The 55,163-nt window shown below is 66.5% G+C and carries 57 protein-coding genes, 2 tRNA genes and 1 other RNA gene (2 of these 60 running past the window's edge); 40 read left to right on the top strand and 20 right to left on the bottom strand.

Annotated features, from left to right (window positions below; translation table 11 throughout):
- Window positions 1–230, bottom strand: partial view of an HD domain-containing protein gene (locus DV709_RS03320; RefSeq protein ID WP_117591741.1) — the 5' end (the start) only. Its footprint begins 598 nt before the window's first position; 230 of the gene's 828 nt are visible here — the first part of the coding sequence; it begins with the start codon at window positions 228–230; its stop codon lies beyond the left edge, outside the window.
- Between the two features lie 76 nt (window positions 231–306).
- Window positions 307–786, bottom strand: a complete 480-nt coding sequence (locus DV709_RS03315) for a redoxin domain-containing protein (protein ID WP_117591739.1) — start codon at window positions 784–786, stop codon at window positions 307–309.
- A gap of 225 nt (window positions 787–1,011) precedes the next feature.
- Here DV709_RS03315 and DV709_RS03310 point away from each other — a divergent pair, with 225 nt between their 5' ends.
- The 10 genes from DV709_RS03310 (at window position 1,012) to DV709_RS03265 (ending at window position 11,400) form a co-directional block, all read left to right on the top strand.
- The gene (locus tag DV709_RS03310) at window positions 1,012–1,305 is read left to right on the top strand and encodes a Sec-independent protein translocase subunit TatA/TatB (protein ID WP_117591736.1); all 294 of its coding nucleotides are present in this window, start codon (window positions 1,012–1,014) and stop codon (window positions 1,303–1,305) included.
- 78 nt (window positions 1,306–1,383) lie between these two features.
- Window positions 1,384–1,456 (top strand) — tRNA-Arg (locus DV709_RS03305).
- Between the two features lie 266 nt (window positions 1,457–1,722).
- Window positions 1,723–2,541 carry an FkbM family methyltransferase gene (locus tag DV709_RS03300; RefSeq protein WP_157972634.1) on the top strand — a complete coding sequence of 273 codons (819 nt, stop codon included), beginning with the start codon at window positions 1,723–1,725 and terminating at the stop codon, window positions 2,539–2,541.
- Window positions 2,542–2,804: 263 nt separating this feature from the next.
- Window positions 2,805–5,960: a type II/IV secretion system ATPase subunit gene (locus tag DV709_RS03295; RefSeq protein ID WP_117591732.1), complete on the top strand. Its 3,156-nt coding sequence runs from the start codon at window positions 2,805–2,807 to the stop codon at window positions 5,958–5,960.
- The gene (locus DV709_RS03290) at window positions 5,957–7,993 is read left to right on the top strand and encodes a type II secretion system F family protein (protein WP_117591730.1); all 2,037 of its coding nucleotides are present in this window, start codon (window positions 5,957–5,959) and stop codon (window positions 7,991–7,993) included. The genes DV709_RS03295 and DV709_RS03290 overlap by 4 nt, the downstream gene beginning before the upstream one ends.
- A complete protein-coding gene (locus DV709_RS03285) occupies window positions 7,990–8,547 on the top strand; it encodes a DUF7287 family protein (RefSeq protein WP_117591728.1) in 558 nt (185 codons plus the stop codon). Before DV709_RS03290 ends, DV709_RS03285 begins: the two co-directional genes overlap by 4 nt.
- Complete coding sequence (locus DV709_RS03280; protein ID WP_449272240.1) at window positions 8,544–9,185, top strand: DUF7288 family protein; 642 nt, start codon at window positions 8,544–8,546, stop codon at window positions 9,183–9,185. Before DV709_RS03285 ends, DV709_RS03280 begins: the two co-directional genes overlap by 4 nt.
- Window positions 9,182–10,141 (top strand): DUF7261 family protein, encoded by a 960-nt coding sequence (locus tag DV709_RS03275; RefSeq protein ID WP_117591726.1) that lies wholly within the window; start codon window positions 9,182–9,184, stop codon window positions 10,139–10,141. The genes DV709_RS03280 and DV709_RS03275 overlap by 4 nt, the downstream gene beginning before the upstream one ends.
- Window positions 10,134–10,622 carry a DUF7266 family protein gene (locus DV709_RS03270; RefSeq protein ID WP_117591724.1) on the top strand — a complete coding sequence of 163 codons (489 nt, stop codon included), beginning with the start codon at window positions 10,134–10,136 and terminating at the stop codon, window positions 10,620–10,622. The genes DV709_RS03275 and DV709_RS03270 overlap by 8 nt, the downstream gene beginning before the upstream one ends.
- Window positions 10,615–11,400: a DUF7289 family protein gene (locus DV709_RS03265; RefSeq protein WP_117591722.1), complete on the top strand. Its 786-nt coding sequence runs from the start codon at window positions 10,615–10,617 to the stop codon at window positions 11,398–11,400. The genes DV709_RS03270 and DV709_RS03265 overlap by 8 nt, the downstream gene beginning before the upstream one ends.
- Window positions 11,401–11,422: 22 nt before the next feature.
- Here the strand turns inward: DV709_RS03265 and DV709_RS03260 are convergent, their stop codons facing one another.
- The gene (locus DV709_RS03260; RefSeq protein WP_117591720.1) at window positions 11,423–12,913 is read right to left on the bottom strand and encodes a DUF7289 family protein; all 1,491 of its coding nucleotides are present in this window, start codon (window positions 12,911–12,913) and stop codon (window positions 11,423–11,425) included.
- A 157-nt stretch (window positions 12,914–13,070) separates the two neighbouring features.
- Window positions 13,071–13,733 (bottom strand): SOUL family heme-binding protein, encoded by a 663-nt coding sequence (locus DV709_RS03255; RefSeq protein ID WP_117591718.1) that lies wholly within the window; start codon window positions 13,731–13,733, stop codon window positions 13,071–13,073.
- Window positions 13,734–14,009: 276 nt separating this feature from the next.
- On the opposite strand from DV709_RS03255, the gene DV709_RS03250 reads away from it, so the two are divergent.
- The 3 genes from DV709_RS03250 to DV709_RS03240 are packed head-to-tail and all read left to right on the top strand — an operon-like array spanning window position 14,010 to window position 19,199.
- A complete protein-coding gene (locus DV709_RS03250) occupies window positions 14,010–17,087 on the top strand; it encodes a PAS domain-containing protein (RefSeq protein ID WP_117591716.1) in 3,078 nt (1,025 codons plus the stop codon).
- A complete protein-coding gene (locus DV709_RS03245) occupies window positions 17,080–17,538 on the top strand; it encodes a response regulator (protein ID WP_117594049.1) in 459 nt (152 codons plus the stop codon). Before DV709_RS03250 ends, DV709_RS03245 begins: the two co-directional genes overlap by 8 nt.
- Window positions 17,538–19,199, top strand: a complete 1,662-nt coding sequence (locus tag DV709_RS03240) for a bacterio-opsin activator domain-containing protein (RefSeq protein WP_157972633.1) — start codon at window positions 17,538–17,540, stop codon at window positions 19,197–19,199. Before DV709_RS03245 ends, DV709_RS03240 begins: the two co-directional genes overlap by 1 nt.
- A 47-nt stretch (window positions 19,200–19,246) precedes the next feature.
- Here the strand turns inward: DV709_RS03240 and DV709_RS03235 are convergent.
- Window positions 19,247–19,318 (bottom strand) — tRNA-Ala (locus DV709_RS03235).
- Between the two features lie 279 nt (window positions 19,319–19,597).
- Between DV709_RS03235 and DV709_RS03230 the strand changes: the two genes are divergently transcribed.
- Genes DV709_RS03230 through DV709_RS03215 form a run of 4 tightly spaced genes read left to right on the top strand, consistent with a single transcriptional unit; the run spans window position 19,598 to window position 22,181 of the window.
- The gene (locus DV709_RS03230; protein ID WP_117591712.1) at window positions 19,598–20,062 is read left to right on the top strand and encodes a 30S ribosomal protein S15; all 465 of its coding nucleotides are present in this window, start codon (window positions 19,598–19,600) and stop codon (window positions 20,060–20,062) included.
- 3 nt (window positions 20,063–20,065) lie between these two features.
- Window positions 20,066–21,283 carry an exonuclease RecJ gene (locus DV709_RS03225; RefSeq protein ID WP_198665637.1) on the top strand — a complete coding sequence of 406 codons (1,218 nt, stop codon included), beginning with the start codon at window positions 20,066–20,068 and terminating at the stop codon, window positions 21,281–21,283.
- Window positions 21,280–21,528, top strand: a complete 249-nt coding sequence (locus tag DV709_RS03220; protein ID WP_117591710.1) for a KEOPS complex subunit Pcc1 — start codon at window positions 21,280–21,282, stop codon at window positions 21,526–21,528. The genes DV709_RS03225 and DV709_RS03220 overlap by 4 nt, the downstream gene beginning before the upstream one ends.
- A complete protein-coding gene (locus tag DV709_RS03215; protein ID WP_117591708.1) occupies window positions 21,525–22,181 on the top strand; it encodes a 30S ribosomal protein S3ae in 657 nt (218 codons plus the stop codon). Before DV709_RS03220 ends, DV709_RS03215 begins: the two co-directional genes overlap by 4 nt.
- A gap of 60 nt (window positions 22,182–22,241) precedes the next feature.
- On the opposite strand, the gene DV709_RS03210 is transcribed toward DV709_RS03215, so the two are convergent.
- Window positions 22,242–22,697 carry a cupredoxin domain-containing protein gene (locus DV709_RS03210; RefSeq protein ID WP_117591707.1) on the bottom strand — a complete coding sequence of 152 codons (456 nt, stop codon included), beginning with the start codon at window positions 22,695–22,697 and terminating at the stop codon, window positions 22,242–22,244.
- A 193-nt stretch (window positions 22,698–22,890) separates the two neighbouring features.
- Here DV709_RS03210 and DV709_RS03205 point away from each other — a divergent pair, with 193 nt between their 5' ends.
- A complete protein-coding gene (locus tag DV709_RS03205) occupies window positions 22,891–23,568 on the top strand; it encodes a protein sorting system archaetidylserine synthase (RefSeq protein ID WP_117591705.1) in 678 nt (225 codons plus the stop codon).
- Between the two features lie 34 nt (window positions 23,569–23,602).
- Here the strand turns inward: DV709_RS03205 and DV709_RS03200 are convergent, their stop codons facing one another.
- The 3 genes from DV709_RS03200 to DV709_RS03190 all read right to left on the bottom strand — a co-directional run bounded on the left by DV709_RS03200 (window position 23,603) and on the right by DV709_RS03190 (window position 24,795).
- Window positions 23,603–23,872, bottom strand: a complete 270-nt coding sequence (locus DV709_RS03200; RefSeq protein WP_117591703.1) for a DUF7111 family protein — start codon at window positions 23,870–23,872, stop codon at window positions 23,603–23,605.
- Between the two features lie 113 nt (window positions 23,873–23,985).
- Window positions 23,986–24,299: signal recognition particle sRNA (gene ffs / locus DV709_RS03195), an RNA gene on the bottom strand.
- A gap of 82 nt (window positions 24,300–24,381) precedes the next feature.
- Window positions 24,382–24,795, bottom strand: coding sequence for a DUF7548 family protein (locus DV709_RS03190; protein ID WP_117591701.1), 414 nt, complete (start codon window positions 24,793–24,795; stop codon window positions 24,382–24,384).
- 96 nt (window positions 24,796–24,891) lie between these two features.
- Between DV709_RS03190 and DV709_RS03185 the strand changes: the two genes are divergently transcribed.
- Together DV709_RS03185 and DV709_RS03180 are read left to right on the top strand one after the other, a co-directional pair.
- A complete protein-coding gene (locus DV709_RS03185; protein ID WP_117591699.1) occupies window positions 24,892–26,046 on the top strand; it encodes a thiolase family protein in 1,155 nt (384 codons plus the stop codon).
- Window positions 26,043–26,444, top strand: a complete 402-nt coding sequence (locus DV709_RS03180; protein WP_117591696.1) for an OB-fold domain-containing protein — start codon at window positions 26,043–26,045, stop codon at window positions 26,442–26,444. Before DV709_RS03185 ends, DV709_RS03180 begins: the two co-directional genes overlap by 4 nt.
- A 312-nt stretch (window positions 26,445–26,756) precedes the next feature.
- On the opposite strand, the gene DV709_RS03175 is transcribed toward DV709_RS03180, so the two are convergent.
- Window positions 26,757–27,560, bottom strand: a complete 804-nt coding sequence (locus DV709_RS03175) for a DUF7547 family protein (RefSeq protein ID WP_117591694.1) — start codon at window positions 27,558–27,560, stop codon at window positions 26,757–26,759.
- 74 nt (window positions 27,561–27,634) lie between these two features.
- Window positions 27,635–28,711, bottom strand: coding sequence for an NADH:flavin oxidoreductase/NADH oxidase (locus DV709_RS03170; protein WP_117591692.1), 1,077 nt, complete (start codon window positions 28,709–28,711; stop codon window positions 27,635–27,637).
- Between the two features lie 98 nt (window positions 28,712–28,809).
- On the opposite strand from DV709_RS03170, the gene DV709_RS03165 reads away from it, so the two are divergent.
- A complete protein-coding gene (locus DV709_RS03165) occupies window positions 28,810–29,490 on the top strand; it encodes a DUF7504 family protein (protein WP_117591691.1) in 681 nt (226 codons plus the stop codon).
- Between the two features lie 166 nt (window positions 29,491–29,656).
- The gene (locus DV709_RS17955; RefSeq protein WP_168191254.1) at window positions 29,657–29,818 is read left to right on the top strand and encodes a hypothetical protein; all 162 of its coding nucleotides are present in this window, start codon (window positions 29,657–29,659) and stop codon (window positions 29,816–29,818) included.
- Between the two features lie 172 nt (window positions 29,819–29,990).
- Here the strand turns inward: DV709_RS17955 and dpsA are convergent, their stop codons facing one another.
- Window positions 29,991–30,536: a DNA starvation/stationary phase protection protein DpsA gene (gene dpsA / locus DV709_RS03160; protein WP_117591689.1), complete on the bottom strand. Its 546-nt coding sequence runs from the start codon at window positions 30,534–30,536 to the stop codon at window positions 29,991–29,993.
- Window positions 30,537–31,072: 536 nt separating this feature from the next.
- Here dpsA and DV709_RS03155 point away from each other — a divergent pair.
- Entirely contained in the window at window positions 31,073–32,395 is a 1,323-nt protein-coding gene (locus DV709_RS03155; RefSeq protein WP_117591686.1) for a HEAT repeat domain-containing protein, read from the top strand.
- A 26-nt stretch (window positions 32,396–32,421) separates the two neighbouring features.
- Here DV709_RS03155 and DV709_RS03150 read toward each other — a convergent pair whose 3' ends face one another.
- Window positions 32,422–32,670 carry a hypothetical protein gene (locus DV709_RS03150; RefSeq protein WP_117591684.1) on the bottom strand — a complete coding sequence of 83 codons (249 nt, stop codon included), beginning with the start codon at window positions 32,668–32,670 and terminating at the stop codon, window positions 32,422–32,424.
- A 77-nt stretch (window positions 32,671–32,747) separates the two neighbouring features.
- Here DV709_RS03150 and DV709_RS03145 point away from each other — a divergent pair, with 77 nt between their 5' ends.
- Entirely contained in the window at window positions 32,748–34,442 is a 1,695-nt protein-coding gene (locus tag DV709_RS03145; protein WP_117591682.1) for a phospholipase D-like domain-containing protein, read from the top strand.
- An 8-nt stretch (window positions 34,443–34,450) separates the two neighbouring features.
- On the opposite strand, the gene DV709_RS03140 is transcribed toward DV709_RS03145, so the two are convergent.
- Window positions 34,451–36,349, bottom strand: coding sequence for a DHH family phosphoesterase (locus tag DV709_RS03140; protein ID WP_117591680.1), 1,899 nt, complete (start codon window positions 36,347–36,349; stop codon window positions 34,451–34,453).
- Window positions 36,350–36,467: 118 nt separating this feature from the next.
- Here DV709_RS03140 and DV709_RS03135 point away from each other — a divergent pair, with 118 nt between their 5' ends.
- Both DV709_RS03135 and DV709_RS03130 read left to right on the top strand, forming a co-directional pair.
- On the top strand, window positions 36,468–36,959 hold the full coding sequence (locus DV709_RS03135) for a Mov34/MPN/PAD-1 family protein (protein ID WP_117591678.1): 492 nt from the start codon (window positions 36,468–36,470) through the stop codon (window positions 36,957–36,959).
- Window positions 36,960–36,978: 19 nt separating this feature from the next.
- Entirely contained in the window at window positions 36,979–37,410 is a 432-nt protein-coding gene (locus DV709_RS03130; protein WP_117591676.1) for an adenylyltransferase/cytidyltransferase family protein, read from the top strand.
- Between the two features lie 21 nt (window positions 37,411–37,431).
- Here DV709_RS03130 and DV709_RS03125 read toward each other — a convergent pair whose 3' ends face one another.
- On the bottom strand, window positions 37,432–37,725 hold the full coding sequence (locus DV709_RS03125) for a winged helix-turn-helix domain-containing protein (protein ID WP_117591673.1): 294 nt from the start codon (window positions 37,723–37,725) through the stop codon (window positions 37,432–37,434).
- Window positions 37,726–37,910: 185 nt separating this feature from the next.
- Window positions 37,911–38,195 carry a DUF357 domain-containing protein gene (locus DV709_RS03120; RefSeq protein ID WP_117591671.1) on the bottom strand — a complete coding sequence of 95 codons (285 nt, stop codon included), beginning with the start codon at window positions 38,193–38,195 and terminating at the stop codon, window positions 37,911–37,913.
- Window positions 38,196–38,323: 128 nt separating this feature from the next.
- Here DV709_RS03120 and DV709_RS03115 point away from each other — a divergent pair, with 128 nt between their 5' ends.
- Window positions 38,324–39,391 (top strand): NAD(P)/FAD-dependent oxidoreductase, encoded by a 1,068-nt coding sequence (locus DV709_RS03115; protein ID WP_117591669.1) that lies wholly within the window; start codon window positions 38,324–38,326, stop codon window positions 39,389–39,391.
- Window positions 39,392–39,527: 136 nt separating this feature from the next.
- Here DV709_RS03115 and DV709_RS03110 read toward each other — a convergent pair whose 3' ends face one another.
- Window positions 39,528–40,235, bottom strand: coding sequence for a hypothetical protein (locus DV709_RS03110; protein WP_137048926.1), 708 nt, complete (start codon window positions 40,233–40,235; stop codon window positions 39,528–39,530).
- A gap of 399 nt (window positions 40,236–40,634) precedes the next feature.
- On the opposite strand from DV709_RS03110, the gene DV709_RS03105 reads away from it, so the two are divergent.
- The 10 genes from DV709_RS03105 to DV709_RS03060 all read left to right on the top strand — a co-directional run bounded on the left by DV709_RS03105 (window position 40,635) and on the right by DV709_RS03060 (window position 51,648).
- Window positions 40,635–40,919, top strand: a complete 285-nt coding sequence (locus DV709_RS03105) for a DUF7545 family protein (protein WP_117591665.1) — start codon at window positions 40,635–40,637, stop codon at window positions 40,917–40,919.
- A gap of 302 nt (window positions 40,920–41,221) precedes the next feature.
- Complete coding sequence (locus tag DV709_RS03100) at window positions 41,222–41,422, top strand: DUF1328 domain-containing protein (protein ID WP_117591663.1); 201 nt, start codon at window positions 41,222–41,224, stop codon at window positions 41,420–41,422.
- Between the two features lie 140 nt (window positions 41,423–41,562).
- Window positions 41,563–42,057: a YbaK/EbsC family protein gene (locus tag DV709_RS03095; protein WP_117591661.1), complete on the top strand. Its 495-nt coding sequence runs from the start codon at window positions 41,563–41,565 to the stop codon at window positions 42,055–42,057.
- A gap of 73 nt (window positions 42,058–42,130) precedes the next feature.
- The gene (locus DV709_RS03090; RefSeq protein ID WP_117591658.1) at window positions 42,131–43,363 is read left to right on the top strand and encodes a putative manganese transporter; all 1,233 of its coding nucleotides are present in this window, start codon (window positions 42,131–42,133) and stop codon (window positions 43,361–43,363) included.
- A gap of 50 nt (window positions 43,364–43,413) precedes the next feature.
- Window positions 43,414–43,719, top strand: a complete 306-nt coding sequence (locus DV709_RS03085) for a hypothetical protein (RefSeq protein ID WP_117591656.1) — start codon at window positions 43,414–43,416, stop codon at window positions 43,717–43,719.
- Window positions 43,720–43,930: 211 nt separating this feature from the next.
- A complete protein-coding gene (locus DV709_RS03080; RefSeq protein ID WP_117591654.1) occupies window positions 43,931–44,722 on the top strand; it encodes an SDR family NAD(P)-dependent oxidoreductase in 792 nt (263 codons plus the stop codon).
- A 129-nt stretch (window positions 44,723–44,851) separates the two neighbouring features.
- The gene (locus tag DV709_RS03075; protein WP_117591652.1) at window positions 44,852–46,960 is read left to right on the top strand and encodes an acetate--CoA ligase family protein; all 2,109 of its coding nucleotides are present in this window, start codon (window positions 44,852–44,854) and stop codon (window positions 46,958–46,960) included.
- A 25-nt stretch (window positions 46,961–46,985) separates the two neighbouring features.
- Window positions 46,986–48,086, top strand: a complete 1,101-nt coding sequence (locus DV709_RS03070; protein WP_117591650.1) for a phosphotransacetylase family protein — start codon at window positions 46,986–46,988, stop codon at window positions 48,084–48,086.
- Between the two features lie 305 nt (window positions 48,087–48,391).
- The gene (locus tag DV709_RS03065; protein ID WP_117591648.1) at window positions 48,392–49,816 is read left to right on the top strand and encodes a S8 family peptidase; all 1,425 of its coding nucleotides are present in this window, start codon (window positions 48,392–48,394) and stop codon (window positions 49,814–49,816) included.
- A gap of 233 nt (window positions 49,817–50,049) precedes the next feature.
- Complete coding sequence (locus tag DV709_RS03060) at window positions 50,050–51,648, top strand: bacterio-opsin activator domain-containing protein (RefSeq protein WP_117591646.1); 1,599 nt, start codon at window positions 50,050–50,052, stop codon at window positions 51,646–51,648.
- Between the two features lie 232 nt (window positions 51,649–51,880).
- Here the strand turns inward: DV709_RS03060 and DV709_RS03055 are convergent, their stop codons facing one another.
- Window positions 51,881–52,912, bottom strand: coding sequence for an NAD(P)-dependent alcohol dehydrogenase (locus tag DV709_RS03055; protein WP_117591644.1), 1,032 nt, complete (start codon window positions 52,910–52,912; stop codon window positions 51,881–51,883).
- A gap of 441 nt (window positions 52,913–53,353) precedes the next feature.
- Here DV709_RS03055 and DV709_RS03050 point away from each other — a divergent pair, with 441 nt between their 5' ends.
- From DV709_RS03050 to DV709_RS03040, 3 genes are all read left to right on the top strand, one after another.
- On the top strand, window positions 53,354–53,542 hold the full coding sequence (locus DV709_RS03050) for a hypothetical protein (protein WP_117591642.1): 189 nt from the start codon (window positions 53,354–53,356) through the stop codon (window positions 53,540–53,542).
- 27 nt (window positions 53,543–53,569) lie between these two features.
- Window positions 53,570–53,803, top strand: a complete 234-nt coding sequence (locus DV709_RS03045; RefSeq protein WP_117591640.1) for a DUF7543 family protein — start codon at window positions 53,570–53,572, stop codon at window positions 53,801–53,803.
- 117 nt (window positions 53,804–53,920) lie between these two features.
- Window positions 53,921–54,103, top strand: a complete 183-nt coding sequence (locus tag DV709_RS03040) for a hypothetical protein (RefSeq protein ID WP_157972632.1) — start codon at window positions 53,921–53,923, stop codon at window positions 54,101–54,103.
- 30 nt (window positions 54,104–54,133) lie between these two features.
- Here DV709_RS03040 and DV709_RS03035 read toward each other — a convergent pair whose 3' ends face one another.
- Window positions 54,134–54,403 carry a hypothetical protein gene (locus DV709_RS03035; protein WP_117591636.1) on the bottom strand — a complete coding sequence of 90 codons (270 nt, stop codon included), beginning with the start codon at window positions 54,401–54,403 and terminating at the stop codon, window positions 54,134–54,136.
- A gap of 86 nt (window positions 54,404–54,489) precedes the next feature.
- A protein-coding gene (locus DV709_RS03030) for a CBS domain-containing protein (protein ID WP_117591634.1) crosses the window boundary here: on the bottom strand, window positions 54,490–55,163 show its 3' portion. 109 nt of this gene lie beyond the right edge of the window; only the last 674 of its 783 coding nucleotides appear in the window; its start codon lies off the right edge, out of view; it ends in the stop codon at window positions 54,490–54,492.

Here is a 55,163-nt window from a genome sequence, read left to right as displayed (position 1 = left end):
GCGCGGTTGCGGACGATCTCGATGTGTTTCGTCCCGTGGTCGTTGTACCCCTTCCGCGTGACGGCGTTGACGTTCTGCGCCTCCAGATACGTCGTCACCTCGGGGTCGTCGAGCAGTTCGGGCAGAACCTCGTTCAGCTTCTCGTCGGGGTAGGCGTGGTCGGCTTCCGGGTTGTACTCTCGCCCACCGTCGGTCGCGTCCGTCGGGTCGACGCTCGCGTCACTACTCATGTCCGACCCAACGCTCGGGAGCCGAAAAGAACTTACTTTCGGTGTGCCGACCCGTCGCACGGCAGAGAGTCACCGCTCAGTTTGCGGCGTCGGCCGCGGCGGTCTGAATCTCCTCGTAGTTCGGCTCGACGCCCGGGTCGTCGCTGACCCACTTGTACGTCACCGCCCCGCTCTCGTCGACGACGAACACGGCGCGCTTGGCGACGTTTTCCACGCCGAGGGAGGCGAAGTCCATCGAGACGCCGTAGCGCTCTACGAGCGTGCGGTTCGTATCGCTCAAAAGCGGGAATCTCAGGTCGTTCTGCCGGCGGAACTCGTTGAGCGCGAAGGGCGTGTCGACGCTGACGCCGTAGACGTTCGCGTCCGCGGAATCGAAGGTTTCGATGCGGTCGCTGAACGTGTTCATCTCGCTCGTACACGTCCCCGTGAACGCCGCCGGGAAGAACGCCAGCACCAGCGGCGTCTCGTCGAGTCGTTCCGACAGCGTGAACGAACCCACGTCGCCGTCGGCCAGCGGTACGGTGAAGTCGGGGGCGTCGTCTCCTACGTCGACCATACTCGCCGAAAGCAACTGACGCGGATGACGCTTGCGCTTGCGGCACCACGCCGGGGCTACCGAAGGCTCCGACACCGTCCGGCGTCACGTCGCGCCGCGTCGTCGGTATCGCAATCGACGCCGTTCGGGTCCCTGACGGACTCTGTGGACGGTTCCTGTCACCGAACGGGCTGAATTTCCTGAGCAAAAAGCCTATAACTGCCACAGAGCTAAGCAGGAGTAGAGATGTTCGACACCGCAATACCACTGTTCGGGGCGCTTCCGGGGGGGCCCGAAATGCTCATCATCCTCCTCATCATCGTCCTGCTGTTCGGCGCGAACAAGCTGCCGAAGCTCGCGCGCTCGACCGGTCAGGCGATGGGCGAGTTCAAGAAAGGACGCGAAGAGATCGAAGAGGAACTCCAGCAGATGGAGGGCTCCTCCGACGACTCGACCGAGGACACGACGACCACCTCGCCGTCTACGTCGACCGCGTCGACGCAGACGAACAACGAAGCGACCGAGCAGAGCAGCAACTGACCGTTCTGCCCGCCTTGTCGGGCATCATTTTCACCGCCGAAGCGTACGCTTTTTAGCGACGACACCGAACCTGCGTCGGGGCGTGTGGCCTAGCGGATAGGGCGAGAGGTTCCTAACCTCTAGATCGTGGGTTCGAATCCCATCACGCTCGTTCACTTCGTTCGCTCGCGCGACGTAGCTCGCAAACGCTTCGCGTTTGCTCACTCCCGCCACGCCCGCTCTTCGTGCCGAACGCAGTGAGGCCGAAGAGCGACATGTGTGGGATTCGAATCAGGGAGGTCGCGCGCAGCCGCCACTCTCCATTGCTAGTGTGTCACACGGTCCGGACTCTAGCAGTTCGCATCAATTCTCACGCTGACGGTAGCTTCCAAATGTCCTTAAATAAACATAAATATGCGACAGATGAGCTTAATCTGTATGACATTTGTCGGCGCTATTGGAGGTCTCCTCCGCGGGACGCGGGCACACAAGTACGCGACGCTCGTTCACGACTCGGCGGTTCGAGCGTACCTACGGTCGAATCCGCGGTGCTTCGTCGAATCCGGCGGGGCGAGGGCGGTGTTTACCCCGACGAACGTCGTCGAGTGGGGAAATCTCAACTACCGTATCTGGGAGGAAGACTGCCTTCTCAGACACCTCCTCTCGCAGGTTCGTCCCGACGACGTGTTCTTCGATATCGGCGCGAACATCGGCATCTATAGCTGCCTCGTCGGCAGTCGACTCACCGATGGTACCGTCGTTTCGTTCGAACCGTACCCGCCGAACGCCGACCGCTTGGAGGCGAATCTCGAAGCGAACGGCATCGAGGCCGAGGTGATTCGCTCTCCCCTGTCGGACTGTCGACGAGCGGCCGAGTTCAACGTGTACGACACCGCGGACTCGGGCGCACAACACGGGTCGCTCGACACGATCTATCCGAGGGGGACGCCGCTCAAACGCATCCCGACGGAGACGACGTCCGGCGACACACTCGTCGAAAACGGACTCGCGCCCCCGCCGACCGTGGCGAAAGTCGACGTCCAGGGGGCCGGCGTCGACGTCCTGACCGGTCTCAGGAAGTCGCTGACGGCCGACCGGTGTCGTCTCGTCTACGTCGAGACGCACAACAACTACGAACAGATAACCGACCTGCTGCAGCGACTGGGGTTCTCTACGCACTCGTTCAGGCTCTCCAGAGAGCAGGGACAACCCGCCATCGTCGGATACGACGACGACGTCGTCGACTTCTTCGAGTAGCCGGTCGGGTACGACTACTCCGCGGGACGTGACATCCACGAGAGCGACATCAGCGAGACGCGGCCTCCGCGAGACGCGACCACCCTGCATCGAGCCCTCTCCACGGCGTTCCCGGCGGAACCGACGCTTTCGACGGGGCCGAAAACGCGGCGGCATCTCGGTTCTCCGACTACCGGTAGCCCATCTGCACCCTCAATTAGTCCAAAGTAATTGAGAGTTAATTGGTGGAAGGACTTTTCAATAATGAACACAACTCACTCCCAATGGCTATCGACGACGCGGCCGACTCGGACTCCGGGCAGTTCGACGACGCCGGCGAGGGCACGTCGGACACCGAGGCGCGTCGCCCGGCCGCCGTGGGGGAGTACACGTGGGACGACTACCTGGAGGAGTACGGGCCGCCGGGAGCGGCCGACGACCTCTACCGCGGGCTTCGACCCGCGCCGGGCACCGACCGCTGGGAGGACGACGAGGACAGACAGACGAAACCCGTCGGCGCAGACTGGGACCGCATCCCGCTCGACCCGGTGTCGTTTCTGGGCTTTCACCCCGACGACATCGACTCGCGGGTGGGGCTCGCCGGCGGCAACGCCGAGACGCTCCACGAGCTGTTCGAGGCGTTCTGCGACCCCGAGACGACGCCGGTCGTCAAAGACGAGTACATCTGGGAGCACTACAAGCGCGAGTACTACTACGAGGACGACGGCAGTCGCCCGCGCGACGCCGACGGCGAGATAGAACGCTTCGACCCCGTCGACGCGCTGGGACACGACCCCGACGCCATCGAGAACACCATCTCGCATTTGAGCGACCGCGCCGAGGAACTGGAGGAACTCGTCGAGGAGCGCACGGTCGACACGAGGCAGGACTTCGACGAGGACGCGTTCTTCTCGACGGACGCAGGTACGACGACGGTCGCCAACCGCTACGACCTCGAGAAGGCGGTGCCGATGGCGAAGAAGACGCACTTCGAGGAGGTCGAACGCTACTGGGTGAACAAACCGTACTCGTTCGTCGTCATCTTCCACTCGACGAAGGAGAACGAGGACAAGTACTACCTCGTCCAGCCGCACATGAACCGGCTGGAGACGGAGCTGTCGGAGTATCTCACGGGGAAGCTCCGGACGGCCATCAAGTACGCCGACGACGACGTGGTCGGCGGCGACGGCCACCGCCGCCGAGTCATCGAAGAGCAGACGTACGAGTTGCTGGAGCGCTACGACCTCTACAGCCGCGAACAGACGGAGCCGTTCGCGAACACGCTTGCCGACCGCCTCGGCGTCTCGGGCGACGACGAAGGCGTCGCGGGCAAACTCGTCCGCCTGCTCGGCTACCGCCCCGTAACGCGCGAAACGGCCGAGCTCGACGGTATCGCCGCCCGCCCCGAACCCGCGGTGCTGGCCGACGACGACGCCGACCTCACCGAGTACCAGGTCGAGAAACTGCTCTACCTCCTCACGCGGGACTTCATCGGCTACGAGCGCATCGACGGTATCAAACACGACATCAACGTCGAGGACATCTCCTGCGACGGCTACAACTCGCCGGTGTTCGTCTACCACGGCGACTACGAGCAGATAATCACGAACGTCTACCACGACGAGACCGAACTGGACGACTTCGTCGTCAAACTCGCGCAGCGCTCCGGCAAAGGTATCTCGAAGCGACGTCCGCAGGTCGACGCCACCCTCCCGGACGGCTCGCGTGCGCAGTTGACGCTCGGTCGAGAGGTGTCGGACCACGGGACGAACTACACCATCCGCCAGTTCAAGGACGTCCCGTTCACGCCCATCGACCTCATCTGCTGGCACACGTTCTCGCTCGACGAGATGGCCTTCCTGTGGCTCTGCATCGAGAACCACAAGTCGCTCATCTTCGCCGGCGGCACGGCGTCCGGGAAGACGACGAGCCTCAACGCCGTCTCGCTTTTCATCCCCTCGAACACGAAGATCGTCTCCATCGAGGACACCCGAGAGGTCGAACTCCCGCAGCGCAACTGGATCGCGTCGGTCACCCGGCCCTCCTTCTCCGACGACGACGGGGGCGACGTCGACGAGTTCGACCTGCTGGAGGCCGCGCTCCGACAGCGACCCGACTACATCGTGATGGGCGAGATTCGCGGCGAGGAGGGTCGGACGCTGTTTCAGGTCATGTCGACGGGGCACACGACGTACACGACGTTCCACGCCGACTCCGTCGGTGAGGTGCTCAAGCGCTTCACGACCGAGCCCATCAACGTCTCGAAGACGATGTTCTCGGCGTTGGACCTCGTCTCTATCCAGACCTCCACCCGGGTACAGGGGAACAAGGTCCGCCGGAACAAGTCGCTCACCGAGATCAACCACTACGACGCCGAGAACGACGAGATAAACGTCCAGGACGTCTACCAGTGGCAGGCCGAGGACGACGAGTTCCTCCTGATGGGCGACTCGAACACCCTCGACGAGATCAAGTTCGACCGCGGGTGGTCCGAGGAGACGTTGCAGACCGAGATGTTCCAGCGGCAGGTCGTCCTCGCGTACCTCATCGACCGGGGGTTGAACACCTACACCCAGGTCGCGGCGACGTTCCAGGCGTTCATCAACGACCCGGAGACCATCCTGACGCTGATGGCCACCGACCGACTGGAGCGGAGCCTCGAAGACCTCCGCGAGATGGAGTCGGTGCTCATCGACATCGACCCCGAGAAGGAGGAGATGGTGCCCCGACCGGACCCGGACGCCGAGACGCTGGCGGAGGCCCGCGAGATTCTCGACCGCGCCGAGGAGGAGCTGTTCGACCAGTACCGCGGCGAACCCGTCGGCAGCGTCGCCGACGCGCTCTCGGACGTCCAACCCGCGGCGGACGTGGAGGCGACGTCGGCGACGCCGCCGGAAGAGACGCCGACGGTGGACGGCCCGGCGCTCGGGGAGGGGACGGACGACCCCGAGCTCGACGCCGCCGAATCGGACCCCGAACTGGCGGACGGCGACGACGACGACAGCGACGTCCCGGCGCTCACCGACGGCGAACCCGGGGAGCCCGCGGAGTCGGCAGAATCCGCGGAGTCGGCGACGGAGTCGGCCTCGCAGTCGACGGCAGCGGAGTCGACGACGGAACCGGATTCGGAGACGTCGACGGCGGATTCCGAGCACGTCACCGACCGAAACGCCGAGGACCCCTCGGCGTTCGACGACGCGACGACCGACGAGGACGGTGATGAGTCAGACGACGACGCAACGACCGACGAGGACGGTGATGAGTCCGACGACGACGCGACGACTGACGAGGAAGAGGTCCGAGACGGGGACGTAACCGACGGGAGTGAGTCTACCGACTCGGACGCCACCGACGAGGAGGCCGGCTCCGACGTGACCGACGAGTGGGACTTCGGCCGGTCGACCAGCAGCGTTGCGTCGGCAGACGAGGGCGGCGAATGAGCCTCGACACCGGGTCGAGCGGGGCGGGGAGCGCCAACGCCGGCGAGAAGCTCGGCGACGCGTTCTACCCGCTTTTCACGTGGCTGTTCGACCCCGAGGGCGACTTCGTCGCCGACGTCGAGGAGAAGCTCTCGCAGGCGCGCGTGACGACGACGGTCGAACTGTACATCTCGCAGGCGCTGGCCGTCGGCGTGCTCGTTGGCCTCGCGCTGTGGCTCACCGGGACGCTGCTCGGCTACGCGCTGTTCCAGTTCGGTATCGTGACCACGGAGATGCTGTCGCTCGGCGCGCGCATCCCGAGCCCGGCGGTCGTCGACCTCCTGGAGGCGATGAAGATGCCCGCCGCCGTCGGTATCACCGGACTCGTGTTCGGTTCGCTCGGCTTCGGTCTCGGTTTCGGCACGCTGCTGGCGATTCCGTACTCCACCGCCTCCGCTCGCAAGCGCGAGATAGACATGTTGCTCTCGGACTCCATCTCGTTCATGTACGCGCTGTCGGTGGGCGGGCTGAACCAACTGGAGATTCTGGAGTCGATGGCCAAGGCGGAGGACACCTACGGCGAAGTCTCACTGGAGTTCCGAAGCATCGTCCAGGAGACGGAGTACTTCGGCACCGACTACCGCACCGCCATCCAGAAGCAGGCGATGGAGACGCCGAGCGACGAGCTCTCGCAGTTTCTCACCGACATGCTCTCCATCGTCAACTCCGGCGGCAACATGCAGCAGTTCCTCGACGACAAGAAGGACAAGCACATGCGCACCGCCAAGCAGCAGCAGGAGCTGACGCTCGAAACGCTGGAGCTGTTCGGCGAGATGTACATGACGCTCTCGCTGTTTCCCCTGCTTCTCATCATCATCCTCGTCATCATGAGCATGCTCGGCAACGCCGACGACATGCTCCTGTACGCGACCGTCTACGGGCTCATCCCGCTGACGGGGGTCGGTTTCCTCGTCCTCGTCTCGACGGTGAAGCAGGACGAGGTCGGCGACGGCTACCTCGACCCCGCCGACAGCAGCGACCGCCTCGCCGAGACGAACAAAGAGAGCCTGGTCCACCTCGGTCTCGTCGAGAGCTTCGTCGGCGAGTTCAGCCTCTTCGACCGCGTGAAGAACCGCGAGGGGACGTTCAAGACCAAGGAGTTGCTGAAGCGGCCGCACATCTTCTTCCGCGACAACCCGCTCTTCACGCTCGTCTTCACGCTCCCCGTCGCCGCCGTCGTCATCGGCGTCTCGGCGGCCAACGGCGTCGCGCCGCTGTCGTGGGACGGGATGGTCGCCCAACCCGTCTGGGGGACGTTCGTCTGGTGGTACGTCCCGTCGTACATCGTCGCCGTCCCGCTCGCCGTGTTCCACACGTGGAACGTCTACTCGCGCAACGCGGTCATCGGCAAACTCTCCGACAACCTCCGGAAGCTGTCGAGCGCCAACGACACCGGTCAGACGCTGCTCGAATCGGTCAAGACGGTGTCGGACACGTCGTCCGGGAAACTCGCCGACGAGTTCGACGTGATGTACGCGAAGGTGCACTACGGGATGAGTCTCAGGGAGGCGCTCGTCGAGTTCAACAACAAGTACCACATCCCGCGACTGGCGCGGACGGTCAAACTCATCACGAAGGCGCAGGAGGCGTCCAGCCAGATCACGGACGTGCTGACGACGGCGGCGCAAGCGTCGGAGAACCAGGACGACATCGACCGCGAGCGGAAGTCGCGCGCGCGGATGCAGGTGGTCATCATCATCATGACCTATCTCACGCTCTTGGCCGTGATGGCCATCCTGAAGACGCAGTTCCTCGACGTGATGTCGGGGCTGACGCAGGGTGGCGGCGGCGGACAGAGCGCCGGCGGGATGAGCTTCGGCGGCGGCGTCGACACCAACGTGCTCTCGGTGCTGTTCTTCCACGCCGTCACCTTGCAGGCCGTGCTGTCGGCGTTCATCAGCGGCTACATCCGCGACGCCGACATCATCTCGGGCGTCAAGTTCGTCGTCGTCCTCCAGACCATCGCGCTGGCGGTGTGGGTGGTGGTGGGATGAGTGAGCGTTCGAGTTCGCGCGCGCAGACGACCATCGACTTCGCCATCGGCGCGGGCGTGTTCCTCCTCGCCGTCGCGTTCGTCGTCGCGTTCGTCCCGTCGATGCTCTCGCCGTTTGCCGGCGGCGGACAGGAAGACACCGTCGTCGCCGACAGAGTCGCTTCGCAGCTCGTCGGCGGGACGCTCAGCGCGCCCGAGACGCCGTACCGCGTCGACGGCGAGTGCGCAGCGGCGTTCTTCGATGCGTCGGTGGCCGGCGACCCCGACTGTGAGTTCGACACCGACGCGTCGACGGTGAACGAACGCGTCGGCGTCTCCGATCGCGTCCGCCTCAACGTCACCCTCGACGGCGACCGGACCGGCGACGGCGTCGAGCGCCTCTGCTGGGACGACGACGAGCGGCGCATCGTCGAAGCCGACGCGAGCGGCTGCGACGACGCGAACCGATTCGAGGCCGGTCCGACGCCGCCGACGGACAGCAGTTCCGTCGTCGTGGCGTGGCGAACCGTCTCGCTCGCCGGTGAGACCGCGCAGCTGGAGGTGCGCGTCTGGTGACCCGAAGGACCCCGAGAGGGAGCGACCGCGGGCAGGCGCACACCCTCGAAGCGGTGCTCTCGGCGATGATCCTGCTCACGAGCGTTATCTTCGCGCTGCAGGTGACGGCGGTGACGCCGCTATCCGCGAGTACCTCCAGCCAGCACATCGAGAACCAACAGCAGGCGACGGCCGAGGGGTTGCTCACCGCCGCCGTCGACTCGGGTGCGCTCGAACGGACGCTGCTCTTTTGGGGCGATTCCGACGGCGACGACGACGACGAGTTCCGCGGTGCGACCGGCGAAACGTACTACACCGGCGGCTACCCGCCGACCGAGTTCGGGCGGATGCTCCGCTCGACGTTCGGCGACCGCGGCGTCGTCGCGAACGTCTACGTCCGCTACCACACTGACGCGGGCGACGAGCGCCGCCAGCGGCTCTTCTACCAGGGCGAACCGAGCGACAACGCGGCGACGGCGACACACCTCGTCACGCTGTACGACGACGCGGTGCTGTACGACGACGAGGACGACGACGGCGTCGCCGAACCGACGGAAACGGAGATAGATGGCGAGAACTTCTACGCCGAGGACACCGACGGAGCGGACAGTGGAGTGTACAACGTACTCCGGGTGGAGGTGGTCGTGTGGCGGATGTGAGTCGGTCCGAACGCGCCCGCGAAGACGTCGACGCCGATTCGACGCTCCGCGACAGAGCGCAGTTGTTCCTCGTCGGCGCGCTCTCTCTGGCCGTCGTCTTCGTCGCGCTCTCGCTCATCCTCAACTCCGCCATCTACACGGAGAACCTCGCAACGCGCAGCACCGACGCGGCGGGCGGCGCGGCGGCGCTCGAAACCCGCGCCGACGTGGAGGACGGCGTCGCGGGCCTCATAGAGTACGAGAACCGGAATCGGGCGTCGGTCGACCCCACCGCCGTCGAGAGCGGCGTGAGAGAACTCGACAGTCAAGTCGGCAACTACAACATTCGCAACGGCCGCGTGGTGAACGTCTCGCTCGCCGGTGACCCCGACGCGGCAGTCGACGTCGGTACGGCCGTCGCGCAGTCAGATGGTCCGTTCGTCGCTGCCGATGAGGATCCCGGAACCGACTGGACCGTCGCCTCGGACGTCGACGGTCTCCGCGCGTTCGAACAGCGGGTCCGAATCGACTCGCTGGCATCCGACTCCGAGGACGCGTTCGCAACCGAGTTCGACGACGGAAGCGACGTCCACGAGGTTCGACTCCTACGCGTCGGCGACGACGACCTGCGCGTCGAAGTCGACGGCCCCAGCGGGACCGAGCAGTGCGCGCTCTACGACGGCGCGTCCGCCACCGACGAGTACGTCACCGTCGACCTCACGTCGGCCACCGTCGGCGGCGAACCCTGTCCGGCGCTGGAGTTCTTCGAGGAGTCGGCGACGTACGATATATCGTACGTGAACAGTGACCAGGTGAGCGGGACCTACCGATTCGTCATCAATGAGGGAAGCATCGACGAGTCGGGGCCTGACCCGAAAGACGTAATCTACGCTGTGACCGTCGAGCTGACGTACTACTCGGCGGACCTCGACTACGAGACCACGATACGGGTCGCCCCGGGTGAGCCCGATGCGTAGTCGACGCTCGTTCCGGCCGTCGCCCTCGCCGACCCGAGACGACCGCGCCGTGTCGACGACGCTGTCGTACGTCCTCGCGCTGGGTATCACGGGCATCCTCATCTCGGGCTTGCTCGTCGCCGGCGGCGGACTCGTCGAGGACCAGCGCGACCGGACGGTCGAAGACGAACTCCGCGTCGTCGGTCAGCAACTGGCCGCGGACCTCGAAACGGCGGACGCACTGGCGCGGTCCGCCCCCTCGGGAACCGTGCGACTCGACCGGCAACTCCCCCCGCGCGTCGTCGGGTCGAGTTACGTCGTCGACGTGGCCGACGACGACGGCGACGGCGACGGCGACGTGATTCGCTTGTCGACGTCGAATCCGGACGTGACCGTCTCCGTCCCGTTTGCGACGCGGACGGCCATCGTTCCCGAGTCCGTGAGCGGCGGCGCGGTGCGCATCGAGTACACTGGCTCCGAGTTGGTGATCGGGAGTGCGTGACCGTCGTACTCGGGCGAGCGGCGAACCGAGTCGCCGCTCCCGGGCGGTCAGCGAGACGGTCAGCTTCATCCTCGTGTTCGCGCTCGTCACGAGTACGGTCGGTGTCGTCTACGTCTCCGGCTTCTCCGGCTTGCAGGACGCCCGCGACGCGGAGCGCTTCACGAACGCCGAGCGCGCCTTCGACGTGATGGCCGACAACATCGCCGACATCCACCACGACGACGCGCCGAGTCGGGCGACCGAACTCAAACTCGCCGAGGCGCAACTGCTGTTAGGGGAGTCGAACTCGATGAACGTCACCGACGACGAGTCGATGTTCATCGAGAAGTCGTATCAACCGATTATCTTCCGTACGGGGTCGGGCGCCGAACTCGCGTACGAGAACGGCGCGCTCATCCGCACCGACCCGGGCGGCGGTTCGGTGATGCTCCGCGAACCCGACTTCGTCTCCCGGGGAACCGGCGAGGACAGAATCCTCGTCGTCCCGATGATTCTGACGAACTCCGGCGACGGCCGGTCGAACGTCGGCGGGTCGACGACGGTGCTCGTCCGCGCCGAACACGCTGGAACCGAGCGGTTCCCCGAGGCGACGACCTCGGTGACGTTCAGGCTCAACACGACGGCGGAGCGAGCGCCCGCGTGGGAGCGCTACTTCGAGTCGGAACTCGGCCGCGAGTGCGAACTTACGGGCGCGGCGGCGGCGTCGGTCACGTGCTCGGACGTTCCAATCGACCGCGTGCACGTGACGGCGACGTATCTCAACGTGGAGTTCGAGTAGGCCGAGGCGGTTCGAGTTCTTCTCAGTCGAGTTCGACGACGACTTCGCTCTCACTCACCTGGAGATACGTGACGTAGTTGTCGTCGCCGGTGTACGTGATACGGCCGCTGGAGGCGCCTTCGCTGATGGTGTTGGAGTTCTTGTCGTAGACGGTGAGTTCGAACGACGGCGCGAGCAGCGACAAGTAGTGTTGGAGCAGCGTCGAGAGCGGGAGTTCGTCGCCGGTGCCGTACGTCGCCTCGCCGTCCACGTCGTGCTCGTCGAACGTCGCCTCCTCCTCGAGATCTCTCGGTTTGAAATGCAGCAGTTGACTCTGTGAGAGGCTCTGATAGTTCAGCGACGACTCCTCGTCGAGAAGGTTAGTGTCCAGCACGACTTCGTCGTCGCCGTCGTCGTCGATGTCCTCGCAGTTGGTTTCGAAGGCATCTTCGTCGTACCAACCGTGATAGCTGTCGCCGCCGTCGTCGGAGTAGTAGACGGTCGCCGACACGTCGATAGTACACTTGTTCCCGCCGCTCTTTCTGAGGTGAAGTTCGAACTGTTGGTTACCCGTCTCGGTGCCGAGCGACCACTGGAGGTTGTTGAAGTTCGCGCTGTCGGTTCTGTCGGGGCGGAGCGTGATACTGAAGTCGTCGAGTTCGTGCTCGGCCATCCCGCGTACGTCTATCGACCCGCGTTCGGCTGGCATCTGGAAGTCGCCGTTCGTCCCGAGCGTGACGAGTGCGACTGTGGCCGTCTGTGTCTCCGGATGCACTTCGACCGTTCCCTCGGTTCGACTCCGGAAGAACGCCGCCCACGCGCGGTAGTAGTCGCTCTGCACTTCGACGACGACGCGTCCGTTCTCGACCGGGTTCAGGTAGTATCGTGGGTTCTCTTCCTCTTCCTCCTCGTACGTCGCCGACGGGTTCGGGTACACCGGCTCTCCGCGGGACTGCGAACGGATGCGGGCGCCCGACCCTCCGCTCGACGTAGACGAACCCGTCGTCCGAACGACCGGCAAGGTGAGCGTCCCGTCGCGGTAGTGGAACTCCGGCGGCGACACCATCGACGCACGGCCCTCGGAAGGCACTGACCACACGCCGCCGCCCTGGTAGGCGATGGTACCGCCGTCGGCGTCGCGGTAGACGACCGCTCCGAGCGTTTCGCTGTACAGCTCTTTGTCGTTTTCTCCACCGTCGTAGTTCTCGTGGACGATACTGAGCCGACCGCTCGACTCGTCGACGGTGTACTGGCCGTCCGAGCGTCCCAGCGAGACGGTCTTGACGTCGGCGTCGCCGAGTGCGACCGTCGCCACTCTGGAGTCGAACAGCGTCATCACCTGTTCGGCCCGGTCGAACTCCGACTGCCCCTGCGCGTCGTCGATGGCGACGCCGCCGAGCGCGACGACGGCCGCTGTCCCGGCGATGACCAGCCCGAACAGCAACACGACGCCGATGAGCTCCGACTGCGCGCGGCCTCTCCCCCACGTTTCGCGCGCGAGTCGCCCCTCTCGCGCGGGCCCGGATTTCTGCATTGGAAGTTGATTGTGCTCAACCTATAAAAATTCATGGCTGTACTCCGCGTACAGATTTTCGAGAGCGACGATTCCCGCGGCGTTCGGAGGTTCCGACCGAATCGAGTGCCGGCGGCTCACTCGCTCCGGAATCGGTGCGCGACCCGGTTTTCCGAGCTCACTCCGATTCCATCTCGACTTCCACCGCGACCTCGTTTCGCCGCATGAACGGCGGCGTGTACGGGTCGTTGTACTGCAGGAGGAACGGTTCACCCAGCGCCTCGACGCCCGCGGCGTCGAGTCCGTCGAGGAGCCGCCGTCGCTGGCGTCGCACTCGGCCGTCGCTGGCGTACCACGAGAACCGCCGTACTGCGACGGTTCGAGCGGGCTCGACGACGAGGCGAACTTGCGAGTTCGTCGGCGTCGGCGCGGTGGCGGGGGTGTACTCCGCGGGCAGGTAGAACGCCATTGTCACCCGACCCCGTTCGTCGTCGGTGCGGACCGGCGCGGTCATCGACACCTCCTCGCCCGCTTCGGCTCGGCCCGGACTCGTCGTCCGCGCCTCCTCGGTGGCGACGGGGGCGGTCATCGACACCTCCTCGTCGCCGGTGTTCGCCCCGGTGATGTAGCGGAACAGTCGTCGGAACGCCGTCTCTTCGTCGCCGGCCGCCGTCTCGACGAGCACCGACTGCGGATAACGACGTATCTCCACGTCGCCGTACTCGGCGACGGCCTCGTACGGAACACGTTCGGCGCTGTACGTCGAGTACGCGCCCCAGCCGGTCCACAGTGCGAGCGCGCCTCCGGCGGCGGCGAGCAGTTGTTTCGTCGTTCGTCGCACGGGGAAAGAGAGGAGAGCGAGGGTGAAAAGCGAGGCGGTGGGTGCGCGAACGCATCCAGTGACGCCGAACGTCTTCTGGGAACCGAGCGGCGAACGCACCGCCGTCCTCCCCGAAACCCGACCGGGGACGCCGGCGGTCACCCCGAGAACCCGCGCCCCGCGTCGGGTCGTTCCCCCTCGGAACGGACGAAAGTATCGAAACGGTGCACACTAACACTAAACGATACAACACGTACCGAGAAGCTTTACCGCGTTCCGCTCGGTTACCCTCTTAGAATGGATACCTCCTCATCGGCCGACGGGGAACTCCGCAGTCGGGTCCGACAGCAGGAGATCGTCGCCGAACTCGGCCAACAGGCCCTCGAAGCGGACGACCTCGACGCGCTGATGCGCGACGCGACGGCCGCCGTCGCCGAGACGCTGAACTGCGAGTACTGCAAGGTTCTCGAGTTGCTGCCGGACGGAGAGACGCTCTTTCTCCGACAGGGCGTCGGCTGGCGGGGCGACCTCGTCGGAGCGGCGACGATACCGGCCGACCGCGCCTCGCAGGCGGGGTACACCCTCGCCACGGAGGGCCCCGTCGTCGTCGACGACTTACGGAGCGAAGAGCGGTTCTCCGGTCCCGGCTTGCTCACCGACCACGACGTCGTCAGCGGCATCAGCGTCGTCGTCGGGTCGGTCGAACGACCGTGGGGGATACTGGGCGTGCACGCGACCCAGCGCCTGGAACTCACCGAACACGACGCCAGCTTCGTCCAGAGCGTCGCGAACATCCTCGCGTCGGCCATCGAGAACGAGCGAACGCAGCACGAGCTCGACGAGATCTACGGTCGCATCTCCGACGCCTTCTTCGCACTCGACGAGGAGTGGCGGTTCACCTATCTCAACGAGCGCGCCCACGAGTTGGTCAACCCCGAGGGGCGGACGCTGGTCGGAGAACGCATCTGGACGGCGTTTCCCGAAGCGGAGAGCAGGGCGTTCAAATCGAAGTACGAGCGGGCGATGTACGAACAGGAGACGGTCTCCTTCGAGGAGTACTACCCCGACCCGCTCGACACGTGGTTCGAGGTACGGGCGTACCCCTCGGAGACGGGGCTCTCCGTCTACTTCCGCGACGTCACCGACCGAAAGGAGCGCGAGCGCGCCCTCGAACAGAGCGAGCAACGCTATCGCACGCTCGCGGAGTCGTTCCCGAACGGCATCGTCACCCTGTTCGACGACGACCTCCGCTACACCCTCGCGGTGGGGCGAGCCTTCGACTACCTCCCGGTCTCTCCGAGCGACGTCGAACACCAAACGCCGAGCGAAACGTGGGGCGACGACGTGGGCGACGCGCTCGAACCGGCGATGCGGGAGGCCCTCGACGGAGGGGAGGCGTCGGTCGAGGTCTCGTACGTCGGCCGCGAGTGGAGCATCCACGTGGTGCCGATAGCCGACGAGGAGGGCGAGATATTCGCCGGGATGACGATGGCGCAGGACATCACCGAGCAGAAGGCGCAGGAGCGGGAGTTGCGCGAGGCGAAAACTCAACTGGAGGCGGCGACCAACGCGGGCGCGGTCGGCACGTGGGAGTGGGACATCCGACGGGACGAGATGGTCGTCGGCCGGTCGTTCGCCAAGACGTTCGGGATCGACCCTGAAGCGGCCCGCGAGGGCGTACCGCTCGACCGGTACGTCTCCGCCATCCACGAGGACGACCGCGACCGGGTCACCGCCGACATCGAGGAGGCAGTCGAGTCGTGCGGGGAGTACGAGTCCGAGTACCGCGTCCGGAACGTCGACGGCGAGTTCCGGTGGGTGGTCGCGCGAGGACACGTCGAGTGCGACGACGGCACCCCCGTCACGTTCCCCGGCGCGCTCACCGACATCACGGAGCGAAAACGCGCCGAACTGGAGCTACAGCGGAACAAGAACCAACTGGAGTCGCTGTTCGAGGTGCTCCCCATCGGCGTCGTCGTCGCGGAGGCCGACGGCCGACTGGTCGAAGCTAACGACACGGCGAAGGAGATCGGGGGCGGCGACGTGTTCGACGCCGAATCGGTCGCGGAGTACGCGCGGTTTCCGGCGGTGTGGGCGGAGTCGGGCGAGGCGGTCGATCCCGGCGAGTGGACGATGTCGCGGGTGCTCGACGGCGAGGAGGTGACCGACCCGGACGTCTACGAGATCGAGGCCGCCGACGGCGAGCGTCGCATCGTCAGCGCGCAGGGGATGCCGGTTCGGGGCGCCGACGGCGAGGTGACTCGCGGCGTCGTCACGGTGACCGACATCACCGAGCGTCGGGAGAATCAGCGACGGGTCGAAGAGAGCGAACGCCGGTACCGGACGCTCGTCGAACACTTCCCCGACGGAGCGGTGGGTCTGTTCGACGACGACCTGAAGTACACGGCCGCGGGCGGACAGCTCATGGACGAGATCGGCATCAGCGCGGAGGACCGGGTCGGCAACAGGGTCTCCGAGATATACCCCGACGAGCTGGTCGAGCAGGTCGAACCGTACTTTCACGCGGCGCTCGACGGCGAGGCGAACTCCTTCGAGGTCGAGTTCCACGACCGCCACCTGCTGGCCCACACGCTCCCGGTGAGAGACGCCGACGAAGCGGTCTTCGCGGGTATGCTCGTCGTCCAGGACGTGACCGAACGTCGGGAGTACGAGCGGATGCTCGAAACCTCCAACGAGCGACTGGAGCAGTTCGCCTACGTCGCCTCCCACGACCTCCAGGAACCGCTGCGGATGGTCTCCAGCTACCTCCAACTCGTCGAGCGACGCTACGGGGACGAACTCGACGAGGACGGCCGGGAGTTCCTCGAGTTCGCCGTCGACGGCGCCGACCGGATGCGCGAGATGCTCGACGGTCTGCTGAAGTACTCGCGGATAAACTCCCGGCAGAACCCCTTCGAGACGGTCGATCTCGACGACGTCCTCGCGGACGTCCGCGACGACCTCGCGATCAAAATCGAGGATAGCGACGCCGAAATAGAGGCGGAGACGCTCCCGCACGTCTACGGCGACGAGGGGCAGTTGCGTCAGGTGTTCCAGAATCTGCTGGACAACACGATTAAATACAGCGGGGACAAACCGCCGCGAGTGAACGTCGCTGCCGAACGGAACGGCACGAAGTGGACGATATCGGTGAGCGACGAGGGTATCGGCATCGACCCCGACGACGCCGACCGCATCTTCGGCGTGTTCCAGCGTCTCCACGGGCAGAGCGAACGAGACGGGACGGGTATCGGCCTCGCGCTCTGTGAACGGATAATCGAGCGCCACGACGGCGACATCTGGGTCGAGTCGGAACCCGGCGAGGGGGCGACGTTTTCGTTCACCCTGCCGGCGGCGGGTGGTCGCGGTGAGTGACCGTATCGGCACCGGACGACCGGCGGAGATTCTGCTCGTCGAGGACAACCCGGGCGACGTCCGTCTCACCGAGGAGGCGTTCAAGCAGGGGCAGATAGAGAACACCCTCCACGTCGTCACCGACGGAGTCGAGGCACTGGACTTCCTCTTCAAACGCGGCGAGCACGCCGACGCACCGTGTCCGGACATCGTCCTCCTCGACCTCAACCTCCCGCGGAAGGACGGCGACGAGGTGCTCGAAGAGATCCGAAGCGACGCTGACCTCGCGAAAATTCCGGTCATCGTACTGACGAGTTCGGACGCGGAGTCCGACGTCGTGAAATCGTACGAACTGCACGCGAACGCGTACCTGACGAAACCGGTCGACCCGGCCGAGTTCGTCGAGACGATACAGTCGTTCAACTCGTTTTGGCTCTCGATCGTCCGGCTTCCGTCGTGCGACGAACGCTAATGTCCGGAGACGAACTCGAAGTTCTCCTGATCGAAGACAACCCCGGCGACGTGAGACTCATCGAGGAGTTCCTCCGAGAGCCGGTCGGAGCCACGGCGCAGGACGGCTCGAACGGGGCGCGTAGCGCGCCGTCACTTCGACACGCGGACTCCCTCACGGCGGGACTCGAACTCCTGGACGACCGCGACGTCGACGTCGTGTTGTTGGATCTCGGTCTGCCGGAGAGCCAAGGGCTCGAGACGCTCGAAACGGTGCTCGAACGCGCGGCGCACACGCCCATCGTCGTTCTGACGGGACTGAAGGACGAGTCGGTCGGCCTGCAGGCGGTCGAACAGGGCGCACAGGAGTATCTCGTCAAGGACGAACTCACGAGCGTACTCCTGCAGCGGTCGATCCGGTACGCGATAGAGCGACAGAACCGCGAGCGACGGTTGGCCCACCAGCACGAACAGCTCGCGGCGCTCAACAACCTCAACGCCGTCGTCCGCGACATCAACGAGGCGCTGGTCCGGGAGTCGAGACACGACGACATCGAGCAGTTGGTCTGCGACCGACTCGTCGCCTCCGACTCGTACCTGTTCGCCTGGGTCGGCGCGCTCGACCACAACAGCAAGGAGATCACTGTCCGAGCCAAGGCCGGCGTCGGGAGCTACCTCGACGACGTCACCATCACCGCCGACGACAGCGAGACGGCCACCGGGCCGACCGGGAGAGCGATCCGGACGCAAGAGATGCAGGTCGCCCAGGACATCAAAACGAACCCCGACTACGAGCACTGGCGCGAGCGCGCCCTCGAGTACGGTTTCGAGTCGTCGGCGGCGATTCCGATCGCCCACGACGGACTCATGTACGGCGTGTTGAACGTGTACGCCGAGCGGCCGTACGCCTTCGAGGGGCAGGAGTACGAAGTCATCCGCCAGCTCGGCGAAATCGTGGGCCACGCTACCGCCGCGCTCGACCGGAAGGTGGCTCTGATGAGCGACGACGTCACCGAGGTCCGGTTCCAGGTCGAGAAGATGCTCCAGCAGCAGGGCGTCTCCGAGATTCCGGACGGGTCAATCACCATCGACCGCGTGATACCCATCGGCGGCGACTCGTACCTCGCGTACGGGGTGGTCGACGAAGCGGTGGTCGACTCCTTCCGGGACCTCGTCGAGCAGATCTCCCACTTCGAGAGCCTCAAGATAATCAACGAGGGTATCGGCTCCGTACAGTTCGAACTCAACCTCGAGAGGCCGCCGATCATCTCGACGCTGGCCGCACAGGGCAGCTACGTCAAGGAGGCGACCATCGAGAGCGGCGACCTCAACCTTGTGGTCCACCTTCCGCCGAGCGCGGAGGTACGGCGGGTGAGCGAGGCGGTACGGGAGGCGTACCCCGACGCGGAGGTGGTCGCCCAACGGCAGACGACCCGGCGCGACCGGTCCGCACAGCAGGTTCAGACGGCGGTGTCGGAGGATCTGACGGAACGCCAGCGCGCGGTGCTCGAGACGGCGTACCTCGCCGGGTTCTTCAACTGGCCGCGAGACAGCTCCGGGGAGGAGGTCGCCGAATCGCTCGGCGTCTCGGCGCCGACGTTCCACCAGCACGTCCGAATCGGCCTCTCGAAACTGCTGGGCGCGCTGTTCTCCGACGCCCCGGAAGACGAGCGGGATCGGTGATCGCAGGACCGGGCGCTACCGGTTTCGAACGTTCGTCTGAAAACTGATGGACTCGGCGGGATTTGAACCCGCGGCCTTTCCCCTGCCAAGGGAACGATCTACCACTGATCTACGAGCCCTCGTCTGCACTCTCACGTATCCCTGACCGACTAATAAGGGCTTCGACTCGTTGAAGCGCTTGGGTCACGTCCGCACGCCGTCGGGCGAACGCTCCGACTTCGAGACGACGCGAGCGACGAGTCGAAACGGTTTAACGTCGGACGGAGAAAGAGCCTGTGGGAACAGCACGGCCGCAACTCTGACTCGCCCGGGTTCTCTCTCCGGGCTTGGGATTGCGGAAGTGCACCGACAGCCGTCGGTCACGCTTTCTGCGGTCAGTGCCGTTCCAATTTCGAACTATGGCACGAATGCACACCCGTCGCCGCGGCTCGTCCGGTTCGGACCGCCCGGTGACAGACGAATCCCCCGAGTGGAGTGACGTCGACGCAGACGACGTCGAACAGCGCGTCGTCGAACTCGCAGAGCAGGGCCACGACCCCAGCGTCATCGGCCTGAAACTGCGCGACGAAGGCGTCAAAGGTACCCCGGTCCCGAACGTCAAACTCGCGACCGGCAAGAAGCTCACCGAGATTCTCGAGGAGAACGACGCGAAAGACGAACTCCCCGAGGACCTCAAGAACCTGATGCAGCGCGCGATTCGACTCCGCGAGCACGTCCAGGAGAACCAGCAGGACCACCAGAACCGTCGCGCCCTGCAGAACACCGAGTCGAAGATTCGCCGCCTCGTCAACTACTACCGAGGCGACGCGCTCGACCCGTCGTTCCGCTACAGCTACGACGTCGCCGTCGAACTCCTCGAATAAGCGATGTCGACCGCGCGCTCCGCCGACGCCGAGACCGCCCCCGCCGCCGTCGCCGCGGCGCTCGCCGACGCCCCCTTCGTCCGGGTCGTCGCGCGCGCCGACGGCGACTCGCTGGCCGCGAGTGGCATCCTCGCGCGTGCGCTGCGCAGCGCCGATATCCCGTTCCACGTCCAACTCCGACCGAATCCGGCGACCGCCGTCGCCGCCGACACCGACGACGTCGTCGTCTCCGTCGGCGCGACGTCGGCGCCGCTCGCCGTCCCCGGCGACGACGCACCGGCGACGCTCGCCGCGTACCACGCTGCGAGCGAACTCGGCGACACGTCGAACGCGACGCTCGCACTCGCGGGCATCGCCGCGTTCGGCGACTCGCTCGAAGCCGACGACTACGACGCGCTCCGCTCGGCCGCCGAAGCCGCCGGGGCGACGCACCGTCCCGGCGTCGGCGTTCCGGTCGGTGACCTCGCGGACGGCCTCGCCCACTCGACGCTGCTCTACGCGCCGTACTCCGGCGACGTGGAGTCGGCGCGGGCGCTGCTGGCCGAGACGAGTCTGCCGGCCGATCTCGACGCGGACGCGCATCGCCCCGTCGCCTCCCTCGCCGCGCTCGACGCGACGGGGGCGGCCGACGCGACGCCGCGCGCGGTCGAGTCGCTCGACCGCGTTCTGCGCCCGTACGAGACGCCGGACGGTCCGTTCGAGACGGTCGAGGGCTACGCCGACGTGCTCTGCGCCGTCGCCCGGGAGCGCCCCGGAACCGGCGTCGCGCTCGCACTCGGTCACGCCACCGACGCGACGCGACAGGCCGCGCTCGACGCGTGGCGCACCCACGCGCTCGAAGCTCACACCGTCCTGCGCGAGGCCGACACCGCCCGGTTCGCCGACTGTTTCGTCGTGCGGACCGACCTCGGGTCGGACTCGCTCGGCGTGCTGGCGACGGTCGCACGGTTGGCCCGCGACTTCCGGTCGCCGGAGCCGGTCGTGCTCGCCGCCGGCGACGGCGCCGCCGCCGCCGCGAGCGCCGACTCCCGACGGTTGGGAGAGACGATGGCGACCGCGGCCGCCGAATTCGGCGGCGCGGGCTACGGACGAGGAGACGAGGGCGAAGCGCGCTTCGACACCGAGGAGACGGACGACACGGACGCGACCACCACATCGGACGCATCGACGACAGACCAACACCCGTTCACCGCGGCGTTCCGGGAGGCGCTTCGCGCGTGAGTCCGAACGCGAGTTCGGCCGCGCGGACCGCCCGCGTCGAGACGACGCACGAGGAGGCGGCGCTCGTCGCCGCCGCGCTCGCCCCCGACGACACCGACGAGATGACGACGACGGTGAGTGACGATCGCATCGTCACCGTCATCGAGCGGGAGACGACCGGCGGCCTGCAGGCCACGGTCGACGACTACGTGGTGAACCTGACGGTCGCAGAGACCGTCATCGACGCAGTTAGAGACACAACATGAGCGAACGTTCAGTATCCAAGCAGAAACGAGGCAAGCGATGGTACTCCGTGCTCGCGCCCGAGCAGTTCGACCGGGCCGAACTCGGCAAGACCGTCGCTGAGGAACCGGAGATGGTGTACGGACGCACCATCGAGACCACGCTCGGCGAACTTACCGACGACGCCGGCGCGAACAACACGAAACTCACGTTCAAGATCAACGACGTGGGTTCGGACTCGGCGTACACCGAGTTCATCCAGCACGAACTGACGCGCGACTACCTGCGCAGTCTGGTTCGCCGCGGCGCCTCGAAAGTCGAGGTCAACATCACGGTGCTGACGACCGACGACTACCGCGTCCAGGTCCAGCCCGTGGCGTTCACGACGAAGAAGGCCGACCGCAGCCAGGAGCAGGCGATTCGCCGGGTCATGATCGACCTCGTCCGCGAGGCCGCCGAGGACCGAAGCTTCGAACAGCTCATCGACAGCGTCGTCGAGGGCCGGCTCTCCTCGGCCATCTACGGCGAGGCGAAGACCATCTACCCGCTCCGCCGGGTCGAGGTCCAGAAGCTCTCGCTGGAGGCGCGTCCCGAGGAGGTCGAAGCCGAAGAGGAGGCCGCCGTCGACGTCGACGAGTCCGACGTGGCCGAAGAAGTCGCCGAAGAAGCCGAGTAAGTCGGCTTCGCCGCCGCGGACACGAATTTTTCCGAACCGAGTCGCGGAGCCGTCGCTCGACTACGAGCCGTCGCCCGACTGCGACTCGTTGCCCGACTCCGAGCCCTCCTCGACGACGACCGTGCCGACCATCCCGCCGGTCTCGTGGGGGATGCAGACGTACTCGTACCGGCCGGGCACCTCGAAGGTGTGCGCGAACGTGTCGCCGTTGTTGAGCGCGCCTTCGAGGTCGCGCCAGCCGTCGCGGGCGGCCTGTTCGTTCTCGAAGCCGCCGGTGGCGAAGTATTCGGCCTCCTCGGGGATGGAGTTCTCGTAGGCGGTGACCGTGTGGTCCCGGGTGCTCGTGTTCTGCCAGACGACCTCCTCACCGACGGAGATAGTGACTTCCGGCGGGTCGAACGCCGTCGCCGTCATCCCGACGTCGTAGTCGTCCCCCTGTCCGCTCACGCCGTTACAGCCCGCGAGCGCCGTGAGTCCGGTCGCCCCAGCCGCGGCGAGAAACGCGCGTCGATTCATACGTTGCCCTCGGTACCGGCCGGATAAAGGCGGCGTGGTCTGCGCGTCGAAATCGGCGGTCGACTTCGGACGGAACGTCGACGACTTCGGACGGCACGTCGACGACTTCGGACGGCACGTCGACGACTTCGGACGGCACGCCGACCGACTCCGGATGTAAAGACGTATACCGCACCTCTGCAACCCCGAAAATATGCACTCCCGGTTCGTCGTCGGTCGGTTGGGCATCGCCGACGTTGTCACCGTCGGCAACGCCGGACTGGGGTTTCTCGCCGTCGCCGCCGCCAACGTCTACCCGGGTCTCGCGGCGAGACTCATCCTCCTGGCCGCCATCGCCGACGGACTCGACGGCGTCCTCGCCCGGCGCTACGGCGGCACCGACGCCGGGCCGTACCTCGACTCGTTGGCGGACGTGGCGTCGTTCGGCGTCGCTCCGGCGATGGTCGTCGTGGCCGCGGTCCGCGCCGCCTGGGGGTTCGACTCGCTTCGCGTCGCCGTCTCCCTCGCCGTCGCGGCGCTGTTCGTCGCGCTGGCGGTCACGCGCCTCGGGATGTACACCGCCTACGACGCCGACTCCGACCAGACCCGCGGCGTCCCGACGACGCTCGCGGCGACGATTCTCGCCGCGGGCGTCCTCGTCGGTTTCACCGACCCGTTCCCGCTCGTCGGACTGACCGCGCTGCTCGCCGTGTTGATGGTGACGACGGTTCCGTACCCCGACTTGCACACCCAGGACGCGCTCGTGATGGGCGTCGTGCAGGCGCTGGCGATTCTGTTCCCCCACCGAGTCGGCGGCGGGTTCGCCTTCGGACTCCTCTTTTTGGCGCTGGCGTACCTGTTCCTCGCGCCGCGTTTCTACTGGGGTCGGTGAGCCGAACGTCGTCCGAGTCGAACGCCGTCGTCCGCTACATCCCCATGTCGCCGGCGTCGTCGGGCACCGGGAGGTCGTGCGGCGAGACGCCGAGCAGTTCGGCGGCGTGGTCAAGCGCCATGTCGAAGCCGTAGTAGCGCTCCAGTTCGTCGCCGTCGGCGGTCGGCCGAACTTTCAGCATCGCGTAGCCGTCGACGTTCTGGGCGATGGCGGCGGTCCGTCCATCGCGCGCGAACTGTACGATGCGCTCGCCCTCGGTCTCGTAGTAGCGCGCCTCCACGTCGCCGGCGCTGGCTTCGCTCATGGCGCGTCGTTGGAAACGACCGAACCTATGGGTTCCGGAGCGTCCGGCGCGCGGCCGTCGTCGCCGGCGGCCGCGAGACGCGTCGCTCGGGGAACGTCGAGAACGAAGTATGAATGCGGACGGTCGGGGTTGCCCGGCGTTCCGGTACGGGGAATCCCGGTTGCCTCCTCCACCCCGCGATCCTACGAGCGACACACGTCCGACGGTGGGCTGCTCGCTTCCGCGCCTGACCCAGTACCGCCGATGAATCGTGACGGTTCGCCCCTGCGGACGAGCGACGCGAAGCCGCTGTCCCCGCAGGACGAGGTTTCTACGTTGGCTTTCGGGGCCCGTACCGGTCTGACCGGACGCGCCCGACGTTCGGTCCCCGCTAAAGACTCTATGGCGGGTTGACGAGCAGGGCCTAACTGCCCGACCTAGTCCACTCTGAACTACTCCGGTCCGACTTAAGGGCCTTTCGACTCTCGTCGCACAGAATACGAAGACGGCGCGCGGTTCGACGGTCGGATTCAGACTACTTCGCGGGCGTACACGCCGGCGACGACGGCGACGACGGCCGAGAGCGCGACGACGACCCAGCGGTGGTTCTGTATCCACGCGGCCTCCGGCGGGAAACTGAACAGCAGCGTCTGGTCGATAGCTGTCGCCCACAGAAGCGACAACACCAGCATCGCGAGTCCGAGAACGACGGCGACGCCCGCGACGAGGTCCGGTTCGGCGTTGCCGCGCGGCCCCGAGAGGAAGACGACGGCGGCGATGGCCGCGAGGAAGCCGACGCTGTTCGCGCCGACGGAACCGGCGGCGTAGTACGCCGACAGCGGCGCCTCCGGGTTAGTGACGACGAGGTACGGGACCGCGACGGCGACGAGAAGCACGAGACTGGCGACGGTGCCGGCGGTGGCGACGGCGTCTGCTGTGCGCATACCGACCGTTCGGTTCGCGGGGAGGTTAAACCGTTTGAGACGCGTTCGACGTTCCAGAAGGGAAACCGGTAAGCGGGTGGCACGCACGCGTCCGGTATGGAACGCGTAGCGATCATCGGTGCGTCGATGACCCGATTCGGGCAGCGCGACGCCTGGATTCGCGAGTTGCTCGCGGAGGCCGGGCGGGCCTGTCTCGACGACGCGGGCGTCGCACCGGACGCGATAGACCACCTCTACGTCTCGAACATGGCGAGCGGCGAGTTCGAAGGCCAGACGGGCGTCCCGAACGCCCTCGCGCACGACCTCGCGGCGATGCCCGCCTACACCGCGCGCATCGACCAGACCTCGTCGTCGGGCGGCGCGGGCACCTACGCCGCCTGGCAGTCGGTCGCCTCCGGCGCGAGCGAGATGACGCTGCTCGTCGGCGGCGAGAAGATGACCCACCGAACGACGGCCGAATCCACCGACGTCATCGCCTCGCTCACTCATCCCGTCGAGTACAAACACGGCGTCACGCTCCCGAGTTTCGCAGGGCTGACCGCTCGCCTCTACCTCCACGAGTACGACGCCCCCCGCGAGAGCCTCGGCAAGGTCGCGGTGAAGAACCACAAGAACGGCGTCGACAACCCTCACGCGCAGTTCAGAAAGGAGGTCGACCTCGACACTGTCTTGGAGTCGCCGGTCGTCGCCGACCCGCTTCGCCTCTACGACTTCTGTCCCATCACCGACGGGAGCGCGGCGCTGCTGTTCTGCCCCGAGTCGGTCGCCCGCGAGTACACCGACGAGTACGCCGTCGTCTCGGGCATCGGCGGCGCGACCGACACCCACGTCGTCCACGAGCGCGCCGACCCGACGACGATGGGCGGCGTCGTCAACTCCAGCGAGATCGCCTACGAGATGGCCGACCTCGGTCCCGACGACGTCGACGTGGCGGAACTCCACGACATGTTCACTATCCTCGAGTTCCTGCAGTCGGAGGACCTCGGCTTCTTCGAGAAGGGCGAGGGTTGGAAAGCCGTCGAGGAAGGGGTCACCGACCGCGACGGCGAGCTCCCCATCAACACCTCCGGCGGGCTGAAGTCGAAGGGACACCCCCTCGGCGCGTCGGGCGTCGCGCAGGTGTACGAGATTTACAGACAGCTCACCCGCGACGCGGGCGACCGACAGGTCGACGCCGACACCGGCCTGGCGTGCAACGTCGGCGGGTTCGGCAACTGCGTCACCACGACGATTCTGGAGGCGGAACGATGACAGAGACCCGCGAGACGGAGAACCCACCCATGGAAGCGGCACGGTACGCCGACGGCAGCATCACGTACCCGCCGCACCCGCTCGGCCCCGACGGAAAAGAACCGGTCGACACCGTCGACCTGAGCGAGTACAGCGCCACCGTCGTCACGTGGACGACGAGCACAGCGACGCCGCCGGGCGTCCGCGCGCCGAACTCGCTGGCCATCGTCGAGTTCGACGTCGACGGCGAACCGGTGCGCGCCATCGGTCAACTCGACGTCGACGGCGAGAGCCACGGGGTCGAAATCGGCGACGAGGTCGAACCCGTCTACGCCGAGGAGCTCCGCGATCCCGACGCCGGCATCCGCGAGAAGGAGAGCCAAGAGTGGGACGGCTACCGGTTCCGACCGGTTCGCTAACTCGGTACCCCCTCCCCCGGTACAGACCGTCGCCGTCGCGTCTGCGTCGACGGTGGACGCTCCGCACTCCTGAACGCACCCGCAGCCGCCGACCGAAACCAGCGATTCCACGTCTCGTAGCACAGACGACGATACGCCGTTTCGGCGTGCTGTTTCCCTTGCCGTTCCGTTACGGACGGCGAACGTTTTTGAAGGAAGGCGCGGCCAGCCTCTCGCGTGACCTAACGAGTCGCGCACGACGGCCGAGGCAGGAGTACGGTGACCCGTCGTGCGCTCCGATTCGCCGTCTGTTCGCTACCCCGTTCCGAGTCGTTACTCCTCGTCGTCCTCGGGTCTGGGCTCCTCGCCGCGCTCCGCTCGCTCGACCTCGTCGCGAATCGAATCCAACTCCGACTCGATGTCGACCGTCGGTGGCTCGTCTGAGTCGTCTCCGGTCCGTTCAGCGTCGTCGGAATCGTCTCCGTCCCATTCGGCGTCGTCGGAGTCGTCTCCGTCTGTTTCGTCGCTCTCCTCGTCGCTGACGGAGATTCTGACCGCACCGTCGTCGAACGCGTCGTCGCGTCCGTTTCGTCGCATCGGACCGCCTCGCTCCCGGGTCGTTCGTGGCCGACCGTCCGACGAGCGGTCGCGCCGTTCGGAGTCGCGGGTACGCCGTCGACTGTCGGCGAGACGCTCTTCGATATCTCTGGAGAGCTGTCGCGCCTCTTCGACGATGTCGCGGGACTCGCCGTTCTCGGGGAGATCAGCCTCCGAGAGCGCCCGCTGAAGCTCCGAGAGCGCGCGCTCCAGTCCGTCGACGGCGACGCGGCCCACGTCGTCGGCGTGACGACGGGTCGTCTCGCGGGCGCTTCTGCTCTCCTCGCGTATCGCGCGCTCGGGGTCGGCGAGCCGAAGCAGTCTCCGGAACAGTTCGAGCGCCTGAATCGTCGCCTCCAGCGTCGAGATGACCGTCGGGATGGTGTACTCCTCGGTGAATCGGAGGATGTCTCTCGGCGTCGGCGGTTCGAAGGGTCGGCGGCGGGGGGCCCGCCCCTCACGGAGTTCGGAGCGGAGTTCCGACAGCGTCTCCTCTAACTCCCCGAGAAGCTCTTCGAGGTCGTCGTCGCGGCGGCTCATGGTTCCGTGTTGGTCGCCTGAAGGGAATAAGGCTTTGTCCCGTCCGTTCGGCAGGTGTCCGCTCCGTTCCGCGACTAGGCGCGCCGGTACTGCACGGGCCAGTCGACGTCGACGCCGAGTTTTTCGGCTGCGTGCAGCGTGAAGTACGGGTCGCGGAGGTGCTCTCGACCGACGATAGCGAGGTCGGCGCGCTCGTTTCGAATCAGTTGGTCGGCCTGCTCGGCCTCGGTTATCTTCCCCACCGCGCCGACGGGCATCTCGGTCTCCTCGCGGATGGACTCGGCGAACCGGACCTGATAGCCCGCACCCGTGTTCGTGATCTGCTGGTCGGGGTGGATACCGCCTGAACTCACGTCGACGAGGTCCGCACCCGCCTCCCGGAGCAGCGGCGCGAGGCGAACCGACTGTTCGAGGTCCCACGACTCGCGGTCCGGCAACCAGTCGGTCGCCGAGATTCGAACGAACACCGGTTTGTCGTCGGGCCAGACGGTCCGGACCGCCGAGGTGACCTCGCGGACGAGCCGCGTGCGGTTCTCGAAACTGCCCCCGTAGTCGTCCTCGCGCGTGTTGGTGACCGGCGAGAGGAACTCGTGGAGGAGGTAGCCGTGGGCGGCGTGGACCTCGGCTATCTCGAAGCCGGCGAGGTGCGCGCGCTTGGCGGCTTCGGCGAATCGGTCGACGACGACCTCGATGTCGTCGGCGTCAAGCGCGTGCGTCTTCGGATACGACTCCTCGCGCGGCCAGGGTTCGTCGGTCGGCCCGTACACTTCCCAGCCGCGCTCGTCGGGCGAGACGGGACCGCCGCCGTCCCACGGACGATGGGTGCTCGCCTTCCGCCCGGCGTGGGCTAACTGAATCGCGGGGTGACTCCCCTGCGAACGGATGAACGACGCGATGGGCGCGAGCGCGTCCGCCTGTTCCTGCGTCCAGATACCGAGGTCGTCCGGCGAGATGCGTCCCTCGGGCGAGACGGCCGTCGCTTCGGTCATCACGATACCGGCCCCGCCGACCGCTCGACTCCCGAGGTGGACTCGATGCCAGTCGGTGGCGACGCCGTCGGGCGAGGAGTACTGACACATCGGCGAAACCATCACGCGGTTCGGGATCTCCGTTCCGCGGAGGGTCAGGGAACTGAACAGTGAATCCGTCATCGACGATGCTACGGCGGCATCGACAAAACGAGTACCGACTCGCCGCTCGGTCGGCACCCACAATATTTATTGTACACACGGTCGTCTCTTTTCGAATAATGAACGCCCCCGGGCAAAAATCCGTCACTCAGACGCTCTCGGAGTTGAAGCGCCGGGGGTGTAACATCCTCGTAGTCGGGTCCGCAGCACTCGACGCTCGGCAGGCTCTCACCCGCCGACTTCTCGGCGACGCGGTGACCGAGTCGCGCAAACGACTGTTCGTCTTCACCGACGGCGTCTACACCCACGAACGGCTCGGAAACGGGTCTCGGGACCCCGACTCGCTCCGCGTCGTCTCGCAGTCTGCGGTGGTCCGCGGTGCGGCCGCCTCCGAGGGACTCTCGGGGTCGAATCTCGGTGGCCCGGTGTCCAGAGAGTACGTCGAAGCCGACGACCTCGGGTCGCTGTCGTGGGCTATCGGCGACGCCATCGCGGCGTTCGAGGCGTCGGACGGACTCGACGCCGGCGAACTCCGCCTCTGTTTCGACTCGCTGTCGCCGCTCGTCGACGACTGCGGCGTCCAGTCGGTGCGCCGCTTCGTCAGCGTCGTCGGAGGTCGAGTCGGTTCCGTCGCCGGGATGGCGCACTACCACCTCTCGGTTCCCTGCGACGACCCGCTCGTCGACGAACTCGCGGACTCGTTCGACGCCGTCATCGAGCTTCGGCTCTGCGACGAGACGCCGGAACACCGGTGGCGCTTCCCCGACCGAGCGCTCTCGACCGAGTGGCTGGCTATCTGAGCCCGCTCGCGTCGCGGTCGACTGCCGAACGACGCCGAACGACGCCGAACGACGCCGAACGACGCCGAACGACGCCGAACGACGCCGCCCGTTCGGTCACGTTCACGAGTTGACGCAGTTTAGGGCAACCAAAACATACTTTGCTTTAGGCTCACCTAACACGACCATGGCAGTCTCCGACGCCCGCGACGACGACTCCGCCCGCCCAGCGGAACCCGAGTTCTCCGTTTCGGCGTGTCAAACCTCACAGAACCGAACCGTATTCACCGAAGACGGAAACAACGACGGCTGGATAGCGACCGACTTCACGGTCGCTCTCGAACGGTAGTTTCTTCGAACCCTCCCGGCGAAGTCACGCCGCGCTTCGTCTCTATTCGCTACGCCTCGAACACCGCGCGGATCCGTCAGATTCGCGTTTCCGCCGCTCGTGCGAGCGAGATGGCGGTCGCTGCGGCGTCGAAAAAGAAAAGAATCGTCCGGTCGGCCGACGAGCCCTCGTCTCAGTGCGTCGCTTCTTCGAGCACGAGCGTGTCGTCTTCGAGGTAGTGCTCGATGTGGTGGGCGTCCTCTTCGACTTCGACCAGAATGGTCCGGAGTATCTCCTCGGTCGCCGGGTCGCCGAGGTTGCCGGCGAGCTGGATGTGCTCGCGCATGTCCTCGATGATGTCGCCGTACATCTCGAGGTCGTTTTCCAGCGAGGTACGGACGTCGTACACGTCCTCGCCCTCGAACTCGACGGTGGCGCGCTCCTCCTGGTTCGACGGACCGGCGACGGGGACGCCCCCGAGCGCCTGCGCGCGTTCGGCGATGAGGTCCGCACCTTCTTCGACGTGTTCGTACGCCTCCTCGAGGAAGCGGTGGAGTTCGAGGAACTCCGCGCCCTCGACGTTCCAGTGGTGCTTCTTCAGTTGGTGGTAGAGAACGTACGCGTTGGCGAGGTCGGTGTTCAGCGCGTCGATTATCTGCTCGGCTTTGTCCTTCTCGATGCGGAGCGCCGTCTCCTCGACCTCGTCGGCGGGCTGACGGACGGTTTTCTGGGTACTCATAGCACTCCTTCGTACGGACGCCACCCACTTAAAAGTTGAGTCTACAAAAATCATTTTTTGGTTTTCCAAAAAATACTTTCCCTATGTGTCGTTAGTCCGTTCGTGTTGTGCGGAAGCTTCGCCCGGGTAGACAGTACTCGTAACCGGCGAGGGGAACGTCGGGTCGCGGTTCGTGTCCGTGGTCAAATCATCCGTCGAAAGCACCGACGAGTATCCACTGCTCGGTCGGTATCCTCGGGCCGAGTTCGTCGACTAACGCCCGTTCGCCTCGACGCAGCGATTCGGTCCGGTACCTCAACTCAGTCAGAAGAAACGGTGGGTCAGTCGCGTTGATACGCCGCGATAGATGCATATAGTTGGGTGTGTACTAGTAACATGCTGGTCGTTAACACAGTACGGCAGGCCGGCACACGGCGGCCACGAACGGCGCGGGTTCGTCATGGTCTCGCGCGGGTAGGGTCGTGGCCGCAGTTTCCTCTCCGTCGCGGGGGTCCAAAGGGAAACGCTCTTTTGACGCACGTGCGGAGACTCAGCATATGACTGACGGGGACGACGAGACGCCCACCGAGGCGCCCGACGAGGAGTCGGCCACCGACGCATCCTCCGAGATTACGCCCGAGAGCCTCGACGAGCGCCTCGACACCGCCGAGGAGAAACTCGACGCGGCGGAGACGGAGGCTGACCTCGACGAGGCCGAAGAGACGCTCGACATCATCGCCGCCGACCTCGAAGCAGCCGAGCTGCCCGAGCCGGACGACGAGGACGAGGAGAGCCCGCGAGAGGAGCTCGAGTCGCGGCTCTCGGACCTGCGAGACGACCTCGAATCCCAGCGCGGACCGTACGCCGAGGAGGTCGTCGAGAACGTCGAAGAGTCGAAGACGAAAATCGAGGATACGCGGTGGACCGACCGCGGTGAGGCCGAAGTCGCCGACGCCGTCGAGTCGTTCCTCGACACGGTCGCCGAAATCTTCGAGGAGGACGACGAAAGCGACGCCGTCGTCGACGCGGCCGTCTCCACCGGCGACGAGAGCGACCTCGTCTCGGCGCTCGACGCCGTCGCGAAGACGGTCGAGTCGGCGTCGCTCGACCCCGACGAGGACGAAGAGACCATCGCGTCGCTTCTCGAAGCCACCGAGACGCTCCAATCGGACCTCGAAGACGCCCAGGAGTGGGACGACCTGGAGACGCGCGAACAGCTCGAAGCCGAGGGGTTCTACGACGTACTCGGCCACTACAAGGACTACCCGCCGGAGTGGAGCGCACTGAAGGAGCACGAGAAGCGCGGTAACGTCGAGATGGTGCTGCTCGCGCTCGACAGTCTCCAGTCGGACTTCATGGAGGAACACTGTCTCGAAGCCATCACGCGGATGAACGACGCCCGCGCGTTCGACGCGATGCACCAGCGCGCACAGAAGCGCGACAAGCCGAGCATCAGGGCGCTCGGCAAGATGGGGTCGGGCGCGCTCGACGCCGTCGAGACGCTCGTCGACTACGTCGACACCGACAAGGACCCCGCACTGCAGAAGGTGACGTTCAAAGCGCTCGGCGAGATCGGCAGCGAGGAGGCGACGCAACCGCTGGCCGACAAACTCGTCATGGACAACGACCACGTCCGGCCGCACGCCGCGCGCGCGCTCGGCCTCATCGGCGACACCCGCGCCGTCGACCCGCTGACCGACACGCTCGAAGACGACGCGAGCCCGAACGTCCGCGCGAGCGCCGCGTGGGCGCTCCGCCAGATTGGCACCGAGAAGGCGCTGAAAACCGTCGCCGAGCACACCGACGACGACTCGTTCATCGTCCAACACGAAGTCGACCAGGCGAAGCAGTCGCTCGACACGACGACACCGACGGCGTAAGGAGACCTGATCTCTAATCTCAGTTTTTACGCGAGGAACGTCGAGAGGAACAGCAGCGCGAAGCCGAGTGCGATAGAGAAGCCGCCGACTCGGCCGAGCCACGTGTGTTCGCGGACCTCCTGCGGCGAGATGTCGACGGTGTAGCCGTTGAAATCGGGGTCGTACTCGACGTACGTCGGTTCCTGGAAGAACTCCATGAAGACGAGCGCGCCGCCGAGCGCGCCGAGGGCGTAGCCTGCCAGTTCGAGACCGGTTACGAGATTCACCGTGACCATGACAGTCTCACCGTCTGTCGAAGTCAAAAAAACACCGAAGCGAACGTTTATCCCCGGGGACGGGACCACCCCGTGTCGTGTCCCGTCGCCTCGCGGCCGTCTGCTGTCTGCTCGCCGTCTGTGCGGGAGTGGCGTCGCCAGCCCTCGCCGCGTCGACGCCCGACGCTCCGACGAACGGGTCTACGGCGACGAACGGCTCTGTGGCGCCGAACGGTCTTACGACGCCGAATGGTTCTACGGTGACGAACGGCTCCGCGCCGTCGAGCGACCCCTCCGGCCGCATCGTCGAACTCTACCCGAACCCCGTCCGCGACGGCGACGTCGGCGAGTTCGTCGTCGTCGAAACCGCGGGCGGAGAGAACTGGACGCTCTCCGACGGGGAGTCGACCGTCGCGGTCCCTTCGTCGCGCCGCGTCGCGCTCACGTCCGACCCGGAAGCCGCGCGGAATCTGACCGACGCGCCGGTCGTCGAAAGTGCGCTCTTACTGTCGAACGGTGGCGAGCGTCTCGTCCTCAGCCGCGACGGCCACGTCGTCGACGTGGTCGGCTACGACAGCGCGCCGAGCGGCGAGCGGTGGCTTCGCGACGCGGACCCCCACTGGCGACCGCGCGGCTTCGAACCTCGGTCGGTCCCCGAGACTGGGGCGGCCGACGCGACGACGTTCGTCCTCCCCGACGCTCCGCGGGTGCCCCTCGAAACGCTGCGCGACGCCGACGACAGGCTCCTGCTCGCGGGCTACACGTTCACCTCCGAACGCGCAGCGGCGGCGCTTCGCCGAGCGAACGACCGCGGCGTCGACGTTCGCGTCCTCGTGGAGGGCGGGCCGGTCGGCGGCGTCTCGAAGCGTCAGGCCCGCCTGCTCGACGGCCTCGCGGCCGAAGGTATCGACGTGCGCGTCGTCGACGGCGAACGCGCCCGCTACAGCTACCACCACGCCAAGTACGCCGTCGTCGACGACTCGGCGCTCGTGCTCACCGAAAACTGGAAACCCGGCGGCACAGGCGGCCGCGACAGCCGCGGGTGGGGCGTCCGCGTCGACGACGCCGAGACGGCCGACGAACTCGCAGCGGTGTTCGAGACGGACGCCGGCTGGCGCGACGCGAAACGGTGGTCCGAGTACCGCCGCAGCGCGACGTTCGTCGCCCCCGAGCCCGCGAGCGACTCGTACGCGAGCGAGTTCGACCCCCGTTCCGTCCGTGCCGAACGCGTGCGTCTGTTCACCGCCCCCGGGAACGCCGAAGATGCCGTCGTCGCCGAACTCGCCGAGGCCGAGGAGTCCATCGACGTGCTCCAACCGTCGGTCGGCGGTCCTCGTCAGCCGTTCGTCCGGGCGACGACGCGGGCCGCCGAGCGCGGCGTCAGAGTCCGTCTCCTCCTCTCCGGCGCGTGGTACGTCGAGGAGGAAAACCGCGTTGTCGCCGACCGACTGAACGAGTGGGCCGACAGCAGCGACGCGCCGCTCTCGGTTCGTCTCGCCGACCCGCGGGGACGGTACGGGAAGGTGCACGCGAAAGGCGTCGTCGTCGACGGCGAGACGGCGCTCGTCGGGAGTCTCAACTGGAACAACCACTCCGCGCGGGAGAACCGAGAGGTCGTCGTCGCCCTCGACGGCGAGGAGGCGGCGGGGTACTACGCGGAGGTGTTCGCGGCGGACTGGCGGGTCAGCGGCGACGGCGAGAGCCGACCGTTCCCCGTCGGCGTCGGCGTCGCAGTCGTCGCCGCGGCGGCGCTGGCCGTGGTCGTGGGGGCGAGAGAAATCGAGTTCGAGTAGCGGTCTCCTCAGTCCAGCGCGGCGGTGCTCGACAGTTCGTCGTCGATGTCGGCTTCGGCCATCTTCTCGACGAGGCTGTCGATGACTTCCTCGCGCATGCCCTTGACGAACTTGATGGAGCCGACGACGAGGTGACCGCCGCCGGAGACGCCGCCGCCTTTCACCTCGTCGTTGAGCTCGGCGACCATCTGCGGGATGTCGAGGCGGACGCCGTCGGAACGGAGCACGGCGAAGTCCGGCCCGTAGCCGATGGTGATGACGGGCTCGCCCGTCTCTCGAACCTTGCGGTCGTGGAGTTCACCCGTCGTCTTGCCGGGTGCGGGGTAGGTGAAGCGGTGCGCGAAGTTGTCGAGGTCGACCGTATAGAGGTGGACGTCGCTCTTCAGGCGCTCGTGTTCGACGTGGTCCTCGACGGCGTCGAGTTGGACGTCGACGTCGCGCTCGGCGCGCGCCGAGAGGAACTCGACGAGTTCGCGGTGGCGCTCGTCGTCGTCGCAGCCGACGTTGAGCACGTCGTTGACAAGCGCTTTGCCCTCGCTGTAGCGCAGCCAGTGGGCCGCGTAGTCGAGCGCCTCGCCGATGTCACCGAGGTCCTCGCGGTCGTAGCCCTGCTCTTCGGCGAGCTCGACGAACTCGTCCATCACCTCGGCCTTCGAGCGGTCAGCGAGTCCGGCGACGGCGGGAACGTGGCGGAGTTCGTCGGTGATGTCGGGGTCGATCATCCGAGCTAGTTCGACGCACATCATCCCGGTGGTGATGCGGTAGTCCTCGTCGTACAGGTAGGGGTTGACGTGGGCGTCGAGCAGCGGTTCGACCGCCTCCGGGTCGGGGTGGTGGTGGTCGACGACGGCGATGGGCATGTCGTAGTGCGCGAGGTTCTGGTAGGCGGGAACGTCCTCCTCGGTGCTGCCGTTGTCGAGCATCAACAGGAGAGGGAGCATCTGGCCGTGGCGGGCCTGGCCTTCGAGCGCGAAGTTGAGGTCGCGCGTCACGTCCTCCATCTCGTAGAACGGCGCTTTGCTCGGCAGGCGTTTGAACAGGTGGAGGGGAGCGTCGGGGTTCTCGTGAACCTCGGCGATGAAGTTCTCCAGCGCGAACTGCACCGGAATCGACGCGCACATGCCGTCGCCGTCGGCGTGATGGCGGACGCGAATCGGGCGGCCCTCCAGCACGGTCCGGCGCAGCAGGCGGGCCACGTCGCGGAGGTCGTCGCGGAGTTTCTCGAACGCGGGCCACTCGACGAGCGGCTCGACGGTGTGCGGTTCCGCTCGCTCGGCCATCGCGTCGTCGAGGCGGTCGCCGACGGTCTCGGCGCGTTCGCCGTCGAGCGCGGCGAGCGAGGAGACCTCGACCTGCATCGTCCCGTCGTGGGTCTCGACGCGGCCGTCGATGCGCACGAGGTCGTCGAGTTCGACGTCGGGGTACGCGCGGACGCCGGCCTCGTCGAAGGCGGCGCAGGAGACGATTCCCGTGTCGTCGGTGACGTGGAAGATGGTCGGGCCGCCGGTCTGTTTTATCTGCGCGATTCGGCCTTCGATGGTCGCGTCGGTACCCGTCGAGAGCGAGGCGATGGACGTGATGTCGGGCTCGTGGTCGACGGTCTCCGTTCGGTAGTCGTCGACGTCGGCCTCCTCGAAGGCGATGTCGCCGTTCTCCTTTATCTCGACGAGTTCGACGACGAGGCTGTCACCGACGTCGTACTCGGCGTCGAGGTTCGACTCGTGGACGAGTCCGGAGACGCTGTCGGAGATGTCGACGAAGACGCCGTAGTCGACGACGCCGTTGACGACGGCGTGGTAGCGTGCGCCCGCTTCCACGTCCGCGACGGTGCAATCGGGAGCGAGATCGTAGACGACGGGTCTCGAATCGGACCCTGCGCCGGAATCTCCGGCGGTGTCATCGGTCATGGGCGTGCTACGTGGGGGTCCCGCCTTAAGCTTTACATCCTGTCCCGACGGGACCGCTCTCGACCCGGACGGCGACCCTTCCGGAACCCTTAGAAGGCGACGGGTAGCACTGTCTGCTATGCGGCTCTTCCGGTCGAGTGAGATTCTCGGGATCGCCGCCGAGACGCTCGAATTCGCCCTCGAAGCCTCCGAAGAGACACACCCGAACGAGTACATGGGGTTCCTTCGGGGCGAGGACGCCCGCGACCTCGGGCTGGACCGCGACGGCACCGTCATCACCGACGTGCTGGTGATTCCGGGGACGGAGTCGAACCCGGTGAGCGCGACGGTCAAGACGAGTATGGTCCCCAACGACAGACACGCCGTCGGGTCGGTTCACTCACACCCCAACGGCGTGCTCCGCCCGAGCGACGCCGACCTCGCGACGTTCGGCAGCGGCGACGCTCACATCATCATCGGCGCACCGTACGGGCGGAACGACTGGCGCGCGTTCGACCGGGAGGGCAAGCGTCGGAAACTCGACGTGCTCGACGTCGAGCTGCCGGACGACGAGGCGTTTTTCGACTTCACACAGGAAGACATCGACCGGGAACTCTCCGAGGACTCATGATAGACGAGGCTTTCGACGCATGACGACGGTAATCGCACAGGGCACGTTCGACCTGCTCCACCCGGGGCACGTTCACTATCTCACCGAGGCCGCCTCGATGGGCGACGAACTCCACGTCATCGTCGCCCGAGGCGACAACGTCACCCACAAGGAGAAACCGGTTCTCTCGGACCGTCAGCGCCGCGACTTGGTCGCCGCGCTCGGCGTCGTCGACGAGGCGCATCTCGGCCACCGCGAGGATATCTTCGTCCCCATCGAGGAGATTCAACCGGACCTCATCGTCCTCGGCTACGACCAACACCACGACGAGGCGGCCATCGAGTCGGCGCTGACCGCCCGCGGTATCGACTGCGCCGTCGAACGCGCGTCCGCGAGAGAGCCGAAGTATCCCGACGAACTGCTCTCGACGGGCGACATCATCGAACGAATCCTCGCACGGCGCGGTTGCTGACACCGGGTTCTCTCGACTCGCTCAGACGGGGTACCGGTCGCCGTCGGCCTCTTCGAGTATCTTTTCGACGGTCTCCCAGTGGTGACGGACCTTGTCGGTCGGTCGGTACCGCGCCCCGTACCCTTCGCTGACCGGTTCGAGGATATCGTTTTCGACGAGCACGTCGAGGTGGTGGCGCACGGTCTTGTAGTCGAGGTGGAGGTCGGCGGCGAACTGGTTGGCGTTGCGGGGTTCGTCGTCGGCAGCGACGAGGAGCCGAAGTCGGTTGTCGCCGCCGCGCGTGCTCGTCAGCACGTACCAGAGGACGGACTCCATCACCGAATGAGAGTTCACCGACCGACCTAAACACATCGCCGGAACATACAGGCTGTGCGAGTTGCTCGCACTCTCCCGCGAGCGTCTCCGCCGTCGACTCCCGTCGTCGACGCGGTGACTCACCGACTCCCGTCGTCGACGTGGTGACGCACCGACTCACGTCGTCGACGCGGTGACGCGCCAACTCACGTGGTGAACAGTTCGGTCTCGTCGGGTATCGAGAACAGCCCCATCCGGACGCCGGCGTCGAGCCAGCCGTATCCGTACGAGAACGAGGCGAGCGCGTTCACCCAGTCGTCGGCCTCGCGGAAGTGGCGGCCGTCGTCGAGGTACGACTCGGCCATCTCCCGGCAGTCGTCGGCCATCGCCGACAGCGGCGTTCCCTCGGGCGGGAGCGCCTCGGCCTCGTCGAGGGCGTCGGCCAGCATCCGCTCGTAGCGCGTCGTCTTCTCTTTGAGGTCCGCAGCCATACCGATGGATGCGCGCGTCGTCGCCTAAGCGTTCCCCTGTCGCATCGACCGGCTCGTCTCCGGACCGACTTGCGCCGCCCGCGTCGAACAGCACAAATTAAATACAAACCCGCGGCCAAGACACCCCAATGACAGACATCTCCGAAGAAGACGGATTCGTCGAACACCGGCGGCTCATCGTCGCCGGGACGGGTATCGCCGGCCTCACGGCCGCCATCTACGCGGCCCGGTCGAACAACGACCCGCTGGTGTTGGAGGGGTCCGAACCCGGCGGCCAACTGACGCTCACGACGGAAGTCGACAACTTCCCGGGCTTCCCCGAGGGTATCAGCGGCCCCGAGCTCGTCAACAACATGAAGTCGCAGGCGAAGCGCTTCGGCAGCGAAATCAAGAACGGCGTCGTCGCCGACGTCGACGACTCCCAGCGGCCGTTCCGCGTCGAACTCACCAACGGCGACGTGTACACGGCCGACGCGCTCATCGCCGCCTCCGGTGCGAGCGCCCGGACGCTCGGCATCCCCGGCGAGGACGAACTGATGGGCTACGGGCTCTCGACCTGTGCGACCTGCGACGGCGCGTTCTTCCGCGACGAGAAGATCGTCGTCGTCGGCGGCGGCGACGCCGCGATGGAGGAGGCGTCCTTTCTCACGAAGTTCGCGTCGACGGTGTACCTCGTCCACCGCCGCGAGGAGTTCCGCGCGGAGGACTACTGGATCGACCGCGTGATGGAGCAGGTCGAAGACGGCGACATCGAACTCGTGCTCAACACCGAGGTGACGGAACTGCACGGGTCGCCCGAGGCGGGCGTCGACACCGTGACGATGGTTCGACACCCCGAGGGCCACCCGACCGACCGCCTCGACGACCCCGAAACCGACGAGTTCGAGTTCGAGGCGGGCGCGGTGTTCTACGCCATCGGTCACACGCCGAACACCGAGTACCTCGAAAACACGGGCGTGCAGATGGACCCCGAGGGCTACCTCAAGACGAAAGGCGGCTTCGAGGGCGGTCAGACCGAGACGGACGTCCCCGGCATCTTCGGCGCGGGCGACGTCGTCGACTTCCACTACCAGCAGGCCATCACCGCCGGCGGGATGGGCTGTAAGGCCGCCATCGACGCCGACGACTACCTCGAAGGCCTCGAACGCGGCGGGGCCGAGACGACCGAGGCGGCGGCCGCAGAGTCCGACGACTGAGTCGCGTTCGAGGTCGTTCGGACGGACAGCTCTCGCTCGATACTGTCGAGACACGGTAAGGCGAGACGAGCGGTCGCCGACGACGAGCAGACGGCGATTCACCGTCGCCCGTCGTTCGACCCTTCGGTCTGTTCTCTCACTCGACACCGGGGAACCACTCGAACGATTCGAGGGTGACGAGATACGCGTCGACGGTGTCGAGGTAGCGAATCGCGTACTCGGTTGGATAGTACCCCGACGCGGCGAACTCCTCGGGGGTGCTGATGGGCGCGCGGACATCTCTGGGTTTACCCTCCAGATACTCGGTCGTGACCATCGGCTCGACGAACGTGAGTTCACCTTCGTCGCCGCCGTCGGGGTTGTACGCGCCCCAGACAAGTGTGTGAGTGAACCGCTCTCCCTGGAACTCCCGCGCCATCGGGCTGACGAGGTGTTCGCCCATACCGGGGACGATCTCGCGCGGTGCGCCGAGTGCGTCGGCGGTTACGTAGCCCGGCGGCATCTGAGCGTCCGGAATCGTGTACTCCGCGACACCGGGTCCGATGGCTTCGACGTCGTCCTCCTCCATGAGGTAGAAGTGGATGTCGAAGTGGGGGAGACCGTAAATCTCCACGGGCTGGTGGCCCATCGGCGTCCAGTCGAGACCCAAGTACGTGAAGTTCGTCCCGGGAGTCCGCGGGAAGTGCAGGTGGAGCATCTGCGGTTCCTCGGGGAGCGTTTCGAGCGTGTCAGCGGTGATAAACACCCCGAGCGCACCCGTCCGCCCGTGCCGGTCAGGAAGTGCGAACGTCGCAACGCGGCCGCCGCCGAGTGTCCCCATCTCGCCGAGGCCGAACCTTCCCATAGACCGCCCGTTTCCGTTTGCTCCGGTAGCCGCGGCGGTACCGCTGGCCATCGTCGCGAGGGCCCCGGTACCTATCGCCTTGAGGACCGCCCGACGCGGCCATCCGTACTCCCGTCCCGGTAATCGTTCGCCGAACACTGGTAACGTAGCTATCCCTCTCTCGGTCGATCTGTCGGACGACATTTCTTCACCAACAATCGTGTACGTTGTACGTCGATATAGAGATTTGTTCACACTATTCATGCGCGAATGTCACGAATACAGGAACGGTCCGTCCAACCAGGAGCGGTTCACACGACGGTCTAGAGTCTCTTGGAGAAACGGCGGGAACCCGTCTCCGACCGGCGTCACCCGCATCGATACCCACAGACCCTTTAGTACGTATCGCCCACTCCCCCTATGGTCGAAACCGAGACGTACACCATCGAAGGACCCGACGGCGACACAGACGCCGTCGAACTGCCCGCCGGTCTCGTCGACGTACTCTCCGAACAGGGCGAGCAACCGACCGAGGTCGTCGGCGACATCCTGCTTCTGTCGTTCGTCCAGCGCGCGCACGCCATCGTCCACCACTCGGAGGGCGAGACGCCGCAGGACCTCGTGGAGATAAACGAGAAAGGCGAAGAACTGTTCGAGGAACGCTTCGGCATGACGCTCGCCGAGGCGACGGGCCACTCGCACTGAGCGACTCCCGCGTCGTCGACGGACCGACGCCGGCGGAACGCGAGCGGCCGTCTCGAACGGTCGCAACCGACCGTCGTTTCGGGCGAGTAGGCGCGGTAATACCAGTTTTCGACTCGACTTAACCCGGAAAACCGGCCGACTGAGTCGACGTTCACCGTCTCTCACCGTTCGCGCTCGGCGAAGTGTCTTGTGACCGAAATGTTCGCGGAAGTACGAACTATAACTAATCCTATCGCAGTCGCATCTTTGGGTGCGATGAGCTATACAACGACGAGCGGCGGACGGTACGCGGGGTGGCGAGGATGCTAGCCGAACTCGCAAACGCGACGGCGGCAGTTCCCTTGCAGTCCGGCGGGTTCTTGGAACTCGCGGTGCTGTTCATCATTCTCGCCATCGTCGCCTACGTGGTCGGTGCGCGGGGCATCGCGGGCGTCACGATGGAGATCGCCCGCATCCTGATCCTCGTGTTCATCGTCCTGGCGATCCTGTCGTTCTTACTGTAGCGACTCGTACCCATTTTTTACGTCGCCGTCCTCGGAGCGACAGCACTGCCCGAGCCGGTTCCCTCGTCCGCGAACGCGTAGCATCGGTAGTCGCTTGCCGTCTACGTAGCTGTTTTGTCGCCGGCGTGTTATCAGGTGTCATGCACCCCCGCGCACAGGCGTTCGCCGAACGCGCCGCCGAGTCACACGGCCTCGACGTGACCGTTCGCGAGTTCCCCGAAGGGACGAAAACCGCCGCCGACGCCGCCGACGCCGTCGGCTGCGAAGTCGGTCAGATCGCCAGCAGCCTCGTGTTCGCCGTCGAAGGCGACGACGGAGCCGTGTCGCTCGTCGTCGCGATTACCAGCGGCGCGAACCGAGTCAGCGAGGACGCGCTCGCCGCAGAGCTGGGCGTCGCACCGGATGCCATCTCGATGGCCGACCCGGAACTGATTCGGGAGCGAGTCGGCTGGGCTATCGGCGGCGTGCCGCCGTTCTGTCACGACTCCGACATCCGAACGTTCATCGACCCCTCGCTTCTGGAGTACGAGACCGTCTGGGCGGCCGCCGGTACGCCCAGTGCCGTCTTCGCGCTCACGCCGGAGTCGCTCCGCGAGCACGCGAACGCCACCGTCGTCGACGTCACCCGCGGTTAGAGCTAACACGAAGTTATATATTGTAGTAGGCAAAATAGAGAATTAGATATGTCTAATTCAGGGTGGTCGAGCGATGGGTAATCCCGCCGTGCTCGGCCAGGCCGGACTCTCGACGGAACTGTTCGATATCTTCCTCGCGTCGGTCCGCGACGGTTTCGTTCAAGTCAGCGCGTTCGTCGCCATAACCGTTCTAGCGTTCAGCTACATCCAGTACCGCACGAACGGACGGTTGATAGCGCGACTCGAATCGGAGGAGAAGTACCAACCGCTCGTCGGCGCGATGATGGGGTTGACTCCGGGCTGTGGCGGCGCTATCGTGATGATGCCACTGTACGTCCGCGGAAGCGTCTCCTTCGGTACCGTCGTTGCGACGCTCATCGCGACGGCCGGGGACTCCGCGTTCATCATCCTCGTGCTCGCGCCCGAAGCGGCGCTGTACGCCTACGGACTCGCCTTCGTCTCGGCGGTCGCCTTCGGCTACGGCATCGACCGCTTCGGGATGGGCGTCGACCGCATCGACCGAGCGGTGGCCCGCGTCGGTCGCACGGTGACCGACGGCGGCGTCGCCTCCCCCGCAGTCGGCAGCCAGGTGCACCACTACGAGGACGCGCAGGGCTGCGAGGTCGACGACACCGTCAGCGACGCGCCGTTTCTCCGCCGTCTGAGCCAAGCCGCACTCGCGGTCTGGTGGGTCGCAGCGATAGGCGGACTCGTCGCCGGCGTAGTTTACCTCTTCCGCGGTGCGCCGGACGTACCGATGGTCGCCGGCGCCACCTTCGCGGGCGCGTTCACCGTCTTCGGACTCGTGGGGACGACGCTCTCCTTTTACCTGTACTTCGTCGGCCGTCGGTACATCGGACACGGTCACGTCGGCCGGGCCCGCGACACGTTCGGCAACGTCTACGAGACGCTGACGCACGCGGCCATGGAGACGTCGTTCGTCACCGTCTGGGTTCTCGCGGCCTACCTGCTGTACGAGTACGGTATCCTCGTGACTGGTGTCGACTTGCAGCTGTTCGCCGCCGCGGCGGGCGTTCTCGCACCCATCGGCGCGGCGCTCGTCGGCCTGATTCCCGGCTGTGGACCGCAGATTCTGCTCGCGACGGCGTACGCCGAGGGCGCGATTCCGTTCTCGGCGCTGACGGCCAACGCCATCAGTCAGGACGGCGACGCGCTGTTCCCGCTCCTCGCCATCGACAAGAAAGCCGCCGTCGTCGCCAGCATCTACACGACGGTTCCGGCGCTCGTCGTCGGTATTGCGCTCCACGTCGCGTTCGGACCGCAGTTCGGATTCGGGGTGCTGTGAGTGCGGCGTCCGAGAAACCCACTTCCGTCCGGGAGGCGTAACACGGGCCGATGAGCGCCCCCGACGTCGACAGTTCCGACGACTCCGAGGACACCGTACGCGTGTGGCTCGTCGAACGAACGTACTCCGACGACGAACAGAACATCGTCATCCTCGTCTACGCGACCCCCGACGGGTCGCGGTATCTCCGTAAGGAGCGCGCGCTCACGAGTTTCGGCGACGTGCGCGACACCACCGCCGCCGTCAACGCGAGACCCGGGAGTGTTGGCCGCGTCGACGACGCCGACACCCGGGAGGCGTACGCGGCCGAAGCGACGCGGATGCGCGAGAAACACGACCCGGACGACCTCATCTGATTCTGTCCGCCGCCGCTCGCCGGCGTCGCTCCCCGACGTTCAAATACGAAGACGGAACCATCCCGTACCGTGACGTGACCGTCGCCGCGAGTCGGACGAGGCGGGAGCGCGGCCGCCCGCTCGCGGGCACCACGACTCGACGCGGCCGCCTGTTCGCCACAGATTCGCCTCCGACCGAGCGTTGAGGTGTTTCCCACCCGTATGCGACTCCATGGGACATCTGTCGCCGACCTTCGAAGGAGACACTGTCGTCGTAACGGGCGCGAGTTCCGGAATCGGACGAGCCGTCGCGCTCGCGTTCGCCGACGCCGGGGCCACCGTGTTGAACGCTGACGTGCGCGAGGGACCGAAGGACCTCGACGAATCCACACCGACGCACGAACTCGCCCGGGAACGCGGCGTCGCCGCCGAGTTCCTCGAGTGCGACGTGAGCGACCCCGCCGAACTGGAGGCCGTCGTCGAGCGCGCCCGCGAGTACGGTGGTGTCGACGTGATGGTCAACAACGCGGGAATCCACGTCAGCAAGCGGTTCCGCGACGTCCGACCCGAGGAGCTACGGCGCGTCCACGAGGTGAACACCTACGGGGCGTTTTTCGGCACGCAGCTCGCCGCCGAGGAGATGATCTCGCGCGGCGAGGGCGGCGTCGTCGTCAACACCGCCTCGACGACGATGGGCGTCGCCGAGTGGGAACACTCCCACTACGCGACGACGAAAGGCGCGATTCGGATGCTCACCCGGAGCGCGGCGCTCGAACTCGCCCGACACGACGTGCGCGTCAACGCCGTCGCGCCCGGTCCCGTCGCCACCGAGATAACCGAGGGGTGGTCCGAGCGCGCCCGCGAGATCGGGCCGGAGAGCGACGCGACCGACCAGCCGACGCTCCCCCTCCGCGCGGCGACGCCCGACGAGCTCCCCGGCGCGTACCTGTTCTTGGCCAGCGACGACGCTTCGTTCGTCACCGGTGAGACGGTGTGGGTCGACGGCGGCGACCACGTCTGCTGAGTGAACGCACGGTCGACCGAGCGCTCGTCTCGCTCGTCGAATCTTCACCGTCGTCTGTGAGTGACACGTCGAACCACGTGAGCGAACACACACCCGAACTTATGCGCCGAGGCCGGGTAGTAGGATGTGATGGGAGCGCTATCTGAACTGTTCGCGCCGGGACGCATCGCCGTCGTCGGCGCGACTGCGCGTGAAGGGTCCATCGGCCGCGCCATCACGCAGAACCTCGTCGACGACTACGACGGCGAGGTCGTGCCGGTGAACCCGAACTACGACGAGGTGCTCGGACTCCCGTGCGTCGACTCCGTCGGCGAGAGCGACGCCGACCTCGCGGTGGTCGTCGTGCCGCCGCAGATCGCCGTCGACGCCGTCCGAGACGCCGGAGAGAGCGGCGTGAACAACGTCGTCGTCATCACCGCCGGGTTCGGCGAAACCGGTAGTGAGGGCGCAGCCCGCGAACGCGAACTTCGCGAGGCGGCCGAGCAGTACGACATCAACCTCGTCGGACCGAACAGCCTCGGAATCATGAGCACACCGAACGGGATGAACGCCACGTTCGGCCCCGACAACGCCCTCGAAGGCGACCTCTCCTTCATGAGCCAGTCGGGCGCGTTCATCACTGCCGTTTTGGACTGGGCCAACGACGAGGGCGTCGGCTTCAAAGACGTCGTCTCGCTCGGCAACAAAGCCGTGTTGGACGAGACCGACTTCGTCGCCGAGTGGGGCGACGACCCCGACACCGACGTCGTCATCGGCTACCTCGAAGGCATCGAGGAGGGCCGAGAGTTCATCGACACCGCCCGCGAGGTGACGCAGAGTACGCCGATTCTGCTCGTCAAATCGGGGAAGACCGACGCCGGCGCGCAAGCCGCGTCGTCGCACACCGGGACCATCGCCGGCTCCGACCGCGCCTACGAAGCCGGACTGGAGCAGGCGGGCGTGCTGCGCGCGTCGTCGCCGCAGGAGCTGTTCGACGCGGCGCAGATGCTCGCCAACCAGCCGCTGCCGGAGTCGAAGAACATCGCCGTCATCACGAACGCCGGCGGCCCCGGCGTGATGGCGACCGACGCCGTCGGCGAATCGGGGCTGAAGATGGCGACGTTCTCCGACGAGACGCTCGACGCCTTCGGCGAGAAGTTGCCCGAGGAGGGGAACATCTACAACCCGGTCGACGTGGTCGGCGACGCCGACATCGACCGCTTCCGCGACGCCCTCGACGTCGCGCTCGCCGACGAGAACGTCGGTTGCGCGCTCGTGCTCTCGGCACCCACCGCGGTGCTCGACTACGGCGAACTCGCCGAAGCGACGGTCGAACTCCGCGAGAAACACGGCAAACCGGTCGCCGCCTGCTTCATGGGCGGCGAGCGCGTCGACGCCGCCGAGAGCGTCCTGCGCGAAGCGGGCATCCCGAACTACTTCGACCCCGCCCGCGCCGTCGAGAGCCTCGACGCCCTCGGCGAGTACAGCGACATCCGCAAGCGCGAGTACGACGACCCCGTCGAGTTCGACGTCGACCGCGAGCACGTCCGGTCGATACTCGAAGCGGCGGCCGACCGCGGCGACACCCGCATCGGCGTCGAAGCGATGGATCTCTTGGACGCCTACGGCATCCCGATTCCGGCGGGCGACATCGTCGACAGCCCCGAGGACGCCGTCACGGCCGCTCAGGAGATCGACGGCGACGTCGTGATGAAGATCGTCAGCCCGGATATCCTCCACAAGTCCGACATCGGGGGTGTCAAGGTGGGCGTCGAAGACGGAGAGGTGTTCGACGCCTACGAGGACCTCGTCACGCGGGCGCGGAACTATCAGCCGGACGCGACGATTCTCGGCGTCCAGGTCCAGGAGATGGTGAACCTCGACGACGGCGTCGAGACCATCGTCGGCATGAACCGCGACCCGCAGTTCGGTCCGCTGTTGATGTTCGGTCTCGGCGGCATCTTCGTCGAGATTCTGGAGGACACGACGTTCCGCGTCGCGCCCGTCTCCGAGAGCGAAGCACGCGAGATGACCGACGAGATTCAGACCGCGCCGCTGCTGCGCGGCGCGCGCGGCCGCGACCCCGTGGACCGCGACGCCATCGTCGAGACCATCCAGCGGCTCTCGCAGCTCGTCTCGGACTTCCCGGCCATCCTCGAACTCGACATCAACCCGCTCGTCGCACTGCCCGAAGAGGGCGACGAGACGGGCGTACAGGCGGTCGACGTGCGACTGACCATCGACCCGGACCAACTATAAGCGACCACGAAACCCTCACACACTCATGACCGAAACCCTACTGGTGACCTCGACGCAGGACAGTACCGGAAAGACGGCGGTGACGCTCGCGCTCGGCTTGCTCGCGCAGGACCGCGGCCTCTCTGTCGGCTACATGAAGCCGAAGGGGACGCGACTGCAGAGCAACGTCGGCAAGACGCTCGACGAGGACCCGATGCTCGCGCGGGAACTGCTCGGCACCGACGCCGAGATGCACGAGATGGAACCCATCGTCTACTCGCCGACGTTCATCCAGGGCGCGGTTCGCGGCCGGGAGAGCGGCGAGGACCTCGCCGAGATCGTCCGCGAGTACTACGACGTGCTCTCGGCCGACACCGATCTGATGCTCGTCGAAGGCGGCGGCAAACACACCACCGGCGGCATCGTCGACCTCACCGACCCCGAAATCGCCGACCTGCTCGACGCGAAGGTGCTTCTCGTCGCCGACTACGCGACGCCCGCGGACCTCGACGACGTGCTCGCCGCCGTCGACGACGTGCGCGACGAAGGCGACGACCGACTCGCCGGCGTGCTGTTCAATCGCGTCGGCGACGCCGCCTACGACGAACTGGAGACGGAAGTCGTCTCCTTCCTCGAAAGCCGCGACGTGCCCGTCCTGGGCGTCGTCCCGCGCGAGCGCGAACTCGCCGGTATCTCCGTCGCCGACCTCGCCGACGAACTCGGCGCGGAACTCGTCACCGACGCGCCGACCGACGCCTACGTCGAACGCTTCCTCGTCGGCGCGATGGGCGCGGACGAGGCGCTCCGTTACTTCCGCCGGACGAAGGACGCCGCCGTCATCACCGGCGGCGACCGCGCGGACGTCCAGACCGCCGCGCTCCAGGCACCCGGCGTGAAGTGTCTCGTCCTCACCGGCGGCCACCGACCCTCGGGAGCGGTCGTCGGCCGCGCCGAGTCCGAGGGCGTCCCGGTGCTCGTGCTCAACGCGGACACGCTGTCGGCCATCGACCGCACCGAGGAGATAATTCGCGGCGGTCGCACGCGCGACGAGCGGACCGTCGAACTGATGCGCGAACTGCTGTTCGAGCACGCCGACGTCGACGCGCTCGTCCCGGCGGCGGCCGACGACGAGACCGACGCCGAGTAGTCGTCGCCGACCCCTCCGGATTCGGTCGGTACGACACCTTTTTCCACCGTTACGACGCCCGGTGTGTCGCCTCGTCTGCCGACTCCGGTGCGACGGCGGGTGTCGCCCTGTCGTGTTCGCGTCGATATTCCCTCACTCACCGATTTGTGCGAACCGTACGCTGATTTCGCACACTTATTACAACTAACCTAATCTGATTAGGTTAATGTACTTAGTCAGCTCAATCGAAAGTGTGTCCGTTCGGCACGAAGGGACGTTCGCCGTCGGGAGGCGGCGCGTCTCGGCCGACGTTATCGACACCAACGATGGACGAAACACCGACGCTCGAAAGACGGACCGTACTGAAACTGACCGGCGCGGCATCGCTGCTCCCCTTCGCGGGTCGGGCGCGGGCGGGGACGCTCGGTTCGCTCGTCGACGACACCTTGGATACGGCGAGCGACGCGCTACAGGAGGTACTCGTCGTCTTCGAGTCGAACGACGACGTGGGTCTGCTCGACTCGCTGGAGCTCGTCGACGGCTACCACGAGTTCTCGGTGCTCCCGGTGGGCTTTAGCCGACTGACGGGGGCGCAGATAGCGACCGTCGCCGACTGGGACGAAGTTCGCTACGTCGAAGCGAACCGCGACCTCGAATACTTCAACGACGACGGCCGCGAGGTGACTCGGGCGGCCGAGGTCCAGAGCGACCTCGGCTACGCCGGCGAGAACGCCCACGTCGTCGTCATCGACAGCGGCATCGACGGCGACCATCCCGACCTGGCGGCGAACCTCGACGCGAACTACCAGTGGGTCGGCGACCCCCTGGGACTCACCGGCACCGAGACGCTGTGGCTCGACGCGGGCGCGTTGGACACCGACGAGATCGGACACGGCACCCACTGTTCGGGCACCGTCGCCGGCGACGGCAGCGCGAGCGACGGCCAGTACAAGGGGATGGCACCGGCGGCGACGCTCACCTCCTACTCGACGAGCGCGGGCCTCTCGATTCTCAAGGCGGCGGCGGCGTTCGACCACATGCTCGAAAACGGCGACGGCTCGACGTACCAGGTCGTCTCGAACTCCTACGGCGCGTCGAGTACCGACGACTTCGACCCGAACGCGACGCTCAACGTCGCCTCGTGGTACGCCTACCAAGCGGACATCCTCCCGGTGTTCGCCGCAGGCAACTCCGGACCGGGGTACGACACGCTGAACGACTACGCGAAGGCGCCGCACGTCCTCGGCGTCGCCGCGACGAACGACCGAAAGGAAGTCACCGACTTCTCCTCGCGCGGCCGCGACGACGGCAGCAACTACGACCGCGAGACGGCGCTGTCGAACCTGGCGACGTACTACGAGTCCGGCGAAGCGTCGGGACCGCTCGGTATCTACCGGACCGGCGTCGCCGCGCCCGGAAACGAGATCGTGAGCACGATGTCGCCGGACGACCCGCTGGGGGCGACGACGGTCGACGACGGCGAACTGTACTACGCGAGCATCAGCGGGACGAGCATGGCCTGTCCGCACGTCTCGGGTATCGCCGCCTTGGTCGTCGACGCCCACGTCGCCGCGCAGGGGAGTCGACCCACGGCCCGCGAACTGCTGGCGACGGTCGAAGCCGAAGCCGAGGACGCGCTATCGAGCTACGAACCGGCCAGCGCCGGCGCCGGATTCGTCGACGCCTACGACGCCGTCGAGCGAGCGGAGGGCGGCGACCTCGCCACCCTCGACGAGACGACGCTCGTCTGACCGCCACGCCGACCGTAGGGACCGAACCCCGCGGGTCGCCTCGAACGCTGTGGCGCCGGCCGTCGACCGCGGACGGTCTCTCGGGGGCGACTCAGGTCGGGTTCCGCCGACCCCGACGTTCGGCGACGGTCGACGGCGCCCCCCTCGCCGTCGTCGCCCGCGACGACCGGCGGACGATATCGGCTCAGTGATTGAACGGGCCGCTTATTGTCTCGGCGACAGAACGGAGACCAATGCAGCGACAAGGTGTCGACGAGGATGCGTCGGCGCTGCTCGACAGCGCCATCGACACGCTCACCGACGTATTTTTTCTGTTCGATCTCGACGGTCGGTTCCTGCAGTGGAACAGTCGGCTGCGGGAGGTGACCGGATACAGCGACGACGAGATAGAACAGATGATACCGTTGGACTTCATCGCACCTGAGGACCGCTCGGCTATCACGGAGGCGATCGTTCGCGTCGTCGAGACGGGCAAGGCCCAGGAGGAGGCGTCGCTTCTCACCTCCGAGGACGAGCGCATCCCCTACGAGTTCACGGGCGCGTTGCTCCACGACGAGGACGGCGACCCCGTCGGCGTCTCGGGTATCGGCCGCGACATCACCGAGCGGAAGCGCCGCATCGAGGCGCTCCAGCGACAGACCAGTCGCGTCGAGACGCTGAACCGGATCAACGCCGTCATCCGAGAAGTCAACGAGGCGCTCGTCCGGACGTCGACCCGCGAGGAGATAGAGCGAGAGGTCTGTACTCACCTCGCCGGGGAACGACCGTACCGCTTCGCGTGGATCGGCGAGCGCGGCTACGACGGCGAGTCGGTCCTCGCCCGAACGTGGGCCAGCGGCCGCGGCTTCGACGACGCGACGCCCGAGGAGGTCGACGCCGAGGGGAAGATGGCGCTGGCAGCGGTCGAGACCGGTGAGGTCTGCGTCGCCGACGCCGTCGACGACGACGCGTTCGACCCGGAGTCGACGGCCGCCGAGCGCGGACTCGACTCGGCCGCGGCGGTTCCGCTCGTCTACCGGGACGCGAGTTACGGGGTGCTCTGCCTATACGCGACTCGCTCGGCGGCGTTCGAGGAGGACGAAATCGCGGTGCTGCGAGAACTCGGCGAGACCATCGGATACGCGATAAACGCCGCCGAGAAGCGGAACGCGCTCGTCAGCGACTCGGTCGTCGAACTCAAGTTCGACGTGACCGTCCCCGGACCGTTCTTTCTCACCGTCGCCGCCGACGCTGACGCCTCGGTCTCCATCGAGGGCGTCGTCACGGCCGACGACGGCTCGCTCTCGGAGTTCGTCGCCGTCGAGGGAGCGGACTCGGCGACCGTCGTCGAGGCCGCCCGCGAGGCCGACGGCGACGCCGTCGTCGTCGCCGAGTACGACGACGAGGCGGTCCTCCGGCTGACGCCGCCGGACGCCACGGTCGCGTCCGTCGTCGCCGACCTCGGCGGCGTCCTGAGGGAGGCGCACGCCGACGGCGAGGACGGCTCTATGACCGTCGAACTCCCGGCGGTCGCCGACGTTCGCTCCGTCGTCACGGCGCTTCGAGACCGGTACCCCAACGTTTCGCTCCGCGCCCAGCGCGAACGCGAGCGCACGAACGGCCGCGGCGTCGAGTTCCGCGACGCGCTCGACGAAGCGCTGACCGAACGGCAGAAGGAGGTGCTGGAGACGGCGTTTCTCGCCGGGTTCTTCGAGTGGCCCCGCGGGAGCACGGCGGAGGAAGTCGCCGAGGCGCTCGGCGTGTCGCCGCCGACGTTCCACGAGCATCTCCGCCGCAGCCAAGGGAAACTGCTCACCGCCTACTTCGACGGCATCTCGCAGAACGTCGACTGACCTAACCGGTTAGGCGGCTCACTTTTTATCGTTCGACGGTTTCGTCGAACTGCCTGGGTTCCCCACAGACCCGGCAAAGGTGAGACACCCGCGAGCGTTTCGATTCGTCGGAGACACCCGTCGTCTCGAAGTCGGCACGGACCGTGTCTGACCCGCACGGTCGAGTGCCGCCGCTTCCGCTTTCGCGCTCGCGTTCTGACTTCCCTTCGCTCGGCAACCCCCCATCCCCCCCTCAGCCGAGCGAAATCATCCCTTTTACCGTTTCGCCGGCCTGGACGCGCCGGAACGCCTCGTCGACGTCGTCGAGAGCCATCTCGAAGTCGATTATCCCCTCTACGTCGACCTGCTCGCTCGCCAGCAGCTCGATGGCCGTCGGGTAGGTGTGGCGGTAACGGAACGACCCCAGCAGGTCGAGTTCGTTGTCGATGATGTCGTTGGTGTCGAAGGGGACGACGCCGTCGGCGGCGAGACCGACGAGGACGACGGTGCCGCCGCGACGAACCACGTCGAGCGTGCCCCCGATGGCCTGCTCCGCACCCGACGCCTCGACGACCACGTCGGCGAAGCGCCCGCCAGTCGCCTCCTCGACGGCGTCGACGGGGTTCTCTTCGGCGACGTTCACGACCGTCGCGCCGCGTTCGCGCGCCCGTTCGAGCTTCGAGGGCAGGACGTCGGCAACGACAATCGGCTCTGCGCCCGCGACGCGGGCGACCTCCATCGCCAACAGCCCGATGGGACCGCAACCGGAGATGTAGACGGCGTCGCCGAGTCCGATGCCCGCGCGGCGACAGACGTGGATGCCGACCGACAGCGGTTCGATGAGCGCGCCCGCCCGCAGCGACACCGACTCGGGGAGTCGGTACGCGTAGTCGGCGGGCCAGGCGACGTACTCGGCGAACGCGCCGTCGTCCGGCGGCGTCGCCATGAACTGGACGTTCGGACAGAGGTTGTACTCGTTCGCGCGACAGAACTCGCAATCGTCGCGCCCGCAGGGGACGCCCGGTTCGAGCGTCACCCGGTCGCCGACGCCGAGGTCGTCGACCGCCGAACCGACCTCGACCACCTCGCCGGCGCTCTCGTGACCGAGCACCAGCGGCGAGTCGACGACGTAGTCGCCGATGCGTCCGTGTTCGTAGTAGTGAACGTCCGACCCGCAGATGCCGACCGACCGCATCCTGACCAACACCTCGTCGTCCTCGGGTTCGGGGCGGTCACGCTCCGCTATCTGTAACTGGAGGTCCTCGGAGAGTACAGCCGTGCGCATAACTGACATACTGCCGGCGAGTGGATAAACCCCGCGAGGTACTGGTGATGGCGGTAGCTCTTTGGAGCGTCGACGAGACGTCGAGACGATGCCCTCCCTCGCCATCGAAACCGACGACTTGCGGAAACGCTACGGCCGAGAGACGGCCGTCGCCGGCCCGACTCCGATGTAAATCACCGTTTGAACGTCGTCGGAGTCGGCTGCCGGCAGCCGATTTTACACCGCTTTACACGCCGTACACGGTCGGCGTCGTCGCCCGCGCGCTCTCGACTGTCTCGACTCTGACGCGCGGCTAAACGACCTCTCCCACGTCGTTCGCCCGACGACGACATCGAACCGAGTCGATAGGCGCTCAGTCTTCCGTTTCTGGAGGGCGTAGAGGCTCGCGTACCCGAGAACAGGCGCTCATTAACTAAGGACACTCGTGTCTACTGACCGTACATGGGATTCGAATGGGTGGCGTACTTCGAGTGCAGCGCGTGCGGAACGGCCGAACGAGCGGACGTCATCGAATACGACTGCTTCGGATACGCGGTGTGTCCGGCGTGCGGTCACGAGACGGGTCCGCTCGCGAGCGCGAACGTCAACTCGAACGCGAGCGCCGACGGCGACAGTCGGACGGCGTCGTAGTTTAGTCGCGGGCGTCCAACGGGGGGTATGGGCTGGACCAGAGCCGAGACGACCGAGCGACTCACCGAGTGGAAACGTGCCGACGGATGGGCGACGATTCGCCTGCGGGAGACGGGCGCGGGCCGGTGGGTCGTTCGCCTCGACCGACTCGAACAGGCCCCGGAGGGGCGGACGTACCGCCGCGAATCCGTCGAGACGCGCGACGCGGCGCTCGAACTCGTCGAGGAGTGGCGAGAGACGTTCGACGCGCCGGAGCGGTGAACGACCCTCCGCCGACCGTCGGTACCGTCACCGTCCGAGCACGCCGAGTCGTCGCGCTCGGTGTCGCCGCCGTCGCGTGTCGAAGACGGTTTACTCGCGGCGGCCGACGGTGAGACGATGAGACCGAACGAGACGGTCGGACTGTTCTTCCTCGTCGTGGCGCTGGTGTCGGTCGTTCTCGCGGCGCTCCCGGTCGCCTCGTGGTGGCCGCTGTCGCAGCCGATTCCCATCCTCGCGTGGGCGGTCATCGGCCTGCTCATTCTCGGCTTCGAGCGGCGGAACCGGCGAAAGAGTCGATGAGGTGTCGTCCGCACCGGACGCCGCAGTCGGCTACGGTACGGCGGACGACCCCAGCCAGTGTGCGACGACCAGTCCGACGTTGCCCCAGTCGTACAGCAGCCAGAGGCCGAGAAGGAGTGCGAGCGCGCCGCTGACCCGGTACCAGAGGACGCCCAGTTCGCTCAACTCCGAGTCGCTTGTCACCGACAGCCAGTGACGCATCTTGAACATCGTCTGCGGTCGGGCGACGCCGAGTACACCGACGGCGACGGCGTAGAGACCGACGAAGATTCCTAGCGGATCGAGGGCTCCGAGGACCATAAAACTCGATTTTATCGGGCGAAAATAACAGCTTCGGTGGACCGGGTACGAACGCGCGAGGAGTTCGCCGTCGCTCGGCTACTGCACTACTGCAACCGCTTCGTCGTCTCGATGAGCGGGTGGCGGGCGTAGTCGACGATGTCGATGTCGTCGATGGAGGAGAGCCCCTCTTTCTCGGCGGTGCGCTGCATCCCGAGTTCCACCACGTCGTCGACGACGATGACGTAGGCGTCCATCTCGTCCATCTCCGAGCGGGCGGCGGCGAGCACGCGGTGGTGGCCGTCGGCCAGAAGCAGCGTCCCGTCGTTGTCGATGACGACGAGGGGTTCGGCGAGGCCACGTTCGAGTTCGTACCGGCGGCCTTCGAGTTCGTCGGCGTAGACGCGCCCCTGCGTGGGGATGAGCGACGAGATGGAGATCAGTCGGCGCTCCTCGTGGACCGGCACGTCGTGAATCTGTTCGAGCGTCCGCATCAGTTTCCCCACCTTCTCGGGCGTCGCGCGCTCGATTTGGCTCCTGATGACGTCGGTGTTCGAGATGATGCCGACGAGGTTGCCCGCGTCGTCGACGACGGGGAGTTTCTGGATGCCGGACCGGAGGATGACGCGGGCGGCGTCGGTGAGTTTCATCTCCGGGTGCGCGACGATGATGTCGTCGGTCATCACGGTGAAGATGGGCGCGTCGCCGTCGGCCATCAGGATATCGCGGGCGTTGACGAACCCCTCGACCTTCCGGCCGTTGCAGACGGGAAAGCCGTTGT

The organism is Haloprofundus halophilus (assembly GCF_003439925.1).
GTDB classification, from domain to species: Archaea; Halobacteriota; Halobacteria; order Halobacteriales; family Haloferacaceae; genus Haloprofundus; species Haloprofundus halophilus.
The sequence above is the reverse complement of the archived record's forward strand: the minus strand, read 5'-3'. Positions and strand labels throughout refer to the sequence as shown.

Bases quoted from the DNA above. Each gene is read 5' to 3' on its own strand.
- DV709_RS03315 (WP_117591739.1), bottom strand. From the start codon at position 786: ATGGTCGACGTAGGAGACGACGCCCCCGACTTCACCGTACCGCTGGCC.
- DV709_RS03310 (WP_117591736.1), top strand. From the start codon at position 1,012: ATGTTCGACACCGCAATACCACTGTTCGGGGCGCTTCCGGGGGGGCCC.
- DV709_RS03300 (WP_157972634.1), top strand. From the start codon at position 1,723: ATGACATTTGTCGGCGCTATTGGAGGTCTCCTCCGCGGGACGCGGGCA.
- DV709_RS03295 (WP_117591732.1), top strand. From the start codon at position 2,805: ATGGCTATCGACGACGCGGCCGACTCGGACTCCGGGCAGTTCGACGAC.
- DV709_RS03290 (WP_117591730.1), top strand. From the start codon at position 5,957: ATGAGCCTCGACACCGGGTCGAGCGGGGCGGGGAGCGCCAACGCCGGC.
- DV709_RS03285 (WP_117591728.1), top strand. From the start codon at position 7,990: ATGAGTGAGCGTTCGAGTTCGCGCGCGCAGACGACCATCGACTTCGCC.
- DV709_RS03270 (WP_117591724.1), top strand. From the start codon at position 10,134: ATGCGTAGTCGACGCTCGTTCCGGCCGTCGCCCTCGCCGACCCGAGAC.
- DV709_RS03260 (WP_117591720.1), bottom strand. From the start codon at position 12,913: ATGCAGAAATCCGGGCCCGCGCGAGAGGGGCGACTCGCGCGCGAAACG.
- DV709_RS03250 (WP_117591716.1), top strand. From the start codon at position 14,010: ATGGATACCTCCTCATCGGCCGACGGGGAACTCCGCAGTCGGGTCCGA.
- DV709_RS03240 (WP_157972633.1), top strand. From the start codon at position 17,538: ATGTCCGGAGACGAACTCGAAGTTCTCCTGATCGAAGACAACCCCGGC.
- DV709_RS03230 (WP_117591712.1), top strand. From the start codon at position 19,598: ATGGCACGAATGCACACCCGTCGCCGCGGCTCGTCCGGTTCGGACCGC.
- DV709_RS03225 (WP_198665637.1), top strand. From the start codon at position 20,066: ATGTCGACCGCGCGCTCCGCCGACGCCGAGACCGCCCCCGCCGCCGTC.
- DV709_RS03215 (WP_117591708.1), top strand. From the start codon at position 21,525: ATGAGCGAACGTTCAGTATCCAAGCAGAAACGAGGCAAGCGATGGTAC.
- DV709_RS03210 (WP_117591707.1), bottom strand. From the start codon at position 22,697: ATGAATCGACGCGCGTTTCTCGCCGCGGCTGGGGCGACCGGACTCACG.
- DV709_RS03205 (WP_117591705.1), top strand. From the start codon at position 22,891: ATGCACTCCCGGTTCGTCGTCGGTCGGTTGGGCATCGCCGACGTTGTC.
- DV709_RS03200 (WP_117591703.1), bottom strand. From the start codon at position 23,872: ATGAGCGAAGCCAGCGCCGGCGACGTGGAGGCGCGCTACTACGAGACC.
- DV709_RS03190 (WP_117591701.1), bottom strand. From the start codon at position 24,795: ATGCGCACAGCAGACGCCGTCGCCACCGCCGGCACCGTCGCCAGTCTC.
- DV709_RS03185 (WP_117591699.1), top strand. From the start codon at position 24,892: ATGGAACGCGTAGCGATCATCGGTGCGTCGATGACCCGATTCGGGCAG.
- DV709_RS03180 (WP_117591696.1), top strand. From the start codon at position 26,043: ATGACAGAGACCCGCGAGACGGAGAACCCACCCATGGAAGCGGCACGG.
- DV709_RS03175 (WP_117591694.1), bottom strand. From the start codon at position 27,560: ATGAGCCGCCGCGACGACGACCTCGAAGAGCTTCTCGGGGAGTTAGAG.
- DV709_RS03170 (WP_117591692.1), bottom strand. From the start codon at position 28,711: ATGACGGATTCACTGTTCAGTTCCCTGACCCTCCGCGGAACGGAGATC.
- DV709_RS03165 (WP_117591691.1), top strand. From the start codon at position 28,810: ATGAACGCCCCCGGGCAAAAATCCGTCACTCAGACGCTCTCGGAGTTG.
- DV709_RS17955 (WP_168191254.1), top strand. From the start codon at position 29,657: ATGGCAGTCTCCGACGCCCGCGACGACGACTCCGCCCGCCCAGCGGAA.
- dpsA (WP_117591689.1), bottom strand. From the start codon at position 30,536: ATGAGTACCCAGAAAACCGTCCGTCAGCCCGCCGACGAGGTCGAGGAG.
- DV709_RS03155 (WP_117591686.1), top strand. From the start codon at position 31,073: ATGACTGACGGGGACGACGAGACGCCCACCGAGGCGCCCGACGAGGAG.
- DV709_RS03150 (WP_117591684.1), bottom strand. From the start codon at position 32,670: ATGGTCACGGTGAATCTCGTAACCGGTCTCGAACTGGCAGGCTACGCC.
- DV709_RS03140 (WP_117591680.1), bottom strand. From the start codon at position 36,349: ATGACCGATGACACCGCCGGAGATTCCGGCGCAGGGTCCGATTCGAGA.
- DV709_RS03135 (WP_117591678.1), top strand. From the start codon at position 36,468: ATGCGGCTCTTCCGGTCGAGTGAGATTCTCGGGATCGCCGCCGAGACG.
- DV709_RS03130 (WP_117591676.1), top strand. From the start codon at position 36,979: ATGACGACGGTAATCGCACAGGGCACGTTCGACCTGCTCCACCCGGGG.
- DV709_RS03125 (WP_117591673.1), bottom strand. From the start codon at position 37,725: ATGGAGTCCGTCCTCTGGTACGTGCTGACGAGCACGCGCGGCGGCGAC.
- DV709_RS03120 (WP_117591671.1), bottom strand. From the start codon at position 38,195: ATGGCTGCGGACCTCAAAGAGAAGACGACGCGCTACGAGCGGATGCTG.
- DV709_RS03115 (WP_117591669.1), top strand. From the start codon at position 38,324: ATGACAGACATCTCCGAAGAAGACGGATTCGTCGAACACCGGCGGCTC.
- DV709_RS03110 (WP_137048926.1), bottom strand. From the start codon at position 40,235: ATGGGAAGGTTCGGCCTCGGCGAGATGGGGACACTCGGCGGCGGCCGC.
- DV709_RS03105 (WP_117591665.1), top strand. From the start codon at position 40,635: ATGGTCGAAACCGAGACGTACACCATCGAAGGACCCGACGGCGACACA.
- DV709_RS03100 (WP_117591663.1), top strand. From the start codon at position 41,222: ATGCTAGCCGAACTCGCAAACGCGACGGCGGCAGTTCCCTTGCAGTCC.
- DV709_RS03095 (WP_117591661.1), top strand. From the start codon at position 41,563: ATGCACCCCCGCGCACAGGCGTTCGCCGAACGCGCCGCCGAGTCACAC.
- DV709_RS03090 (WP_117591658.1), top strand. From the start codon at position 42,131: ATGGGTAATCCCGCCGTGCTCGGCCAGGCCGGACTCTCGACGGAACTG.
- DV709_RS03085 (WP_117591656.1), top strand. From the start codon at position 43,414: ATGAGCGCCCCCGACGTCGACAGTTCCGACGACTCCGAGGACACCGTA.
- DV709_RS03080 (WP_117591654.1), top strand. From the start codon at position 43,931: ATGGGACATCTGTCGCCGACCTTCGAAGGAGACACTGTCGTCGTAACG.
- DV709_RS03075 (WP_117591652.1), top strand. From the start codon at position 44,852: ATGGGAGCGCTATCTGAACTGTTCGCGCCGGGACGCATCGCCGTCGTC.
- DV709_RS03070 (WP_117591650.1), top strand. From the start codon at position 46,986: ATGACCGAAACCCTACTGGTGACCTCGACGCAGGACAGTACCGGAAAG.
- DV709_RS03065 (WP_117591648.1), top strand. From the start codon at position 48,392: ATGGACGAAACACCGACGCTCGAAAGACGGACCGTACTGAAACTGACC.
- DV709_RS03060 (WP_117591646.1), top strand. From the start codon at position 50,050: ATGCAGCGACAAGGTGTCGACGAGGATGCGTCGGCGCTGCTCGACAGC.
- DV709_RS03055 (WP_117591644.1), bottom strand. From the start codon at position 52,912: ATGCGCACGGCTGTACTCTCCGAGGACCTCCAGTTACAGATAGCGGAG.
- DV709_RS03050 (WP_117591642.1), top strand. From the start codon at position 53,354: ATGGGATTCGAATGGGTGGCGTACTTCGAGTGCAGCGCGTGCGGAACG.
- DV709_RS03045 (WP_117591640.1), top strand. From the start codon at position 53,570: ATGGGCTGGACCAGAGCCGAGACGACCGAGCGACTCACCGAGTGGAAA.
- DV709_RS03040 (WP_157972632.1), top strand. From the start codon at position 53,921: ATGAGACCGAACGAGACGGTCGGACTGTTCTTCCTCGTCGTGGCGCTG.
- DV709_RS03035 (WP_117591636.1), bottom strand. From the start codon at position 54,403: ATGGTCCTCGGAGCCCTCGATCCGCTAGGAATCTTCGTCGGTCTCTAC.